Origin of the sequence: Frigoribacterium sp. Leaf8 (assembly GCF_001421165.1) — a bacterium.
Classification (GTDB): domain Bacteria; phylum Actinomycetota; class Actinomycetes; order Actinomycetales; family Microbacteriaceae; genus Frigoribacterium.
On sequence record NZ_LMKB01000006.1, the window covers coordinates 154419 to 211006 of the forward strand.

At 71.0% G+C, this 56588-nt stretch carries 52 protein-coding genes and 2 tRNA genes (1 of these 54 only partly in view); 21 read left to right on the forward strand and 33 right to left on the reverse strand.

Annotation, left to right across the window (positions count from 1 at the left end):
• Window positions 1–15: 15 nt before the first annotated feature.
• Window positions 16–324 (reverse strand): 50S ribosomal protein L21, encoded by a 309-nt coding sequence (rplU, locus tag ASL10_RS12265; protein ID WP_056048310.1) that lies wholly within the window; start codon window positions 322–324, stop codon window positions 16–18.
• A gap of 175 nt (window positions 325–499) precedes the next feature.
• Between rplU and ASL10_RS12270 the strand changes: the two genes are divergently transcribed.
• Window positions 500–775, forward strand: a complete 276-nt coding sequence (locus tag ASL10_RS12270; protein WP_369794401.1) for a DUF4031 domain-containing protein — start codon at window positions 500–502, stop codon at window positions 773–775.
• Window positions 776–806: 31 nt separating this feature from the next.
• Here the strand turns inward: ASL10_RS12270 and ASL10_RS12275 are convergent, their stop codons facing one another.
• From ASL10_RS12275 to ASL10_RS12295, 5 genes are all read right to left on the reverse strand, one after another.
• Window positions 807–2186: a hypothetical protein gene (locus ASL10_RS12275; protein ID WP_056048313.1), complete on the reverse strand. Its 1380-nt coding sequence runs from the start codon at window positions 2184–2186 to the stop codon at window positions 807–809.
• A 64-nt stretch (window positions 2187–2250) separates the two neighbouring features.
• The gene (locus ASL10_RS12280; protein ID WP_082460550.1) at window positions 2251–3141 is read right to left on the reverse strand and encodes a TIGR03943 family protein; all 891 of its coding nucleotides are present in this window, start codon (window positions 3139–3141) and stop codon (window positions 2251–2253) included.
• Window positions 3131–4183: a permease gene (locus ASL10_RS12285; RefSeq protein WP_056048320.1), complete on the reverse strand. Its 1053-nt coding sequence runs from the start codon at window positions 4181–4183 to the stop codon at window positions 3131–3133. The genes ASL10_RS12280 and ASL10_RS12285 overlap by 11 nt, the downstream gene beginning before the upstream one ends.
• Window positions 4180–4986, reverse strand: coding sequence for a hypothetical protein (locus ASL10_RS12290; protein WP_056048323.1), 807 nt, complete (start codon window positions 4984–4986; stop codon window positions 4180–4182). The genes ASL10_RS12285 and ASL10_RS12290 overlap by 4 nt, the downstream gene beginning before the upstream one ends.
• An 18-nt stretch (window positions 4987–5004) precedes the next feature.
• Window positions 5005–7740 carry an Rne/Rng family ribonuclease gene (locus tag ASL10_RS12295; RefSeq protein WP_342211736.1) on the reverse strand — a complete coding sequence of 912 codons (2736 nt, stop codon included), beginning with the start codon at window positions 7738–7740 and terminating at the stop codon, window positions 5005–5007.
• A gap of 322 nt (window positions 7741–8062) precedes the next feature.
• Between ASL10_RS12295 and ASL10_RS12300 the strand changes: the two genes are divergently transcribed.
• The 3 genes from ASL10_RS12300 (at window position 8063) to ASL10_RS12310 (ending at window position 10032) form a co-directional block, all read left to right on the forward strand.
• Window positions 8063–8245: a hypothetical protein gene (locus tag ASL10_RS12300; RefSeq protein WP_056048330.1), complete on the forward strand. Its 183-nt coding sequence runs from the start codon at window positions 8063–8065 to the stop codon at window positions 8243–8245.
• 106 nt (window positions 8246–8351) lie between these two features.
• The gene (locus ASL10_RS12305; protein ID WP_233568524.1) at window positions 8352–8981 is read left to right on the forward strand and encodes a vitamin K epoxide reductase family protein; all 630 of its coding nucleotides are present in this window, start codon (window positions 8352–8354) and stop codon (window positions 8979–8981) included.
• A gap of 127 nt (window positions 8982–9108) precedes the next feature.
• Complete coding sequence (locus tag ASL10_RS12310; RefSeq protein ID WP_056048331.1) at window positions 9109–10032, forward strand: thioredoxin domain-containing protein; 924 nt, start codon at window positions 9109–9111, stop codon at window positions 10030–10032.
• A gap of 93 nt (window positions 10033–10125) precedes the next feature.
• Here ASL10_RS12310 and ndk read toward each other — a convergent pair whose 3' ends face one another.
• The 4 genes from ndk to ileS form a co-directional block, all read right to left on the reverse strand.
• On the reverse strand, window positions 10126–10542 hold the full coding sequence (ndk, locus tag ASL10_RS12315) for a nucleoside-diphosphate kinase (protein WP_056048334.1): 417 nt from the start codon (window positions 10540–10542) through the stop codon (window positions 10126–10128).
• Between the two features lie 89 nt (window positions 10543–10631).
• Complete coding sequence (locus tag ASL10_RS12320) at window positions 10632–11060, reverse strand: DUF4233 domain-containing protein (protein WP_056048336.1); 429 nt, start codon at window positions 11058–11060, stop codon at window positions 10632–10634.
• Window positions 11057–12463: a folylpolyglutamate synthase/dihydrofolate synthase family protein gene (locus ASL10_RS12325; protein WP_082460551.1), complete on the reverse strand. Its 1407-nt coding sequence runs from the start codon at window positions 12461–12463 to the stop codon at window positions 11057–11059. Before ASL10_RS12325 ends, ASL10_RS12320 begins: the two co-directional genes overlap by 4 nt.
• Window positions 12460–15753: an isoleucine--tRNA ligase gene (gene ileS, locus ASL10_RS12330; protein WP_056048340.1), complete on the reverse strand. Its 3294-nt coding sequence runs from the start codon at window positions 15751–15753 to the stop codon at window positions 12460–12462. Before ileS ends, ASL10_RS12325 begins: the two co-directional genes overlap by 4 nt.
• Window positions 15754–16079: 326 nt before the next feature.
• Between ileS and ASL10_RS12335 the strand changes: the two genes are divergently transcribed.
• Complete coding sequence (locus ASL10_RS12335; RefSeq protein ID WP_056048343.1) at window positions 16080–17060, forward strand: cation diffusion facilitator family transporter; 981 nt, start codon at window positions 16080–16082, stop codon at window positions 17058–17060.
• 15 nt (window positions 17061–17075) lie between these two features.
• Here ASL10_RS12335 and ASL10_RS12340 read toward each other — a convergent pair whose 3' ends face one another.
• On the reverse strand, window positions 17076–18326 hold the full coding sequence (locus ASL10_RS12340) for an LAETG motif-containing sortase-dependent surface protein (protein ID WP_056048345.1): 1251 nt from the start codon (window positions 18324–18326) through the stop codon (window positions 17076–17078).
• A gap of 285 nt (window positions 18327–18611) precedes the next feature.
• On the opposite strand from ASL10_RS12340, the gene ASL10_RS12345 reads away from it, so the two are divergent.
• Window positions 18612–19121, forward strand: coding sequence for a GtrA family protein (locus ASL10_RS12345; protein WP_056048350.1), 510 nt, complete (start codon window positions 18612–18614; stop codon window positions 19119–19121).
• Here ASL10_RS12345 and ASL10_RS12350 read toward each other — a convergent pair.
• On the reverse strand, window positions 19118–19750 hold the full coding sequence (locus ASL10_RS12350; RefSeq protein WP_162234614.1) for a TetR/AcrR family transcriptional regulator: 633 nt from the start codon (window positions 19748–19750) through the stop codon (window positions 19118–19120). The two genes, ASL10_RS12345 and ASL10_RS12350, sit on opposite strands and share 4 nt — an antisense overlap.
• Before the next feature lie 116 nt (window positions 19751–19866).
• On the opposite strand from ASL10_RS12350, the gene ASL10_RS12355 reads away from it, so the two are divergent.
• From ASL10_RS12355 to ASL10_RS12370, 4 genes are read left to right on the forward strand one after another with little or no spacing between them, the layout of a single operon-like run.
• Window positions 19867–21504 (forward strand): ABC transporter substrate-binding protein, encoded by a 1638-nt coding sequence (locus ASL10_RS12355; RefSeq protein ID WP_056048356.1) that lies wholly within the window; start codon window positions 19867–19869, stop codon window positions 21502–21504.
• A 4-nt stretch (window positions 21505–21508) separates the two neighbouring features.
• Window positions 21509–22459, forward strand: coding sequence for an ABC transporter permease (locus tag ASL10_RS12360; protein WP_056048359.1), 951 nt, complete (start codon window positions 21509–21511; stop codon window positions 22457–22459).
• The gene (locus ASL10_RS12365) at window positions 22456–23352 is read left to right on the forward strand and encodes an ABC transporter permease (protein ID WP_056048361.1); all 897 of its coding nucleotides are present in this window, start codon (window positions 22456–22458) and stop codon (window positions 23350–23352) included. The genes ASL10_RS12360 and ASL10_RS12365 overlap by 4 nt, the downstream gene beginning before the upstream one ends.
• Complete coding sequence (locus ASL10_RS12370) at window positions 23349–25079, forward strand: ABC transporter ATP-binding protein (protein ID WP_082460553.1); 1731 nt, start codon at window positions 23349–23351, stop codon at window positions 25077–25079. Before ASL10_RS12365 ends, ASL10_RS12370 begins: the two co-directional genes overlap by 4 nt.
• Window positions 25080–25150: 71 nt before the next feature.
• Here the strand turns inward: ASL10_RS12370 and proP are convergent, their stop codons facing one another.
• A complete protein-coding gene (gene proP, locus ASL10_RS12375; RefSeq protein WP_056048364.1) occupies window positions 25151–26686 on the reverse strand; it encodes a glycine betaine/L-proline transporter ProP in 1536 nt (511 codons plus the stop codon).
• Between the two features lie 258 nt (window positions 26687–26944).
• On the opposite strand from proP, the gene valS reads away from it, so the two are divergent.
• The gene (gene valS, locus ASL10_RS12380; protein WP_082460554.1) at window positions 26945–29584 is read left to right on the forward strand and encodes a valine--tRNA ligase; all 2640 of its coding nucleotides are present in this window, start codon (window positions 26945–26947) and stop codon (window positions 29582–29584) included.
• Complete coding sequence (locus ASL10_RS12385) at window positions 29584–29841, forward strand: hypothetical protein (protein WP_056048366.1); 258 nt, start codon at window positions 29584–29586, stop codon at window positions 29839–29841. Before valS ends, ASL10_RS12385 begins: the two co-directional genes overlap by 1 nt.
• A gap of 84 nt (window positions 29842–29925) precedes the next feature.
• Here ASL10_RS12385 and ASL10_RS12390 read toward each other — a convergent pair whose 3' ends face one another.
• A complete protein-coding gene (locus tag ASL10_RS12390; protein WP_056048371.1) occupies window positions 29926–30744 on the reverse strand; it encodes a methyltransferase domain-containing protein in 819 nt (272 codons plus the stop codon).
• Window positions 30745–30778: 34 nt separating this feature from the next.
• Between ASL10_RS12390 and ASL10_RS12395 the strand changes: the two genes are divergently transcribed.
• On the forward strand, window positions 30779–32806 hold the full coding sequence (locus ASL10_RS12395) for a M3 family metallopeptidase (protein ID WP_056048374.1): 2028 nt from the start codon (window positions 30779–30781) through the stop codon (window positions 32804–32806).
• Between the two features lie 47 nt (window positions 32807–32853).
• On the opposite strand, the gene clpX is transcribed toward ASL10_RS12395, so the two are convergent.
• The 5 genes from clpX to ASL10_RS12420 all read right to left on the reverse strand — a co-directional run bounded on the left by clpX (window position 32854) and on the right by ASL10_RS12420 (window position 37315).
• The gene (gene clpX, locus ASL10_RS12400; RefSeq protein ID WP_043597039.1) at window positions 32854–34134 is read right to left on the reverse strand and encodes an ATP-dependent Clp protease ATP-binding subunit ClpX; all 1281 of its coding nucleotides are present in this window, start codon (window positions 34132–34134) and stop codon (window positions 32854–32856) included.
• Window positions 34135–34342: 208 nt separating this feature from the next.
• Complete coding sequence (locus tag ASL10_RS12405; protein ID WP_056048376.1) at window positions 34343–35008, reverse strand: ATP-dependent Clp protease proteolytic subunit; 666 nt, start codon at window positions 35006–35008, stop codon at window positions 34343–34345.
• Between the two features lie 40 nt (window positions 35009–35048).
• Window positions 35049–35636: an ATP-dependent Clp protease proteolytic subunit gene (locus ASL10_RS12410; protein ID WP_043597035.1), complete on the reverse strand. Its 588-nt coding sequence runs from the start codon at window positions 35634–35636 to the stop codon at window positions 35049–35051.
• A gap of 218 nt (window positions 35637–35854) precedes the next feature.
• Window positions 35855–37180: a trigger factor gene (gene tig, locus ASL10_RS12415; protein ID WP_056048379.1), complete on the reverse strand. Its 1326-nt coding sequence runs from the start codon at window positions 37178–37180 to the stop codon at window positions 35855–35857.
• A gap of 62 nt (window positions 37181–37242) precedes the next feature.
• Window positions 37243–37315, reverse strand: a tRNA-Pro gene (locus tag ASL10_RS12420).
• A 151-nt stretch (window positions 37316–37466) separates the two neighbouring features.
• On the opposite strand from ASL10_RS12420, the gene ASL10_RS12425 reads away from it, so the two are divergent.
• Both ASL10_RS12425 and ASL10_RS12430 read left to right on the forward strand, forming a co-directional pair.
• Window positions 37467–37537, forward strand: a tRNA-Gly gene (locus tag ASL10_RS12425).
• A gap of 224 nt (window positions 37538–37761) precedes the next feature.
• Window positions 37762–38544 (forward strand): SGNH/GDSL hydrolase family protein, encoded by a 783-nt coding sequence (locus ASL10_RS12430; protein ID WP_056048382.1) that lies wholly within the window; start codon window positions 37762–37764, stop codon window positions 38542–38544.
• Window positions 38545–38610: 66 nt separating this feature from the next.
• Here ASL10_RS12430 and ASL10_RS12435 read toward each other — a convergent pair whose 3' ends face one another.
• The gene (locus ASL10_RS12435) at window positions 38611–39279 is read right to left on the reverse strand and encodes a response regulator transcription factor (protein ID WP_056048385.1); all 669 of its coding nucleotides are present in this window, start codon (window positions 39277–39279) and stop codon (window positions 38611–38613) included.
• Window positions 39280–39308: 29 nt separating this feature from the next.
• Window positions 39309–40817, reverse strand: coding sequence for a sensor histidine kinase (locus tag ASL10_RS12440; protein ID WP_056048388.1), 1509 nt, complete (start codon window positions 40815–40817; stop codon window positions 39309–39311).
• Window positions 40818–41003: 186 nt separating this feature from the next.
• Between ASL10_RS12440 and ASL10_RS12445 the strand changes: the two genes are divergently transcribed.
• Complete coding sequence (locus ASL10_RS12445) at window positions 41004–41492, forward strand: Dps family protein (RefSeq protein WP_043597026.1); 489 nt, start codon at window positions 41004–41006, stop codon at window positions 41490–41492.
• 78 nt (window positions 41493–41570) lie between these two features.
• On the opposite strand, the gene ASL10_RS12450 is transcribed toward ASL10_RS12445, so the two are convergent.
• The 5 genes from ASL10_RS12450 to ASL10_RS12470 all read right to left on the reverse strand — a co-directional run bounded on the left by ASL10_RS12450 (window position 41571) and on the right by ASL10_RS12470 (window position 45918).
• Entirely contained in the window at window positions 41571–43079 is a 1509-nt protein-coding gene (locus tag ASL10_RS12450; protein ID WP_056048392.1) for an amidohydrolase, read from the reverse strand.
• On the reverse strand, window positions 43076–43699 hold the full coding sequence (locus tag ASL10_RS12455; protein ID WP_056048395.1) for an FMN-binding negative transcriptional regulator: 624 nt from the start codon (window positions 43697–43699) through the stop codon (window positions 43076–43078). The genes ASL10_RS12450 and ASL10_RS12455 overlap by 4 nt, the downstream gene beginning before the upstream one ends.
• Before the next feature lie 4 nt (window positions 43700–43703).
• Window positions 43704–44678, reverse strand: a complete 975-nt coding sequence (locus tag ASL10_RS12460; protein ID WP_056048397.1) for an Fpg/Nei family DNA glycosylase — start codon at window positions 44676–44678, stop codon at window positions 43704–43706.
• Window positions 44679–44784: 106 nt separating this feature from the next.
• Window positions 44785–45270 (reverse strand): ribose-5-phosphate isomerase, encoded by a 486-nt coding sequence (locus ASL10_RS12465; protein ID WP_043597130.1) that lies wholly within the window; start codon window positions 45268–45270, stop codon window positions 44785–44787.
• 21 nt (window positions 45271–45291) lie between these two features.
• Complete coding sequence (locus tag ASL10_RS12470) at window positions 45292–45918, reverse strand: DsbA family protein (protein WP_056048400.1); 627 nt, start codon at window positions 45916–45918, stop codon at window positions 45292–45294.
• Window positions 45919–46009: 91 nt separating this feature from the next.
• Between ASL10_RS12470 and pepN the strand changes: the two genes are divergently transcribed.
• The 3 genes from pepN (at window position 46010) to ASL10_RS12485 (ending at window position 50162) form a co-directional block, all read left to right on the forward strand.
• Entirely contained in the window at window positions 46010–48550 is a 2541-nt protein-coding gene (gene pepN / locus ASL10_RS12475) for an aminopeptidase N (RefSeq protein ID WP_056048404.1), read from the forward strand.
• A gap of 128 nt (window positions 48551–48678) precedes the next feature.
• Window positions 48679–49680: a mechanosensitive ion channel family protein gene (locus ASL10_RS12480; RefSeq protein WP_056048409.1), complete on the forward strand. Its 1002-nt coding sequence runs from the start codon at window positions 48679–48681 to the stop codon at window positions 49678–49680.
• Complete coding sequence (locus tag ASL10_RS12485; RefSeq protein WP_082460556.1) at window positions 49677–50162, forward strand: globin; 486 nt, start codon at window positions 49677–49679, stop codon at window positions 50160–50162. The genes ASL10_RS12480 and ASL10_RS12485 overlap by 4 nt, the downstream gene beginning before the upstream one ends.
• 51 nt (window positions 50163–50213) lie before the next feature.
• On the opposite strand, the gene ASL10_RS12490 is transcribed toward ASL10_RS12485, so the two are convergent.
• Window positions 50214–50885, reverse strand: coding sequence for a hypothetical protein (locus ASL10_RS12490; RefSeq protein ID WP_056048412.1), 672 nt, complete (start codon window positions 50883–50885; stop codon window positions 50214–50216).
• Between the two features lie 21 nt (window positions 50886–50906).
• Here ASL10_RS12490 and ASL10_RS12495 point away from each other — a divergent pair, with 21 nt between their 5' ends.
• Entirely contained in the window at window positions 50907–51776 is an 870-nt protein-coding gene (locus ASL10_RS12495; RefSeq protein WP_056048415.1) for an acyl-CoA thioesterase II, read from the forward strand.
• A gap of 16 nt (window positions 51777–51792) precedes the next feature.
• Here ASL10_RS12495 and ASL10_RS12500 read toward each other — a convergent pair whose 3' ends face one another.
• The 6 genes from ASL10_RS12500 to msrA all read right to left on the reverse strand — a co-directional run bounded on the left by ASL10_RS12500 (window position 51793) and on the right by msrA (window position 56091).
• The gene (locus ASL10_RS12500; RefSeq protein WP_056048417.1) at window positions 51793–52266 is read right to left on the reverse strand and encodes a thioesterase family protein; all 474 of its coding nucleotides are present in this window, start codon (window positions 52264–52266) and stop codon (window positions 51793–51795) included.
• 16 nt (window positions 52267–52282) lie between these two features.
• Entirely contained in the window at window positions 52283–53968 is a 1686-nt protein-coding gene (ettA, locus tag ASL10_RS12505) for an energy-dependent translational throttle protein EttA (RefSeq protein WP_056048420.1), read from the reverse strand.
• Between the two features lie 37 nt (window positions 53969–54005).
• On the reverse strand, window positions 54006–54467 hold the full coding sequence (locus tag ASL10_RS12510; protein WP_056048423.1) for a hypothetical protein: 462 nt from the start codon (window positions 54465–54467) through the stop codon (window positions 54006–54008).
• A 100-nt stretch (window positions 54468–54567) separates the two neighbouring features.
• Window positions 54568–55170 carry a single-stranded DNA-binding protein gene (gene ssb, locus ASL10_RS12515; protein WP_082460557.1) on the reverse strand — a complete coding sequence of 201 codons (603 nt, stop codon included), beginning with the start codon at window positions 55168–55170 and terminating at the stop codon, window positions 54568–54570.
• A 122-nt stretch (window positions 55171–55292) separates the two neighbouring features.
• Window positions 55293–55508, reverse strand: a complete 216-nt coding sequence (locus ASL10_RS12520) for a hypothetical protein (protein WP_056048425.1) — start codon at window positions 55506–55508, stop codon at window positions 55293–55295.
• A gap of 55 nt (window positions 55509–55563) precedes the next feature.
• Complete coding sequence (gene msrA / locus ASL10_RS12525; RefSeq protein WP_056048428.1) at window positions 55564–56091, reverse strand: peptide-methionine (S)-S-oxide reductase MsrA; 528 nt, start codon at window positions 56089–56091, stop codon at window positions 55564–55566.
• A 47-nt stretch (window positions 56092–56138) separates the two neighbouring features.
• On the opposite strand from msrA, the gene ASL10_RS12530 reads away from it, so the two are divergent.
• Window positions 56139–56588, forward strand: the 5' portion of a protein-coding gene (locus ASL10_RS12530) for an aldo/keto reductase (protein ID WP_056048431.1). Its footprint extends 570 nt past the window's final position; the window shows 450 of its 1020 coding nt (coding positions 1–450); it begins with the start codon at window positions 56139–56141; the stop codon falls past the right edge of the window.

Here is a 56588-nt window from a genome sequence, read left to right on the forward strand (position 1 = left end):
TTCTCAGCCCCTGGTTCAGTTGATCGAGGTGATCTTGACGCGGGTCAGGTCGGCACGGAAGCCCATGCGACGCTTGTAGCCGGTCTTGTTCTTGTAGTTCTGGATGACGATCTTCGGGCCGCGCAGGTCGTTCAGCACCTCGGCGGTCACGGTGATCCCTGCCAGGGCGTCGGCGGCGGAGGTGACGGTGTCACCGTCGACGTGCAGCACGGCGGGGAGGGTGATGGAGTCGCCTTCGGCGGCCTTGAGGCGGTCGAGGGTGACGATCGTGCCGACCTCGACCTTCTCTTGCCGACCACCGGCGCGCACGACTGCGTAGACCATGTCTGTTCCTTAAGAGTTGGGGTGTCCGGCACGACGCGGCCTCGAGCCAGCGCGCACCAACCGCCCATCGTACAGGGGGCCGCTGGGGCCGTCAACGCGTCCTCCGACGGGCGCCGCGCCTCCTCCGTCCACGACCCCCGCACCGGCAGGCGGACCGACGACTAGCATCCAGGGCGTGATCCTGATCGACGAGGCCGTGTGGCCGGCCCACGACACGTTGTGGGCACACCTGGTGAGCGACGACTCGTACGACGAGTTGCACGCCTTCGCCGCCCGTCACGGCATCCCCCGCCGCGGGTTCGACCACGACCACTACGACGTGCCCGAGTCCCGACGGGCGGAGTTGATCGCCGGTGGGGCCGTCGCCGTGACCGGCCTCGACCTCGCCCGCCGTCTCGAACGCAGCGGGCTGCGGGTGTCCCAGCGGGTGAAACGCGGCCTCACGGCCTGACCGGTTCCGTCCGCCCCGGCCGCAGGCGCGGTCACCAACTCGTGTCGAAGCCCTCGTAACTGGCCACGACCGCGCCCGAGGCGATCTCGACGATGGTGGTCGTGACCCCGTCGGCCACGGGGTCGATCGTGTACGAGTAGTCGGTCGGCGTCGTCGCGTCCCCGACCGACTGGACCGCCAGGTACTGCCCGTTCGGGGAGACGTCGAAGCCCTCGATCACACCGGACGCGCTCGGGGGTTGCCAGAGCGTCCGTGACGTGGCACCGTCGTCGGCGACGACGAGCGTCCGGTACGTGAGCCCGTCGTCGGACGGGACCGACACCTGCTGCACGACGTGGCCTGGGTCGAGGGCCACCAGCGGTCCGGCGAACGGGAGGACGCCGTCGACCGGGGCGGGGGCACGGGGGCGCTCGTCCCCCGTGGCGAGGTCGACGACCATGGAGGCGATCGCCGACGCGGCGATCAGCGTGGTGCCGTCGAGCGACACCCCCTGCAACAGCGAGTACGTCCCCACGGGCCGCACGGGGTCCACTCCCGAGAGGTCGATGACGCTCACCGAGTCGTCGACGGCCTGGACGACGACGTCGTCCTCACCCGGCACGAAGGCCCAGTCGGTGGGTTCGACGGGCTGCCCGGACAGGCCGAGGACCGGGGCCACCGCCCGCTCCCCCTGCAGCGGCAGCGTGTACAACGTCTCGACGTCCGAACCGGTCGGACGGAACGAGAACGCCAGCGTGGTCGTGGCACGGTCGGCCGCGAAGCGGGTGATCAGGCCGGGGGCCTCGGGCACGGGCAGGGTCTCGACGGCGGCCCCGTCGAGCGACACGAGGCTGAGGCTGCTCTGCGTCCCGTCGTCCGTCACGACCGCGACGGCCGAGTCGAACACCTCGTAGGCCTGGATGCGCGGCGCGGACCAGACGGTCGTCCTGTCCGAGCCCCGGAGCCCGGCCCGTTCGATGCGGTCGTCGGCCCCGGACGTGCCGCGCACGAGCCGGTACGCCGTCGCCGGGGGCGTGCTGAACCGCGCCTCCAGGGTCGAGGTCTGTCGCTGGTAGACGCTCGAGACCCCGTCGACGCGGACGTGGTAGTCGGTGTCGTACGCGAGCCGGCCGGTGAAGGTCACGGCGACCACGTCACCCGACGTCTGCACCGTGAAGGCGGCCGCGGGCGTCACGACCACCTGCGAGGCGTCGACGTGCGCGAGCGCCTGGTTGGCGAACACCCGCAGCTGCTGACCGGGACGCTCGACCACGGCCGTCGTGTCGACCTGCGTCTCGCCCGCCTTGGGGCCCTGGAAGTAGGTCAGGCCCACGAAGGCGGCACAGACCACCGCGAGGACGGTGACGACGGCGACCCATCGCGTGCGCCAGCGGGCACCGGCCTCACGGGCGTCCTGCTCGGTGAGGAACACGGGGTCGGACGCGAACGGATCGGGCGTGGCAGCCCCTCCCGTCGCGCCCCGGCCCCGTCCGCCCTCAGTAGAGGTACGGGTCACTGGGCTGTCCCACGGTGGTGACGTCGTCGGGCACGAGGGCGACGGGGTCCTGGCTCGAGCTGCTGCGGTTGGTGTCGAAGCCGCCCGTGACCTCGACCCAGTCGTCGGCGGCTACCTGGTCCTGCCACCCCGGCAGGTAGACGGGCACGCCGACGGGCTGGGCGTCGACCGCGCAGCACGTGATCACGAAGCGCGACACGTAGAACACGTCGTCGGGGTCGGTGTCGGACGGCGTGACGAACCCGACGACGTCGGCGGTCTTGCCCTCGTAGAAGGCGAGGTCGGTCGTCTGCCTCAGCAGGCCGGCCCAGTCGAGGACGCTGAACGACCGGTAGGCGTCCGAGGAGGCGCTGGTCGCGTCGACCACGGTCGTACGGTCGAGCGCCGCGGTCGACGAGTTCACGTCGCGCTGGCCGGCCGTGGCGCTGGTGAGGGTGGCCGGGGGCAGGGCGACGACGGCGATCGCGATGGCGGCGGTGACGGCGACGCCCACCGAGAAGGCGAGACGTCGGGCGCCGGTGGCGACCGGCCGACGCCGGCGCGGCCGGAGGCCGTCCTCGACCGCGGGCACCTCGGCCGCGTCGAGGCGGCCGTCGTGGTCGTGGTCGTGGTCGTGCCCGGGATCGTGGTCGTGGCCGTCGTGCGCGTCGTCGCCCCGGACGGGTGAGAACGCCAGCGTGGCCAACGACAGCGTCATGCCGATCAGGATCATCACGACCGTGAAGACGTCGTACCGGGGGTGGATGTACAGCACGAGCTGCCCGGTCGCGGCGAGCCAGAGGGTGGCGACGCCGACGACGAGCGTCAGCAGCACCCCTTGCCACCGGTCGAGCAGTCGGCGCCAGGGGCGAGGAGCAGGGCTAGGCGACATAGTTGACCACCAGTCCGATCGCGGCACTGGTCAGGGCCACCACGAGGGTGACCTGCCCGAGCACCTTGGGTGTGTAGGTCGTCCGCAGCAGGGCCAGCATCTTGACGTCGATGATGGGGCCGAAGACGAGGAAGGCGGCGATGCCGCCGGGCATGAACGTCGAGGCGAACGGCAGCACGAAGAACGCGTCGACGTTCGAGCAGATCGAGATGACGAAGGCCAGCACCATCATCGCCAGCACCGACCAGACCGGGTTGCTGCCGAGCGCGACGAGCACCGACCGCGGAACGATCGTCTGGATCGCGCCCGCGATGGCCGCGCCGATGAACAGCGCGGGCATCATGGTCGACATCTCGCGGCGGAACAGGTCGACGCTCTTCGCCGTGCGACCCCGGCCGTGCGCATGGCCGTCGTCGACCCGGCACTCGGCCGCGAACGAGGAGGTCAGCAGGCTCTGCTGGTTCGGGTGCTTGCTGAACAGCCAGCCGATCAGGTTCGCGATGACGAACCCGCCGATCAACCGGGCCACGAGGATGCCGTCGTCCCACCCGAACGCCTGGTGCGTGGTGATGATGGTGATCGGGTTGAGGATCGGCGCCGCGAGCAGGAAGGTCATCGACTCGGACACCGTGAAGCCCTTGAGCACGAGCCCCCGCGCCAAGGGCACGTTGCCGCACTCGCAGACGGGCAGGAACATGCCGAGGAACGAGATGACCGCGCGACGGGGCAGCCCCCGCTTCGGCAGCCACGACGAGAAGAACGCCTGCGGCAGCCACTCCTGCACGATGATCGACAGGACGATGCCGAGCAGGACGAACGGCATCGACTCGACGATGACGCTGATGGTCAGCGTGACGAAGTCCTGCAGCGCGTTCGGCAGCAGGCCCGGGCCGAGGAGGGGCGAGGCGAGGCGGACCGCCACGAGCACGGCGAGCACGAGCCCACCGGCCACGAGCAGCGGGACGCGCGACGGTGCCCGACGCGCACGCCGTCCCGCGCCGTGCCCGGCGTGGTCGGTGCGCTCCCGGACGGGAGCGCTCACCGGTCGTCCTCGTTCGGACCGGCCGGGGGCGCGAAGCGCGACCAGTCGTCCGGTGCGGGGGCCGGGTGCGACGGCACGACGGGGCGCTCGGGCGGGACGACGGGGGCCGACGGCGCCGCGGCGACGGTCGTCGGGAGGCGGGTGGAGCGATCGCCCCGGACGGCAGGAGGCGCGACGTCGTCCTCGACGTCGCCCGCGTCGTCACCCTCCCCGGCCTCGGCGACCCGGGGCGTGGGCTCGACCGCCCAGACCTCGTCGCCGTGGCCGCCGCCCAGCCACAGCCGGGCGAGGACGGCCCCGGCCACGAGCAGGGCGGTGTCGACGATGCCCGCCGACAGCGGGATGGTCGTCAGGTAGAGCGCGAGGTTCACCCACGTGCCGCCGTCGATCGAGAGCACGATGCCCGGCACGATCCCGACCACGGCCAGCGCGAGGGTGCCCGCGCCGCCCGCGACCACGGCGTGGCGGACGACCGTCCGGAGGTCGGACCGCGGCGTCAGCGGCCTGATCGTGGCGAGCACGACGAACGAGGCGACGTAGAACGGGAACGGGTAGAGCACGAAGCTGCCGAGGAACTGCCCGACCGGCGTCGCGACGAACCCGCTGGGGAACGCCGTCACCGAGAAGCCGACCGCCGAACCGACGAGCGCGACGAGGCCGAGGGCGAAACGCGCCACCAGCACGACGACCAGGGCCGTGGCCGCCACGAGCAGGCGCTCGCGTCCCTCCGGCCCGGAGGCCGAGACGGACGCAGCCCGGAGCCTCGACCTGACGGTCGGGGGTCCGGGCTGGGTCAGAGGCACGCAGTCACCCTAGACGACCTACAGATCGTCGGAGCTGACCCCCACGCCGAGGATGAACGGACCGGACTCGCCGGTCGTCGTCGGCTCGGCCGGAGCCGCTGCGGTCGTGCCCTGGCTGGAGGCGCGGCGCGAACGCGAACGCCCCTGCCCGGGCTGCTTCGGCTCGGGCAGCGCACCCAGCACCGAGTCGAGCAGCTGCTCGGCGTCCTGGCTGCTGATGCGACGCGGCTCGCGACGCGTGGTCGCGACGGGGATGTCGAGGATCGCGACCGTGGCGTCCGGGGTCGAGACCGTGGCCGACGACCGGCGACGCTCCGTGGCCTTGGCGACCGGCGCCTCCGTGGGCTCGTCGACGGGTGCGGCCACGGCGGCGGCCGGAGCCGACCGCTCGGCCGGGGCGGCCGCGGGGACCTCGATCACACCGGCGCTCGAGTCGGCGGGAGCGGACTCGGCGGGCGACGACTCGGCAGGAGCCGACTCGGCGGCGTCCTCGCCGGTCTCGCGCGCGGCACGTGACGATCCACGGCGGCCCTTGCGGCCCGAACGCCCGCGACGGCCTTCGTCCGCCTGGTCACCGGCTGCCTCGGCGGCCGGCTCGGCCTTCGTGGCACTCGCGGCGGCGGCGTCGATGGCGGCCTCGACCGCCGCGGCGGCCTGGCTGGCCGCGTCGCCGTCCTTGGTGCCGCCTTCTTCGGCATGGGCGATGGTGCTCGCCGCGATGCGCGAGAGGGCGTTCTTCACGTCGTCGGTGATGGCGTGCGTACCCGTCGTGGGGTGAGCCCCACCGGTCGGCGCCGAGGGGCCGCCGCGACCGGACTGCGGCGCGGTGCCGGCACCGGCGCCCGTGTTGTGGCCGTTGCCGCCCGACTTGCCGGACCCGCCGGCCTGGCCGCCACGTCGGCGGTCGCCCTGCTGGCCGCCCTTGCGGGGCTGCTGTTCTTGGACGCGCGCAGCGCTGCCGGCCTCGGAGAACGACTCGGCCAGGCCGAGGCCCAACTTCTTGCGCGTCATCTGGACGAGCCCGAGCGACGTGACCTCGGCCACCTGGTGCTTGGTGCGGTCGCGGCTGAGGCACTCGACCAGACGACGCAGCACGAGGTCACGGTTGGACTCGAGCACCATGTCGATGAAGTCGACGACGATGATGCCGCCGATGTCGCGGAGGCGCAGCTGACGGACGATCTCCTCGGCGGCCTCGAGGTTGTTCTTCGTGACCGTCTCTTCGAGGTTTCCGCCGGAACCGACGAACTTGCCGGTGTTGACGTCGACGACGGTCATCGCCTCGGTGCGGTCGATGACGAGGGAACCGCCCGAGGGCAGCCAGACCTTGCGGTCGAGCGCCTTCTCGATCTGCTCGTTGAGGCGGTACTCGTCGAACGCGTCCTTGTCACCCTCATAGCGCTTGACGCGGTCCATGAGGTCGGGCGCCACCGCCGAGAGGTACGACTGCAGCGTCTCGAACGCCTCGTCGCCGTCGATGACCATCTCGTGGAAGTCCTCGTTGAAGACGTCGCGCACGATCTTGATCAGCAGGTCGGGCTCGGAGTGCAGCTGGTTCGGGGCGTTGCCCGCCGCGACCTTCTTCTCGATGTCGGCCCACTGGTTGGTGAGGCGCTTGACGTCGAGGGTCAGCTGCTCTTCGGTCGCGCCCTCGGCCGCCGTGCGCACGATGACGCCGGTGTTCTCCGGCAGGGCCTCTTTGAGGATCTTCTTCAGACGCGCGCGCTCGGTGTCGGGCAGCTTGCGGCTGATGCCGTTCATCGAGCCGTTGGGCACGTAGACGAGGTAGCGGCCCGGCAGCGAGATCTGGCTCGTGAGACGAGCGCCCTTGTGGCCGACGGGGTCCTTGGTGACCTGGACGAGCACGCGGTCGCCGGGCTTGAGGGCCAGCTCGATGCGACGGGGCTGGTTGCCCGTCGACAGGGAGTCCCAGTCGACCTCGCCCGAGTAGAGCACGGCGTTGCGACCGCGTCCGATGTCGACGAAGGCGGCCTCCATGCTGGGCAGCACGTTCTGGACGCGGCCGAGGTAGACGTTGCCGATCAACGAGACGTTCTGCGCCTTGGCGACGTAGTGCTCGGCCAGGGTGCCGTCCTCCATGACGCCGATCTCGATGCGGTCGCCCGACGAGCGGACGATCATCTTGCGGTCGACGCTCTCGCGACGGGCGAGGAACTCGGCCTCGGTGATGACGGTGCGACGGCGTCCGGCGTCCCGGCCGTCGCGACGACGCTGCTTCTTCGCCTCGAGACGCGTGGAGCCCTTGATGCGCTGCGGCTCGGTGATGAGCTCGGCCTGACGCGGGGCACGGTCGCGGTCGCGACCACGGGGCTCGGAGTCGCGCTCCTCGCGGTCCTGCGAGCGGCCGCGCTGGCGGCGACGCGAGGCGGGCTGCTGCTCGCGGTCGTCGCGCTCGTCACGGTCGTCGCGGTCGTCGTCGTCGCCCTCGCGGTCGTCGTCCCACGAGTCGTCGCGGTCGTACCGGTCGTCACGGTCGTCGCGCTGTCGTCGACCGGGGCGGGCCGGCAGGACGGTGATCTCGGGTGCGTGGAAGATCAACGACGTCGTCGTGAGGTTCGCCGGGATCGGCGACGCCCCGTCGGTCGTCGCGTCGTCGGCCGTCGCGGCCCCGGTCGGTGACGGCTGGGTCGCCGCAGCGACGAACGCCTCGGCGACGGCGTCGGTCTCGCTCTGCTGGGAGGTCGGGGCCTGGGCCGCGACCTGCTCGTCGGTGGTCTCGGTCTCGTGGGTCACGGGTGATGCCTCCTGGGCGTCGTCTGTCGTCCGGACGGGTGAAGGGAGTGCTGCCTGCTGCCTGGCGGGGGCCGTCGCCGGGGCGGCGTCGACCGCCGCCTGGCGAGCCCTGAGGCCTGCGAACAATCCCCTTCTCTTCTTCGGACGTCCGTCGTTGTCTGTGTTGTCGTTCACCACTTGCGGTGCGCTCCTCGCCCCGCCGAGGCCATGCCGTCGGCAGGAATTCTCGTGTCGTGGCCGGGCGGTGACGTGGCACCTGCCCCTGACCACCGCGCCCTCTCACGGCGCGCCTTGTCGGACACGCCACGTTCGGTCACCCGGGGTGTCGACCGACCTGCGGTCGTCGCCCTCGATGTCGTTCGTCGACGTGCTGTTCTTCGTGTCGCCTTGCTGGTTCGGAACTGGCCATCCGACGATGAGCGCCTGCGCTCTGGCCCGGATTCCGCTCGACCTGGTCGACCACGCGATCTCTCGCGTGACGACGACGGCCGGCACTGCCCGGTAAGCCTGGATCTCGGGGCCTGGGCCCCACGACTGGCTCGATTATCGCACGCCCACGCCGGTCCGGGGTCAAAGCGGACGCCCCGACGGCCCGTGCGATACTGCTGGACGTGACCGTCGAGACGCCTCGGGCCGTGACCCTGCCCACCGGCCGCACCCCGTTCGTCGCGGCCGTGCTGCTCGTCGTCGCCGGTCTCGGCGGACTCGTGGGGGCCTTCGCCCTGACCCTCGACAAGTTCCGACTGCTCGAGAACCCGGGCGCGGCGCTCGGCTGCGACGTCAACCCGTTCGTGGGCTGCTCACCCGTCATCAACAGCTGGCAGGCCTCGCTCTTCGGCTTCCCCAACCCGATCCTCGGCCTGATCGGCTTCGCGGCCCCCGTGGCGGTGGGCCTGGGCCTGCTCGCCGGTGCGCGCTTCGCCCGGTGGTTCTGGCTGGCCTTCAACCTCGGGCTGCTGCTCGCCTGGATCTTCATCACCTGGCTCTTCACCCAGACCGTGTTCGTCATCGGCGCGCTCTGCCCGTGGTGCATGCTCGTCTGGCTCTTCACCATCCCGCTGTTCTGGGTCTTCACGGTGTGGGGCGCGGCTCGCGGCGTCACCGTCCCGGACGGGCCGCTCCGACGTGCGGCGGCACGCTTCCTCCCCTACTCGTGGGTGCTGCCGGTGCTCAACTACATCGTCGTCGCCACGACCATCGTCGTCGTGTTCCCGTTGCTGCTGCCGACGCTGTTCGGGTGAGCCGCGCCTCCTCGCGTCCCCGGCTCGGGCCCACCCGCCCCGTCAGTCGCACTCAGGTCGCTCCCAGCCGAATCAGGGTCGGCCTCGCCAGTCTTGACCGACGACCCCCGAGCCACGACGAGGACTGATGACGCCACCCACCGACTCCCCCGCCAGCAAGAAGGAACGCCGAGAAGCAGCCCGCGAGAAGGCCCGCGTCACGCGCGAGGCCGAGGCCCGACGTCGACGACGCAACAAGTGGCTCCTGCAGGGCGGCCTGGTCGTGGGCATCGTGGCGGTGCTCGCGATCGTCGCGCTCGTCATCACGCAGTCGATCAAGCCGGCCGGTCCCGGCCCTGCGAACATGGCGAGCGACGGCCTGGTGCTCGAGGGCTCGAACGGGGCGGTGACCGCCGTGCCGAGTGGCGCCCTCGCCGCCGACGCGACCCCGACCCCGGCCCCGAGCGCCTCGGGCGACGTGCCGTCGATCGTGGTCTACCTCGACTACATGTGCCCGTTCTGCGGCCAGTTCGACACGACGAACGCCCAGCAGCTCGAGGAAGCCGTCTCGAGCGGTGCCGCCACCTTGGCGATCCACCCCATCGGGTTCCTCGACAACGCCTCGCAGGGCAGCCGGTACTCGACGCGGGCCGCCAACGCCTTCGCCTGCGTCGCGAACCACGAGCCCGACAAGGCGCTCGACGTCAACACCGCCCTGTTCGCGCAGCAACCCGAGGAGAACACCCGGGGCCTGACGAACGACGAGCTCGTCACCCTGGTGCAGGGTGCCGGGGCGACCGACGACCAGATCCCGTCGTGCATCAAGGCGGGCGACTTCGAGGACTGGGTCGCCTCGGCCACCCAGCGGGCGTTGAACGACCCGATCCCGAACTCGTCGCTCGACAAGCTCGCGAGCACCCCGCTCGTCCTGGTGAACGGCCAGCAGTACCAGGGCTCGTTGACCGACGCGAGCACCTTCGCGCAGTTCGTCGCCGAGGTGCAGAACGGCGCCCCGACCGGTGACACGAGCACGGGCGACACCGAGGGCTCGACGGCGACGCCGGCCCCCTGACGACGCGACCCGTCGACACGACCGAGCCCGCGCCTCCTGATGGACTCAGGAGGCGCGGGCTCGGTGGTCTCCGGCGTCACGCCGGTCGGCGGCTCAGAACCAGAGGGCCAGCTCGCGCGTGGCGCTCTCGGGGCTGTCGCTGCCGTGCACCAGGTTCTGCTGGACCTTCAGGCCCCAGTCGCGGCCGAGGTCGCCACGGATCGTTCCGGGGGCCGCGGTCGTCGGGTCGGTCGTGCCGGCGAGCGAGCGGAAGCCCGCGATGACGGCGTCGCCCGCGATGCGCAGCGCGACGGTCGGGCCGCTCTGCATGAACTCGACGAGGGGCTCGTAGAACGGCTTGCCCACGTGCTCCTCGTAGTGCTTCGCGAGCAGGTCGCGGTCGGCCTGCACGAGGCGGACGTCGACGAGCGAGTACCCCTTGGCCTCGATGCGGCGCAGGATCTCGCCGGTCAGGCCGCGGGCGACGCCGTCGGGCTTGACGAGGACGAGGGTTTCTTCGAGATCGGACATTGCTCCTCTTTCGGTGGGTGGCGGATGGCTCGGTGGGTGGCGGATGGCTCGCGGGCGGGCGCCCGGAGGACGGGTCGGTGGGTGTCGGCTCAGGCCACGTCACCGGGCGCGTCGCGCAGCCGGGCGGCGTTCATGCGGTCGAGCTGTGTGCCCTTGACGAGGCAGTAGGTCCAGATGGCCACGAACAGGGCGGCCACGACGAACATGACCGGATCGAGGAACCCACAGGCCACGAGACCCAGCTGGACGAGCCAGCCGAGGGCGACGCCCCACCGCCAGCGCAGGGTCTGCGAGATCAGCAGCGTCAGGACGATCGCGGCGAGGCCTCCGCCCCAGGCGACGCCGGCCGGCAGCAACTGCCGCCCGAAGACGACGAGGGTGACGAAGAACAGCGTCATGGCCTCGAGCACGAGGACGATCGAGAGCAGGCTCTCGGCCGCCCCGCGACGTCGACGGGGGCGCGGCGCGCGCCCGCCGGCTCCGGCTCCGGCTCCGGCGGGAGGCGGTGGCGTCGTCACGAGAGCCCCTCGGGCTGCTGAGAGAGGGCGATGACGTCGCCGACCAGCGTGATCGACCCCGTCACGACGACGCCGCCGGGCTCGTCGCCCTCGACCTCGTCGGCCAGGTCGCGCGCCGTGCGCAGGGCCGCCACGAGGTCGGTCTCGACGACGACGCGATCGGCACCCACGACGCCCACCGCGATGGCGGCGAGCTCGTCGGCGTCGATCGCCCGGTCGGACTTCGAGCTCGTCACGACGAACTGGGTGATCGTGGGCGCCAGGGCGCGGACGATGCCCGCGGCGTCCTTGTCGGCCAACACGCTGAGCACCGCGACGACGCCGCCGAACTGGAAGTAGTCGTCGAGGGCCTTGGCCAGGGCGCGGGCGCCGTGCGGGTTGTGCGCCGCGTCGACCAGGATCGTCGGCTCGTTGGCGACGATCTGCAGGCGGCCGGGCGACGTCGCACTCGCGAGTCCCTCGGCGAGCACCTCGTGGTCGAGCGGCTGCGACCCGCCGCCGAGGAAGGACTCGACGGCCGCGACCGCGACGGCGGCGTTCTGGGCCTGGTGGTCACCGAACTGCGGCAGGAGCAGGTCGTCGTACCGGCCCGCGAGCCCGCGGATCGTGACGACCTGGCCGCCGACGGCGACGGTGGTGGACTCGACGCCGAAGGCGGTGCCCTCGACCGCGAGCGACCCCTCGCTCAACTCGACGGCGCGTTCGAGTTCGACCAGGGCCTCGGGGGTCTGCGACGCCGAGACCACGGCGGCCGTGGGCTTGACGATCCCGGCCTTCGTGCGGGCGATCTCGGCCACGGTCGAGCCGAGACGGTTCTGGTGGTCGAGGGCGATGGGGGTGAAGACGGCGACCTGGCCGTCGGCCACGTTCGTGCTGTCCCATTCGCCCCCCATGCCGACCTCCAGCACGACCACGTCGGCGGGAGCGTCGGCGAAGCAGGCGAAGGCGAGCACCGTCAGGGCCTCGAAGAAGGTCAGGGTGGGCTCCCCCGACGCTTCGAGATCGGTGTCGACCATGGTCAGGTAGGGCTGGATGTCGTCCCAGTTGGCGACCAGGCGCTCGTCGCTGATCGGCTCGCCGTCGACCACGATGCGCTCGTTGAGGTGCACGAGGTGCGGGCTCGTCATGAGCCCGGTGCGCAGGCCGTGCGCCCGCAGGATGCTCTCGATCATCCGGCTGGTCGACGTCTTGCCGTTCGTGCCGGTGAGGTGGATCACCGGGTAGGCCCGCTGCGGGTCGCCCAGCAGCTCGACGGCTCGCCGGGTCGGCTCGAGCCGCGGCTGCGGGGCCTGCTCGCCGATGCGTGCCAGCAGCTCGTCGTGGACGCGCTGCGCGCCGGCCGCGAACTCGCCTCCCTGCTCGTCGGCGGGATCGCCCTGACGGTCGTTCTTCTTCGGGGTCATGCGCGTCGTACCTCCACGACGACGGCCGAGCCGGAGCCCGATCCGACGACGGTCTTCTCGGGCCGCTCGCCGACGCCCTCCTGGACGTCGACGATCAGCTCGGTGGTCAGGGTCTCGCGGGAGATCAGCTCACGGTGGGCCTCGACGGCGGCCGCCGCGACGGCGTCGGTCGTGAGCGTCGTCACGATGCGGTCGGACACGTCGAGGTCGGCGGTCTTCCGGGCCTGCTGCACGGCACGCACGACGTCGCGGGCCAGGCCCTCGGCCTCGAGCTCGGGCGTGGTCGCGGTGTCGAGCAGCACGAAGCCGCCGTCGCCGACGAAGGCGAGAGCGCTCGACGCGTCGGCGACGGCCAGCTCGAGCGTGAACTCGCCGGGCAGCAACTCGACGCCGCCGACGACGACGTTCTCGCCCGCGGGCTGCCAGTCGCCCCTCTTCGCCGCCGGGATGACCTGTTGCACCTGCTTGCCGATGCGCGGACCGGCCGCCCGGGCGTTGACGGTGAGCTTGCGGGTGACGCCGTATTCTCCGAGGCTCTCCTCGGTCAGGCGGGTCACGACGACCTGCTTGACGTTGAGCTCGTCGCGCACGATGTCGGCGAACGCCTCGAGGCCCGCGGGGTCGGGCGTGACGACGGTCAGACGGGCCAACGGCAGGCGGACGCGCAGCCCCTGGGCCTTGCGCAGCGCCAGGCCGCTCGATGCGACCGCGCGAACGGCGTCCATCGCGGCCACGAGGGCGTCGTCGGCCGGGAACGCCGAGGCGTCGGGCCAGTCGGTCAGGTGCACCGAGCGACCCCCGGTGAGTCCCTTGTAGATCTCGTCCGCGACGAGGGGCGCGAGCGGGGCCGCGACCCGGGTGAGGGTCTCGAGCACCGTGAAGAGGGTGTCGAAGGCGTCGACGTCGTCGCCCGACCAGAACCGGTCACGCGAGCGTCGGACGTACCAGTTGGTCAGGACGTCGGCGAAGTCGCGCAGCGTCGCGGTGGCCCGCGGCGTGTCGAGGGCGTCGAGGGCCGCCTCGACGTCCGTGACCAGGAGGCGCGTCTTCGCCAGCAGGTAGCGGTCGAGGACGTCGCTCGAGTCGGTTCGCCACTGCGCGTCGTGACCGGGGGCGGCGTGACGACCCGCGCCTCCGGACGCCGCGTTGGCGTAGAGCGAGAAGAAGTACCAGGTGCTCCAGAGCGGCAGCAGGAACTGCCGGACGCCCTCGCGGATGCCCTCTTCGGTGACGACGAGGTTGCCGCCGCGGATCACCGAACTCGACATGAGGAACCAGCGCATGGCGTCGGCCCCGTCGCGGTCGAAGACCTCGCTGACGTCGGGGTAGTTGCGCAGGCTCTTCGACATCTTCTGACCGTCGGAGCCGAGCACGATGCCGTGGCTGACCACGTTCGAGAAGGCCGGGCGGTCGAACAACGCGGTGGAGAGCGTGTGCAGCGTGTAGAACCAGCCACGGGTCTGGCCGATGTACTCGACGATGAAGTCGGCAGGGCTGTGCTCGTCGAACCACTGCTGGTTCTCGAACGGGTAGTGCACCTGTGCGAACGGCATCGAGCCGCTGTCGAACCAGACGTCGAGGACGTCCTCGATGCGGCGCATCGTGCTCTGCCCGGTCGGATCGTCGGGGTTCGGTCGGGTGAGCTCGTCGATGTAGGGGCGGTGCAGGTCGGGCTCGCCGTCGGCATTGAGCGGCAGGCGGCCGAAGTCGGCCTCCATCTCGGCCAGCGAGCCGTAGACGTCGACGCGCGGGTAGGCGGGGTCGTCGCTCTTCCACACCGGGATCGGTGAACCCCAGTAGCGGTTGCGCGAGATCGACCAGTCGCGGGCGTTGCCGACCCACTTGCCGAACTGGCCGTCCTTGACGTTGTCGGGCACCCAGGTGATCTGCTGGTTCAGCTCGCCCATGCGGTCGCGGAACTCGGTGACGCGCACGAACCAGCTCGACACCGCCTTGTAGATCAGGGGGTTGCGGCAGCGCCAGCAGTGCGGGTAGCTGTGCTCGTAGCTGGCGAGGCGCACCAGGCGACCGTCGGCGCGGAGGCGCTGCACCAACGGCTTGTTGGCCTCGAAGACCTGGAGGCCGGCGACGCCCAGCTCGTCGAACATCGGCAGGAAGCGCCCACCGTCGTCGACCGAGACGATCACGGGGATGCCCGCGGCGGCGCAGACCAGCTGGTCGTCCTCGCCGTAGGCCGGGGCCTGGTGCACGATGCCGGTGCCCTCGCCGGTGGCGACGTAGTCGGCGACCAGCACGCGCCAGGCGTTCTCGGTGCCCCAGGCCTCGGTGTCGGCGTAGACGTCCCAGATGCGGTCGTACTCGACGCCCTCGAGCTCGGCACCGGCGAAGGTCGCGGTGACGGCGGCCTGGGCGGACTCGGCGGACTCGTAGCCCAGGTCACGCGCGTAGGCGCCGAGCGTGTCGGCCGCGAGCAGGAACACGCTGCCGGTCAACAGCTCTTGGTCGCCGGTGCGCTCGCCCGGCAGGAGGGCGTGGGGCACGGTGACGTAGTCGATGGCCGGTCCCACGGCCAGCGCCATGTTGGTCGGGAGGGTCCACGGGGTGGTCGTCCAGGCCAGCGCCTCGACGCCGGTCAGGCCGAGCGCCTCGGCCTTGGCGCCGACGAGGGGGAAGGCGACGGTGACCGTCTGGTCCTGACGGTTCTTGTAGACGTCGTCGTCCATGCGCAGTTCGTGGTTGGACAAGGGGGTCTGGTCGTGCCAGCAGTAGGGCAGCACACGGAAGCCCTCGTAGGCGAGTCCCTTGTCGTGCAGCTGCTTGAAGGCCCAGACGACGCTCTCCATGTAGTCGACGTCGAGGGTCTTGTAGTCGTGGTCGAAGTCGACCCAGCGCGCCTGGCGGGTGACGTACCGCTGCCATTCGTCGGTGTACTGCAGCACCGATCGGCGGGCGGCGGCGTTGAACACGTCGATGCCCATGTCGTCGATCTCGTGCTTCTCGGTCAGCCCGAGCTGACGCATCGCCTCGAGCTCGGCGGGCAGGCCGTGGGTGTCCCAGCCGAAGCGGCGGTGCACCTGCTTGCCGCGCATGGTCTGGTACCGCGGGAAGACGTCCTTGGCGTAACCCGTCAGGAGGTGTCCGTAGTGCGGCAGGCCGTTGGCGAACGGCGGGCCGTCGTAGAAGACCCACTCGTCGCAACCCTCGCGTGCACGGATCGACTCGGCGAAGGTGTCGTCGCGCTTCCAGAAGGCGAGGACGCCGGTCTCGATCTCGGGGAATCGCGGGGAGGCGGGGACGCCGGTGGCGTCGGAACCCTTGGGGTAGGTCATCGGTTCTCCAGGTCGTGCGGTGGGTCGCCCCCGCTGCGCTGGCCGAGGGACCTTCTGACCACGAGGACGCCGTCCGGGTGCCTGACCCGGGTGGCGCGGTACCACCCCGCTTGCCGCCGTCGTCGTCCTCTCGGACGGCGACCGCGACCGCTCTGCTGCGGCTGTGACGGGCCTGCCCCGCCCGGTTCTACCGACGACCACCGGGCCTGGGCCCGCCGCTCGCTTTCTTCCGGGTGCTCCCCGGTGATGGCCGGATCGATGCGTGCTCGATCCTACCGTCAGAGCCGAGGAGGCGCGAGGCCGTCCCGAGGAGCAGGATCGAGGCCATGTCCTCCACCCCGTCCGACCCCCCGGTCAAGCCCGAGAGCACGGTCACCGTGATCGTGGCGTTCGTCGCCAACCTGCTGATCGCCGTCGCCAAGACGGTCGCCGCCTTCCTCACCGGTTCCGCGTCGATGGTGGCGGAGTCCGCGCACTCGTGGGCGGACACGGGCAACGAGATCTTCCTCTTCGTCGCCGACAAACGGGGCGTCAAGCGACGGGACGACGCGCACCCCCTCGGCTACGGGAAGGAGACCTACGTCTGGTCGATGTTCGCCGCGTTCGGCCTGTTCACCGTCGGGGCCGTCGTGTCCATCCAGCACGGCATCTCCCAGCTGACCGCCGACGAGGAGGCCGAGAACTACCTGATCAACTACGTCGTGCTGGCCATCGCCTTCGTGCTCGAGGGCACGTCCTTCCTGCAGGCGTTCCGTCAGGCCCGCGGATCGGCGGCCGAACGGCAGGTGCCGACGCTGCGGCACGTGCTGCGCAGTTCGAACTCGACCCTGCGGGCGGTGTTCGCCGAGGACGCGGCGGCCCTGATCGGCCTGCTGATCGCCTTCCTCGGGATCTTCCTGCACCAGGTCACCGGCTCGGCGGTGTTCGACGCGATCGGGTCCATCGCCGTCGGCGTGCTCCTGGGGGTGGTCGCGTTGGTGCTGATCGACCGCAACCGGCGGTTCCTCGTCGGCGAGAGCCCCTCGGACGAGCTCGAGTCGACCGTGCTCGAACGTCTGCTCGCGCGCCCCGAGATCGCTCGCGTGACGTATCTGCACACCGAGTTCGTGGGCCCCGGCCGGCTCTACCTGGTCGCAGCGGTCGACATGACGGGCGACGACCGCGAAGAGCACGTCGCCGCCGCCCTGCGCCGCGTCGAGCGGCAGCTCGAGGACCACGACGCCGTCGAGGAGGCCGTGCTCACCCTCTCGACGCCGGACGAGCCGAGCCTGACGCCACGGAGGGCGTCCGACCCGGCTCGTCGCTGACGGCCGCGCTGCGGTTCAGCCCCGGGAGGCGCGGCGCCGCGTGACGAGGACGGTCGCCGCCCCGAGCCCCACGAGGACCATGCCGGCGAGACCCGCCCACGGAGTCGTCTCGGAGGAGCCCGTGTAGGCGAGGTCGGAGCGGTGCGCCACGGGGACGACCCGTGCGGGCATCGGCACGGACGGTCGAGCCGCGGGGGGCACGGCGACGGACACCACGGCCGGCTCGGACGGAGCGGCGACGACGACCGGTGCGGCCAACGTGAAGTCGACGGTCACCGGTGCCGACAGCCGACTCCGCGAGGGCTGCTGGACTCCCCCCAGGCTCGGGTCGCCCGCGCCCGCGTACTGCTGGACCGTGGCACGCCACGAGCCGTACGGCAGGCCGTCGCCGATGGCCCACGTGCCGTCGGCACGCACGATCGGTGAGTCGTAGTCGCTGCCCCACCCGGTCTGCTCCGAGAGCGCCTCGTACGAGTAGTGCAGCCACGAGCCCGCTTGGCCGGTGCCCTCGAGCACGAACGAGCCGCCCCCCGGCCACGTGGTCGCGGGGGTTCGCAGCGTCTCCCCCTGCCGCGGCGACCCGATGGTGACGGCAGGAGAGGTCGGGACCTCCACCCGGAAGGACCGCGTCTCGGAACCGAGGACGAAACCGTCCGCGTTCGACACGACGACGGTCATCGACTGTTCGGGCGCTGCGTCCTGGGGCAGGTGCACGTACCGGACGGCCCGCGGACCGGCCACGTCCGCTTCGCCCCGGACCGACTGTCCCGCGGAGTCGAACACCTCGTACGAGAACCGGGCATCGGGTGCCTCGATCACGAGCTCGTAGCCCAGGGTCGCGTAGACCGCACCGTCCAGGGGGCTCGCGACCGTGAACCGTGCCGCCGGTGCAGCAGCACCCTCGGCCGCACTGGGGGCCGCCGCGGACGGCTGCGCCGACGGGGCCGTCGCGCCGTCGTCGGTCACCCCGGAGCCGTCCCCCGACTCGTCCGACGGGCCGGTCGTGGCGTCGGCCCCGGGCCCGACGGCGGGCGCGGCCGGCCCCGCCTCGTCGTCGATCTCGGGCGTCGGCGTCACCGCCGGCGCGTCCTCGACGTCCTCGAGCACGGCCGGGCCCCCGACCTCGGGCTCGACCTCGGACGCCGTCGCCGTCCGATCCAGCGGCGCAGGCTCGGCAGAAGCCGCCTGTCCGTTCAGCGCGATGCCCCCCAGGGCGATGACGATGGCCGTCGACAGCACGGTGGCGGTCGACACGGTCTTCTTCATGAGTGGTGTCCTCTTCAGTGAGTCAGGGTGGACCGGTCGCCCTGACCCACCCCGGGGCGACCGGTCGCCGTCCCGGTGATCCGGTCCGACGAGCACGACGTTAGCCACCGGGGGCGACGGATCCTCACGCCGTGACCAGGCCGTGACGAGAAGTCATCCGCAAGGTTGAGCCGTCCTCAATCCTCCGGCGCCGAGCGGGCTCACCCTCTCGTTCGGGGGGTGATTTGTGACGCATCCCGTGGTCGCTTTCAGCCGATTCCGCGCGCCCTCGGCTACCGTGATGCAGTGCAAGCAGTCATCAAGCTCATCAGAGAGCACCCTTCCGCGGCGAGGTTCCTCGTCGTCGGGGGCATCGGCTTCGTGATCACCATGGTGATCAACTACGGGCTCAAGCTGTTCGTCATCCCTCAGCACCCCGTCACCGCCCTCGCGTTGGGCATCATCGTCGCGACGGTCTTCTCGTACTGGATGAACAAGAAGTGGTCGTTCGACGACCGGGGCGAGCGTCACACCGCCCACGAGATGTTGCTCTTCGTCATCGTCAGCGTCATCGGGGTCGGCCTCAACTCCGCGCCGCTCTACCTCTCGCGCTACGGATTCGGCCTCGAGGTGCCGAACGTCTCGCGCACCACGCAAGAGATCGCCGACTTCGTCAGCGGGCCGATCATCGGCACCATGCTCGCCATGGTGTTCCGGTACTGGGCGATGAACAAGTGGGTCTTCCCGAAGCGCGCCGAGCTCGTGGACGTCCTCTCGCCGACGTCCCCGTCGACGTCACCGACGCCGACGGTCTAGGCCGAGCGCGCCTCCCGGGCGTCGAGTCCGTCCGCGACGGGGCCCACGGCTGCCGCGACCACCGGCCCGAGGGGGCCGCGCGACACCCCGGCACGCGCCCAGTTCGCGATGGCGGCCGCCGCCGCCGCGATCAACGTCGACCCGATCACCTGCGCCGCGAGATCAGACCGATCCCGCCCCGACCGCTCGGCCACGTACGATGCGACCGCCCCCTGCTGACGCACGAACCGGACCGCGGCCGAGGCGACGAGGTCGTCGCCGAGGGCCATCGCCTCGGACTGGGTCAGGGCCCAGGGCACGCGTTCGGGGTCGTGGGCCTCGGCGAGCGCGACGAGTGCGGCCTCGACCGCACGGACCGGCGACAAGTCGGAGGAGGCGCGCAGGAGGTCGCCGAGATCGGCGAGGCTCCGGTCGAGGTCGAGCCAGAAGAGGTCGGACTTGGCCTCGAAGTAGTTGAAGAACGTGCCACGGCTGACGCCGGCCCGACGGGCGATGTCGTCGACGGTCGTCCCGGCGTAGCCGTTCTCGAGGAACAACTCGGCCGCGGCGTCCGCCAGCATCTCGGCGGACGAGCGGCGAGGTCGGCCGACCGGCCGCCGAGGGCGGGTGGCGTCTGGTCCATCTGACATGGCCACCATCATGCCGCTAGACTCGACGGCGCACTTGTTGCACCCGGTCCACGAATGCCGCCTCGTCTCGGCGTCGTCGGATCCCACCCGACGTCCCGTCACTCCCCCGGAGCCCCATGCGCAGCCGCCTGCCCGTCCTGATCGCCGCCACCGCCGTCGCGAGCCTCGTGCTCGCCGGCTGCACGAGCGGGGGCGACCCCGACACCTCGTCCACCCCGGTCGCCGGGGGGACGCTGACCTACGCCTCGGGCGACGCCGAGCCGACCTGCCTCGACCCCCACGTCGGCGGCAACTACCCGCAGGCACTCGTGTCGACGCAGTACCTCGAGTCGCTCGTCTCGAAGGACGCCAACGGCGACATCGTCCCGTGGCTGGCCGACTCGTGGCAGGAGGGCTCCGACGGCCTCAGCTGGACCTTCACGCTCAAGGACGGCGTCTCGTTCACCGACGGCACCCCCTTCGACGCCACCGCCGTGGCGGCCAACGTCGCCCATCTCCAGGACCCCGCGACGCTGTCGTCGACCGGGTACCTCGCCCTCGGGAAGGTCACCGGCGTCGAGGCGGTCGACGCGCGCACGGCACGCTTCGACCTGAGCGAGCCCGACAGCGCCCTGCTCGAGTCCCTCTCACAGCCCTGGCTCGCGATGGAGTCACCCGAGGCCCTGACCCGGAGCCAGGAGGTCAACTGCGAATCACCGGTCGGCACCGGTCCGTTCGCGGTCGAGTCGTGGACCAAGCAGCAACAGGTCGTGCTCACCCGCAACGACGACTACAGCTCGCCGCCGGCCGATGCCGGGCACCAGGGGCCCGCCCACCTCGACGAGATCGTCTGGCGCTTCATCCCCGACTCGGCGTCCCGCTACGCCGCGCTGCAGGCCGGCCAGGTCGACGTGATCGACAACGCCCAGCCCGACACCCTCGTCGCCGCGGCGAAGGACGACTCGCTCGACGAGATCGACGCCCCGCGCCCCGGCGCCTCCAACCGCATCGAGCTCAACGCCGGCAAGGCGCCCTTCGACGACGCGAGCGTCCGCGAGGCGTTCATCCGCGGTGTCGACGTCGACTCGGGCATCGACTCGCTGTTCTTCGGCACGGCGAAGCGGTCGTACAGTCCGCTGTCGAGCGTCGAGCCGCTGGCGTTCTCCGACGAGTCGCTCTTCGACGTCGACACCGACGCGGCGAACGACCTGCTCGACGAGGCCGGGTGGAGCACCCGCGACGCGGACGGGTACCGCACGAAGGACGGCGTGCGACTCGCCGCGACCTTCCCCGTGAGCACGAACCAGTCGATCCCCGCCGAGCAGTCGCTGTTCGAGCAGGTCCAGGCCGGCGCGAAAGACCTGGGCTTCGACGTCACCCTCGAACCCCTCGACCTCTCGAGCTGGTACGGCGCCCTCGCGGCGAACGAGTACGACCTGGTGAGCGCGCCCTACACGAAGGTCGGCCCCGACGTGCTGCGCATCCTCTACGACAGCGACGGCATCACCCCCGCCCCGAGCGGCTACTTCGCCAACCTCTCGCAGACGAGCGACCCGGCCCTCGACGACCTGTTGACCCGCGCCTCCCGGACGAGCGACGCCGACGAGCGCGCCGACCTCTACCAGCAGGCCCAGCAGACCATCCTCGAGGGATGGCATGTCCTGCCGCTGTACGACCAGCAGAACCACTACCTGGTGCGCTCAGCCGTCCAGGGCGTCCGGGCCCTGCCGACGGTCCAGGCACCGACGATGTACGACGCCTACAAGACGAGCTGATCGAGTGCTTCCGGGGCGGTGGCGACGGGCGGGTCGGTGGCTCGTCGGCCGCCTGCTCGGCGCGGTCTTCGTGCTCTGGGCCGTCGCGACGCTGATCTTCTTCGCCATCCGGCTCGTCCCGGGCGACCCGGCCGAGGCGATCCTCGGCGGTCCGGGGTCGCAGGCCTCGGCCGAAGCCCTCGACTCCGTCCGTCGGCAGTACGGCCTGGACCAGCCGTTGTTCGTGCAGTACCTCGCGCAGCTCGGACGGCTCGCCACGGGCGACCTCGGGACGTCGTACTCGATGCGGACCGACGTCGGCCGGTTGCTGCTCGACCAGTTGCCGGGCACGATCGGTCTCGCGCTCCTCGCCCTGGTGGTGGCCTGGTCGATCGCGATCGCGACGGCCTGGTGGGCGACCCTCGGCGGCCGGATCGCCTCCGCGGTGTCGTCGGGTCTCGAGGTCGTCGCCTCGGCCGTGCCGCACTTCTGGCTGGCGAGTCTGCTCATCCTCGTCTTCAGCACCCGGCTCGGGCTGCTGCCCCCGGTGAGCACGGGAACCCCCGCGGGACTCGTCCTGCCGGTCGTCACCCTGGCGATCCCCGTCGCCGGGTTCCTCGGGCAGGTCACCCGCGACTCGCTGCTCGACGCGGCGGCCACCCCGTTCGCCCTCTCGGCACGTGCCCGGGGCGAGGGCCCGTCGGGACTCTTCGTCCGCCACCTGCTCCGACACGCGGCGCTGCCCGGGCTCGCCCTGTCGGGCTGGGCCTTCGGCTCGTTGCTCAGCGGCGCGGTCGTGGTCGAGTCGGTCTTCGCCCGCCCGGGTCTCGGTCGCACCCTGCTCGGCGCGGTCACGCTGCGCGACATCCCGCTCGTGACCGGCGTCGCCCTGGTCTCCGCGCTCGCCTACGTCGTCGTGGTCGCGCTCGGCGACCTGGCCGAACGCGCGGTCGACCCGAGAGGACGTGCGGCATGACGGCGCTGCCCGACCTGCCCCGGGGTGCCGACCCGGCCCGCGCCTCCTCGTCCCGCACGGCCCGGCGGCGCCTGCCGCTCGGCCCGACCGAACTCGTGGCGGCCGCACTGCTCTCGCTGCTGGTCGTGATGGCGGTCGCACCGGGCCTGTTGGCCCCCGCCGACCCGCTCGCCGTGTCGCCGACCGACGCGTTCGCCGGTCCGTCGCTCGCGCACCCGTTCGGCACCGACGAGTCGGGGCGAGGCGTGTGGACCCGCGTCGTCCACGGAGCCGGTGCCTCGCTGACGATCGGCCTCGTCGCCACGATGATCGGGACGGGACTCGGCGTGGTCCTCGGCGTCCTGGCGGGCCTCGGCGGTCGCGGCCTCGTCGGCCGCGCGACCGACGCCGGCGTGAGCCGCGTCCTCGAGGTGCTCTTCGCCCTGCCCGGCCTCTTGCTGGCGCTCGTCGTCATCGCCTTCACCGGGCCGGGGGCCGTGCCGGCGACGATCGCCGTCGGCCTCGCGACCGCGCCGGGGTACGCGCGGATCGTCCGCAGCCAGGTGGCGGCCGTCCGCCGGTCGCCGATGGTCGAGGCCGCGACGGTGCTCGGCCGTCGCCCCGGGCTCGTCCTCGTGCGTCACGTGCTGCCGAACGCCCTCGCCCCCGTGGTCGTGCTCGCCACGCTGGGCCTCGGTCAGGCCGTGGTCTGGGCCTCGTCGCTGAGCTACCTCGGGCTGGGGTCGCCGCCCCCGGCACCCGAGTGGGGCGCGATGCTCTCGGCCGGGCGCACGTACCTCGCGGTCGCCTGGTGGATGACCGTCTTCCCGGGGCTCGCCGTCGTGGTGACGGCCGCGTCGGCCACGGTGCTGGGGCGAGGTCTCGCACGACGCGGACGAGGAGGACGACGATGACCACGGACCCGCTGGCGACCGGCGCCGCTCCCCGCGACCGGCACCGCGCCTCCTCGGACGACCTCGTCGTCGACCGCCTGCACGTCACCTTCGGCGGGGTGACGGCCGTCGACGACGTGTCGTTCTCGATGGGTCGCGGCGAATGCGTGGCCCTGGTCGGCGAGTCCGGCTCGGGCAAGAGCGTGACCGCGCGGGCCCTGCTCGGGCTGACCGGTGGCACCGTGACGGCCGACGCCCTGCGGCTCGGTGACGACGACCTGCTCACCCTGTCCGAACGGGGCTGGCGTCGGCTGCGGGGACCGCGCATCGGACTCGTGCTGCAGGACGCCCTGGTCTCGCTCGACCCCCTGCGCCCGGTCGGCCGCGAGATCGACGATGCCCTGCGACTGCACACGCGACTCTCGCCGGCCGCCCGCCGAGCCCGCGTGCGGGAGGCCCTCACCGAGGTCGGCATGCCCGACCCCGAGGTGCGCCGGGGGCTGCGGTCGGGCGAGCTGTCGGGTGGACTGCGGCAGCGGGCGCTCATCGCCGCGGCCCTCGCCCTGCGACCCGGCGTGATCGTCGCCGACGAGCCCACCACCGCCCTCGACGCCGAGGTGCAGCGTCTCGTCGTCGACCGACTCGCCGCCCTGCGCGACGCGGGCACGGCCGTCCTCGCGATCAGTCACGACCTCGGGGTCGTCCGGCGCCTGGCCGACCGCGTGGTCGTGATGCGCGACGGGCACGTCGTCGAGCAGGGTGACACGGCGACCGTGCTCGACTCGCCGCAGGCCGACTACACGCGCATGCTCATCGCCGCCCTGCCCGGCGGAGCCCCGCGGGGTCGCCGCCTCTCCGCCCCCGCGACCTCCGACGGCGCGGACGCAGGAGGCGCGCCCGCGTCGACGACGCCGGTCGCCTCCGACGCGCCCGGCCCAGGAGGCGCTCCCGGCCCGTCGACGCCGGTCGCGGCGACGACTCCCCCGTCCGGCCCCGTCCTCCTGGCGACGGGCCTGCGCCGGGTCTTCCCGGGGCGCCGGGGGCCCGACCGGGTCGCCGTGGACGACGTCTCGCTCTCGCTCGGGTCCGGCGAGACGCTCGGCCTCGTCGGTGCGTCGGGTTCGGGCAAGACGACGACGGCCCGCCTGCTGCTCGGCCTCGACGACCTCGACGCCGGGACGGTCGACCTACTCGGCACGTCCTGGGCCCCGGCCCGCGAGCGCGACCGTCGTCCCCGCCGTGGCGACCTCGGCGCCGTCTACCAGGACCCCTCGAGCTCGTTCGACCCCCGGTTCACGGTCGGCCGCCTGCTGGCCGACGCGCTGACGTCGGGCCGCAGCACGCGCCTCGGTCCCGTCGAACCCGAGGTCGTCGCCCTGCTGGCACGGGTCGGACTCGACGCCGACACGGTGACGCGGCGGCCCGACACCCTGTCGGGCGGGCAGCGGCAGCGGGTGGCGATCGCCCGCGCCCTGGCCCCGCGGCCCCGCGTGATCGTCTGCGACGAGCCGGTCTCGGCCCTCGACGTCTCGGTCCAGGCCCAGGTGCTCGACCTCCTCGACGAGTTGCAGCGACAGGACGGGCTCGCCTACGTCTTCATCTCGCACGACCTGGACGTCGTCGAGCACATGTCCGATCGCGTGGCCGTGATGCACGAGGGCCGGATCGTCGAGCAGGGCCGCACGGCCGACGTGTTCTCCGCCCCGCAGCACGCCCACACCCGCGCCCTGCTCGCCGCCCGCCCCTAGCCGGGCCCTGCCCCTAGCCGGGCCCTGCCCCGGGGCGGACCCGGCCCCGCCCGCCGGGGCCCGCGGCCGCCTCAGCCGCGGCGGGCGGCGTCGGCCTCGGCGGCCTTCGGGTCGACCACGTCGATGAGGCCGGACTGCGCCCACTCGAGCGCCCAGTCCGACTTCGCGACCTCGCTCGACTCGTCGGCGTAGGCCTCGACCAGCTCGCGCGCCTCGTCGTCGGTCGCGACCGAGGGGCCCGAGCCGAGCAGCGGCTCGTTGGCGGTCTCCTTCGTGAACCACACGGCGACGAGGCCGATGACGGCCGCGGCCATGAGGTAGAAGGCGGGGATGTCGTGGGCCCAGGAGAAGCCCTCGCCCTCGGCCCAGACGACCAGCGCCTCGGTGGCCAGGGGCGTGGTGCCGCCGAAGAGCGAGACGGACACGTTGAACGCGATGGCCAGTGCGCCGTAGCGGATGATCGTCGGGAACAGCGCGGGCAGCGTCGACGGCATGGTCGACGTGAACGTGACGAGCACCAGGCCGAGCACCAGCAGGCCGACGAAGACGAGCGGCGTGCTCTCGGACTGCACGAGCTTGAGCGCCGGCCACGACAGCACCAAGAATCCGACGCAGCCGGCGAACAGCACCGGTCGACGGCCGAACCGGTCGCTCAGGCGTCCGCTGAACGTGATGACGATCATCATCAGCACCATCACGACGATGACGAGCAACAGCCCCGAGGTCGCACTGCGGCCCAGCGTGTTGGTGAGGTAGGTCGGCATGTACGACAGCAGCATGTAGTCGGTCACGTTGAAGACGAGCACCAGGCCGATGCAGACGATCAACGCCCGCCAGTTCTCGGCGAAGAGCTTCACGAGGGGCACCTTGACGTGCTCGCGACCGGCGGCTTCTTCTTGCTGCTTCTGGAAGGCCGGCGTCTCTTCGAGCTTGAGGCGCAGGTAGAGCCCGATCAGGCCGAGCGGTCCGGCGATCAGGAACGGGATGCGCCAGCCCCAGGCGAGCAGCGCCTCCTCGCTCATGCCGAGCTGGAGGCCGGTGACCAGCGAGGCGCCGAGCACGTAGCCGGCGAGCGTGCCGAACTCGAGCCACGAGCCCATGAAGCCGCGGCGCTTGTCGGGCGAGTACTCGGCGATGAACGTGGCCGCGCCTCCGTACTCACCGCCGGTCGAGAAGCCCTGCAGGAGGCGCGCCAGCAGCAGCAGGACGGGCGCCCAGAGGCCGATGGTCGCGTACGACGGGATCAGGCCGATGGCGAGCGTCCCCGCGGCCATCAGGATCATCGTGAGGGCGAGCACTTTCTGGCGTCCGATGCGGTCGCCGAGCGGGCCGAAGAACGCGCCGCCGATCGGCCGCACGATGAACGCGGCGGTGAACGTGCCGAAGGTGAACAGGATGTTGAGCGCGTCGTTGCCCGGCGGGAAGAACACCTGGGCGATGGTCGTCGTGATGTAGGCGTAGACGCCGAAGTCGAACCACTCCATGGCGTTTCCGAGGGCTGCGGCGCTGACCGCGCGCTTGAGCAGACCCTCTTCGACGACGGTGACGTCGTCGGTGGTCAGGCTGCGGCGGGCGGGCTTCTTGCTGTCGTTCTTCTTGGCTGACATCGGGTGAGGCCTCCAGGTCGTCGGGCGGTGGCAGTCGACCCCAGCGTCGGCAAAAAACCCGTCGAGCCTAACAGAACCGCCATGTCAGTACCAGTGCAGGGCGTGCAGGCGTGCAGCCACCGCAGCGCGCAGGAGGCGCGGTGGCGGTCCACGAGGAGCCCTCGCGGGGGTGCGTACACTGGTCGGAGTCCCACAACCAGGCACCTCCCCACCGACACGGTGCCGTCCACAGAACCGGAGAAGACCATGCCGTCAGCGATGCCCGAGAAGCCCGCCCTCGAAGGACTCGAGGCCCGTTGGGGTCAGGTCTGGGAGGCCGGCGGCACCTACCGCTTCGACCGCACCGACGCGACCCGCGCCTCCGTGTTCTCGGTCGACACCCCGCCGCCGACCGCGTCGGGCAGCCTGCACATCGGTCACGTGTTCAGCTACACGCACACCGACGTCAAGGCCCGGTTCGAGCGCATGCGCGGCAAGCGCGTGTTCTACCCGATGGGATGGGACGACAACGGACTGCCCACCGAGCGTCGCGTGCAGAACTTCTACGGTGTGCGCTGCGACCCGTCGCTGCCCTACGACGCCGACTTCACCCCGCCCTTCGAGGGGGGTGACAACAAGTCGTCGAAGGCCGCCGACCAGGTGCCGATCTCGCGCCGCAACTTCATCGAGCTGTGCGAGCGGCTCACCGTCGAGGACGAGAAGCAGTTCGAGGACGTCTGGCGGAAGCTCGGCCTCTCGGTCGACTGGACCCAGAGCTACCGCACCATCGACGACGACTCGCAGGCCATCGCCCAGAAGGCGTTCCTCCGCAACCTGGCCCGCGGCGAGGCCTACCAGGCCGACGCCCCCACGCTCTGGGACGTCACGTTCCGCACGGCCGTGGCGCAGGCCGAGCTCGAGGACAAAGAGATGCCCGGGGCCTACCACAAGCTCGCGTTCCACCGCACCGACGGTCAGGGCGACGTGCTGATCGACACCACGCGGCCCGAGCTGCTGCCGGCCTGCGTGGCCCTCGTCGCGCACCCCGACGACGAGCGCTACCAGGCGCTGTTCGGCACGACCGTCCGGTCGCCGTTGTTCGACGTCGAGGTGCCGGTGGTGGCCCACCACCTCGCACAGCCCGACAAGGGCTCGGGCATCGCCATGGTCTGCACCTTCGGCGACACCAACGACGTGGTCTGGTGGCGCGAGCTGCAGCTGCCGAACCGTGCCGTGATCGGCTTCGACGGCCGCTTCGTCAGCGAGGCCCCCGAGGCGATCACGTCCGAGGCGGGGCGCGCCTCCTATGCGCAGCTGGCCGGCAAGACGGTCTTCAGCGCCAAGCAGTCCGTGGTCGAGCAGTTGACCGCGTCGGGTGAGCTCGTGGGCGAGATCCGCAAGATCTCGCACCCGGTCAAGTTCTTCGAGAAGGGCGACAAGCCGCTCGAGATCGTGTCGACGCGTCAGTGGTACATCGTCAACGGCGCCCGGGACGAGCAGCTCAAGGGTTCGCTCCTCGAGCGCGGCGGTGAGGTGGCCTTCCACCCCGACTTCATGCGCGTCCGCTACGACAACTGGGTCAACGGCCTCAACGGCGATTGGCTGATCTCGCGCCAGCGCTTCTTCGGCGTGCCCATCCCGGTCTGGTACCCGCTCGACGGCGACGGCAACCCCGTCTTCGACCAGGTGATCGTTCCCACCGAGGCGCAGCTCCCCATCGACCCGGCGTCCCAGGCTGCCCCCGGATACGACGAGTCGCAGCGGGGCGTGCCCGGTGGATTCGTCGGCGAGGTCGACGTCATGGACACCTGGGCGACCTCGTCGCTCACCCCGCAGCTGGCCGGCGGGTGGGAGCGCGACCCCGAGCTGTTCGACCTCGTGTTCCCGTACGACGTGCGCCCCCAGGGGCAGGACATCATCCGCACCTGGCTCTTCTCGACGATGCTGCGGTCGCAGCTCGAGTCGGGCACCGTGCCGTGGAAGAACGCGTCGATCTCGGGCTTCATCGTCGACCCCGACCGCAAGAAGATGTCGAAGTCGAAGGGCAACGTGGTGACCCCGGCCGCCATGCTCGACGACCACGGCTCGGACTCGGTGCGCTACTGGGCGGCGTCGAGCCGCCTGGGCACCGACGCGGCGTTCGACCCCCAGAACCCCAAGCAGATCAAGATCGGTCGCCGTCTGGCGATCAAGGTGCTCAACGCCGCCAAGTTCGTGTACTCGTTCGAGCTGCCGTCGGGTGAGTTCGAGATCACCCAGCCGCTCGACCGCGACCTCCTCGCGTCCTTCGCCGCCGTGATCGAGACCGCGACCGAGGCGCTCGAGGGCTACGACCACGCCCGGGCGCTCGAGACGACCGAGAAGTTCTTCTGGACGTTCTGCGACGACTACCTCGAACTCGTGAAGGAGCGCGCCTACGGCGCCACCACGCCGGCCGAGCAGGCCTCGGCCGTGCTCGCGCTGCGCACGGTGCTCGAGGGCCTGCTGCGTCTGCTCGCGCCCTACCTGCCGTTCGCGACCGAAGAGGTCTGGTCCTGGACGCACGACGACTCGGTGCACCGGGCCGCGTGGCCGACGGTCGACGAGCTCGGACTCTCCGAGGGCGAGACCTCGTCCGGCCTCGTCGGGCTCGTCGGCCAGGCACTGATCTTCGTCCGGCGGGCGAAGTCGGACGCCAAGGCCTCGCAGAAGACCCCGGTGGCCTCGGCCGTCATCACGGGCCCCTCGGCCCAGCTCGACCTCGTGAAGCTCGCGGCGGGCGACCTCGCCGCGGTCGGCAAGATCGCCGAGCTGTCCTTCGCCGAGGGTGACGAGTTGGCGGTCGGCGACATCGTGTTCGCCGAGGTGCCGGCCGACGCCGGCGCGTCCGCCTCCGGTGCCGGCGCTACGGCCGCTCCGGCCCCGACGGCGGGTGGCTGATGCAGCTCGGTACGCGGTGGAGCGTCGGAGGCGCGGCTCCGGCCGAGCTGCCCGCCGCGGTCCTCGGGGCGGTCGCCCAGGTCGAGCGTGAACTCTCCGACCAGGGCGTCGACGCCACGTCGTGGCGCTGGACGCTGACCTGGCTCGAGCGTCGCCCCGTCGTCGAACTCGACGACGGCACGATCATCCGGGTCGACGCCGTCACCGGCGAGGCCCGCATCCACGAGCCGGTCGACGCCGAGGGCGACGACGACTGAACCGGCCCGTCCTCGGAGCCACGACGTGCCGCTCACCTCTCGAGGTGAGCGGCACGTCGCGTCCACCGGGGAGGTCGTGAGCCGTCAGGCGCGGGCGAGCAGCTCGCCGTGCGGCATGATCAACCAGCCGTCGGGGGCGTCACGCCACGAGCGCCAGGCGTCGGCGATCGCGTGCAGTTCGTCGTGCGTGGCGGCGTCCTTCTCGATCGCGTCGGCGTAGAACGCCGACTCCGTCGCGCGGGCCGCCCAGCTGTCGCCCCACCACGTGCGGTCCTCGTCGGACGCGAAGCACCAGACGGAGGCGCTGCTCGCCACGTCGACGAAGCCCGCCTCGAGCGCCCACCCCTTGAGGCGCCTCCCGGCGTCGGGTTCACCGCCGTTGCCCCGGTGCACGGTCTGGTAGACGTCCATCCACCGGTCGAGACCCGGGTTCTCGGGTGCCCAGACGCAGCCGTGGTAATCGACGTCGCGGACGGCGACGACTCCCCCGGGCCGCGCCACCCGGCGCATCTCGCGCAGGGCGGCGACCGGGTCGCCGACGTGCTGCAGGACCTGGTGCGCGTGCACCACGTCGAAGGCGTCGTCCTCGAACGGCAGGGCGAACAGGTCGGCGGTCTCGAAGTGGACGTTGTGGAGCCCCGCCCCGACCGCGAGCGACGTCGCCTGCTCGACGATGCCGGCGGCGGCGTCGATGCCGATCACGCGACCGGGCGCGACGCGGCCGGCGATGTCGACGGTGATGGTCCCCGGCCCCGACCCGACGTCGAGGACGCTGACCCCGGGCACGAGGTGCGGCTCGAGGTACGCGGCCGAGTTCTCGACCGTCCGCCACGCGTGGCTGCGCAGCACGCTCTCGTGGTGGCCATGGGTGTACCGGGCGGGCGTCTCGGGGCGTTCGCTCATGCGGCGACCCTAGCGCGCCTCCTAGTGTGGGCTGATGACGAACCCGTTCCTCTCCCCCAGCACGCTGCCGTACTCGCTGCCGCCGTTCGCGAGCATCACCGACGACGACTACGGCCCCGCGTTCGACGCCGGGTTCGCCGAACAGCTGGCCGAGGTCGAGGCGATCGCGACCGACCCGGACGAGCCGACCTTCGAGAACACGGTCGCCGCCCTCGAACGCAGCGGTGCCATCCTCACCCGTGTCCAGCACGTCTTCTTCAACAAGACCTCGTCGGACTCGACCGAGGCCACCGACGCCCTCGAACTCGAACTCGCCCCGCGGCTCGCGGCGCACGCCGACGCGATCCGACTCGACCCGCGGCTCTTCGCCCGTCTCCGCAGCGTGCACGAGCGCCGCGACGCCCTCGACCTGACCGCCGAGCAGCGCTACCTCGTCGAGCGGCTCGTCGCCGAGGCCACCCGCTCGGGAGCCGCCCTCGCCGACGACGACAAGGTCCGCCTCCGCGACCTCAACGGCCGGCTCTCCACCCTGTCCACGAGGTTCGAGAAGAACCTGCTGGCCGACACGAACGACCTCGCCGTCGTGGTCGACGACGTCGCCGAACTCGACGGACTCGACGCCGGGGCGATCGCGGCCGTCGCCGAGGCGGCCCGAGAGCGAGGGCTCGAGGGCCGCTACGTCATCACGCTCGTCCTCTTCAGCGGGCACCCCTACCTGGCGAGCCTGACCGACGAGGGACTCCGCGATCGGATCATGCAGGCGTCGCTCTCGCGTGGACGGCGCGGAGGCGACCACGACAACCGCGAACTCGTCCTCGAGATCGCCCGGCTGCGCGCCGAGCGGGCCGAACTGCTCGGCTTCGCGTCGCACGCCGCCTACGTCACGGCGGGCGAGACCGCGGGCACCCCCGGGGCGGTGGCCGACCTGCTCGGGCGACTGGCGCCTCCTGCCGCCCGGAACGCCCGCGCCGAGCAGGCCGAACTCGAGCGCGTCGCCGGCCGGACGATCCGGGCCTCGGACTGGGCCTTCTACACCGAACGGGTGCGCGCCGAGGAGCACGACGTCGACACGGCCGCGATGCGCCCGTACTTCGAGGCCGAGCGCGTGCTGCAGGACGGCGTCTTCTTCGCCGCGGGGCTGCTCTACGGCCTGCGGTTCGCCGAACGCGCCGACCTCATGGGCTACCACCCCGACGCGCGGGTCTTCGAGGTGACCGACGCCGACGGCGGCGACGTCGGCCTCTACGTCCTCGACCTCTACACGCGCGACAGCAAGCGCGGCGGCGCCTGGATGAACCCGCTCGTCTCGCAGTCGTCGCTCACCGGGCTGCCCACCGTCGTGGTGAACAACCTCAACGTCCCGAAGCCGCCGGCCGACCAGCCGACCCTCCTCACGCTCGACGAGGTGACCACGTTCTTCCACGAGTTCGGGCACGCCCTGCACGGTCTCGTCGCCCGGGTGACCTACCCGAGCTTCTCGGGCACCAACGTCTTCCGCGACTTCGTCGAGTTCCCCAGCCAGGTGAACGAGATGTGGATGCTCTGGCCGGAGGTGCTCGCGAACTACGCCGTTCACCACGAGACCGGCGACCGGCTGCCGCAACGACTGGTGGACGCCCTCCTCGCCTCCCAGGGCTTCAACCAGGGTTTCGAGACGAGCGAGTACCTCGCGGCGGCCCTGCTCGACCAGGCCTGGCACGCCCTCTCGTCGGCCGAGGCCGCGGCGGTCACCGACGTCGAGGCGTTCGAGCAGGAGGCGCTGGCCGCGGTCGGCCTCGACCTCGCGTCGGTCCCCACCCGCTACTCGAGCACGTACTTCGCGCACACCTTCTCGGGGGGCTACGACGCCGGCTACTACTCGTACATCTGGAGCGAGGTGCTCGACGCCGACACGGTCGAGTGGTTCGAGCAGAACGGCGGGCTGACCCGCGACAACGGCGACCGGTTCCGCGCACGCCTGCTGGGCGTCGGCGGCGCGAAGGACCCCCTCGAGGCCTACCGCGACTTCCGTGGGCGGGACGCCCGCGTCGAGCCGCTGCTCGCGCGGCGCGGCCTCGCCTGACACGAGAACGCCCCGGCCGAACCGGCCGGGGCGTTCTGACGTCGCTGCTAGGCGGACTTCTCGGTGCGCTGCTCGACGAGGCGCGGCACGATCGTGGGCGCGGCGTTCTCGAGCACCGACGCCCGCGTGATGACGACGCGCCCGACGGTGTCGTCGGACGGGACGTCGAACATGATCGGCCCGAGGACCTCTTCGAGGATGGCGCGGAGACCACGGGCACCGGTCTGGCGCAGGACGGCCAGGTCGGCGATCGCCTCGAGGGCGCCGCGATCGAACTCGAGCTCGACCCCGTCGATCTCGAACATGCGCTGGTACTGCCGCACGAGGGCGTTCTTGGGCTCGGTGAGGATCTGCATCAAGGCCGGCTGGTCGAGCTGCGTCACCGTGGTCACCACGGGCAGACGGCCGATGAACTCGGGGATCAGACCGAACTTGTGCAGGTCTTCGGGCAGGACCTCGCTGAAGAGGGCCGCCTCGTCTTCTTTGCTGTGCAGCGGGGCGCCGAAGCCGATGCCGCGCTTGCCGGCGCGGTTCGAGATGATGTCCTCGAGTCCGGCGAACGCCCCGGCGACGATGAACAGCACGTTGGTCGTGTCGACCTGGATGAATTCTTGGTGGGGGTGCTTGCGGCCACCCTGCGGCGGCACCGAGGCCACGGTGCCCTCGAGGATCTTGAGGAGTGCCTGTTGCACGCCCTCGCCCGAGACGTCTCGCGTGATGGACGGGTTCTCGGCCTTGCGGGCGATCTTGTCGATCTCGTCGATGTAGATGATGCCGGTCTCGGCCCGCTTGACGTCGTAGTCCGCAGCCTGGATCAGCTTCAGCAGGATGTTCTCGACGTCTTCGCCGACGTAACCCGCCTCGGTCAGGGCCGTGGCGTCGGCGACGGCGAACGGCACGTTGAGTCGCTTGGCGAGGGTCTGGGCCAGGTAGGTCTTGCCGCAGCCGGTCGGGCCGATCAAGAGGATGTTCGACTTCGAGATCTCGACCTCGTCGGCCAGCGACTCGGCGGCCGTGAGGGTGGAGGCGGCACGGATCCGTTTGTAGTGGTTGTAGACGGCCACGGACAGCGCACGCTTCGCCGCGTCCTGACCGATCACGTACTCTTCGAGGAACGAGTAGATCTCGCGGGGCTTGGGCAGGTCGAACTCGCTCGCGGGTTCGTCGCCGGCCTCGGCGAGGCGCTCTTCGATGATCTCGTTGCAGAGCTCGACGCATTCGTCGCAGATGTAGACGCCGGGACCGGCGATCAGCTGCTGGACCTGCTTCTGGCTCTTGCCGCAGAACGAGCATTTGAGCAGATCGGCACTCTCACCTATGCGCGCCATGCTCGGCCTCCCTGATTGGCTGAGGTCATCGACCGGGACCGGTCGTCGTGTGGGACGAGCCTAACCCGATCCGCCGACACTCACGGACCGACCCGGGTGGTTCGAGCACATCCGCGGTGGTGGCGGACGGACGCCGGGCCGTCCGTCCACCCGTCGACGCGACGACGGCCCCGGGCGGGTGCCCGGGGCCGTCGTCGTCGTGCCGTGGTCAGCGCGTGAGCGCCGCCGGCTGGTTCTTGCGCGAACCCAGGACCTGGTCGACGAGACCGTAGTCGAGGGCCTCCTGCGCTCCGAGGATGTTGTCGCGCTCGATGTCGCGGTTCACCTGCTCGGGCGTCTTGTTCGAGTGCTTCGACAGGGTCTCTTCGAGCCAGGTGCGCATGCGGAGCACCTCGGCGGCCTGGATCTCGATGTCCGAGGCCTGGCCGCCGCTGCTGCCACCGGTCGCGGGCTGGTGGATCAGCACGCGGGCGTTGGGCAGGGCGAGACGCTTGCCGGGCTGACCCGCGGCGAGCAGGACGGCCGCGGCCGAGGCGGCCTGACCGAGGCACACCGTCTGGATCTCGGGACGGATGTACTGCATCGTGTCGTAGATCGCCGTCATGGCCGTGAACGAGCCACCGGGCGAGTTGATGTACAGCGTGATGTCGCGGTCGGGGTCCATGCTCTCGAGCACGAGCAGCTGGGCCATGATGTCGTCGGCCGAGGCGTCGTCGACCTGCACGCCGAGGAAGACGATGCGGTCTTCGAACAGCTTCGCGTACGGGTCCTGACGCTTGTAGCCGTAGGCCGTCCGCTCTTCGAAGCTGGGCAGGATGTACCGGGAGCTGGGGGTCTGCACTCGACCCGCGCCACCCATCATCGGGAGTTCCATGAGTTCTTCTCTTTCTCGTTCTGACGAAGGGGCGGAGGGCCTAGGCCTGGTCGGTGCCGGCGCCGCCGACGACGTCGGTGGCCGAGCCGCGGATGTGGTCGACGAAGCCGTACTCGAGGGCCTCCTCGGCGGTGAACCAGCGGTCGCGGTCGCCGTCTTCGTTGATCTGCTCGACGGTCTTGCCCGTCTGTGCGGCCGTGATCTCGGCCAGTCGACGCTTCATCGAGAGGATGAGCTGCGCCTGCGTCTGGATGTCCGACGAGGTGCCGCCGAACCCGCCGTGCGGCTGGTGCAGCAGGACGCGCGCGTTCGGCGTGATGTAGCGCTTGCCCTTGGTGCCGGCCGTCAGGAGCAGCTGGCCCATCGAGGCGGCCATGCCGATGCCGACGGTGACGATGTCGTTCGGAACGAACTCCATGGCGTCGTAGATCGCCATGCCCGCCGTGATCGACCCGCCGGGCGAGTTGATGTAGAGGTAGATGTCCTTCTCGCTGTCTTCCGCAGCGAGCAGCAGCAGTTTCGCGGCGATCTCGTTGGCGTTCTCGTCGCGGACCTCAGAGCCGAGCCAGATGATCCGGTCTTTGAGCAGTCGGTCAAAAACACTGTTGGGCAGTGTCACGTCGGCCATGGTGGAGCTCCCATTCGTTGTCGCTTGTCGTCGAATCTATCGGAGCCAACGCACGGGTTCCGGGCTGTTCGCCCACGGCAGATACCGCGCCTCCCCGGCCCCGTCGGGGGCCCGTCCACGAGCCCGGGAGGCGCGGTGCCGGGAACGACGGAGGGCCGGGTGCGCACTCGCACCCGGCCCTCTCGGACGTGACGGGTCAGCCGACCCGCCGCTCTCGCTTACGCGTGGTCGTGACCCGCGTGGTCGTCGTCGTCGCCGCCGACGCCGGCGGTCGCCGTGAAGGCGGACAGGTCGACCGAGTCGCCCTTGCCGTCGACGACCTTGGCCTTGCTGAGCACGACCGCGAGGGCCTTGCTGCGGGCGACCTCGCCGACCATGGCGGGGATCTGGCCGTTCTGGTCGAGGACCTTGATGAACTCGCCGGGCTCCATGCCGTACTGCGCCGCACCCTGGATGAGGTACTGCGTCAGTTCGTCCTGCTCGACCTTGACGGCCTCTTTCTCGGCGATGGCGTCGAGGAGGATCTGGTTGCGGAAGGCCTTCTCGCTGCTCTCCTTCACCTCGGCGCGGTGCTCGTCGTCCTCGAGGCGGTTCTCCTGCTCGAGGTGACGGTGCACCTCGTCCTCGACGAGCTTCTCGGGGACGGGGATCTCGACGGCCTCGAGCAGCTTCTCGACGACCTGGTCGCGTGCCTGGGCACCCTGACCGAAGGTCTTCGACTTGGCGAGCTGCTCTTTCAGGTCGCCCTTGAGCTCGTCGATCGTGTCGAACTGGCTGGCGATCTGGGCGAAGTCGTCGTCGGCCTCGGGCAGCTCGCGCTCCTTGACGGCCGTGACGTCGACGGCGATGAGGGCGGTCTCGCCCTCGCGGTCCCCGCCGAGCAGCTTCGACTCGAAGGTGGTGCTCTCACCGGCGGTGAGGGACTCGAGGGCCTCGTCGATGCCCTCGATCAGCTCGCCCGAGCCGAGCTCGTACGAGATGCCCTTGGCGGTGTCGACGACGTCGTCGCCGATGGTGGCCGTCAGGTCGATCTGCGCGAAGTCACCCGTGGTGGCGGGGCGGTCGACGGTGACCAGCGTGCCGAAACGGGTACGCAGGTTCGTCAGCTCTTCGGCGATCTCGTCGTCGGTGATGTCGACCGTGTCGACCGTCAGCTCGAGGCCGTCGTACTCGGGCAGGTCGAAGTCGGGACGCACGTCGACCTCGACGGCGATCTTCAGGTCGCCGGAGAAGTCCTTGACGTTCGGCCACTCGACCACGTCGGCCTCGGGACGGCCGAGGACGCGGATCTCGGTCTCGGTCACGGCCTCGCGGTAGAACTTGTCGAGGCTCTCGCTGACGGCGTGGTTCAACACCTCTTCACGACCGACGCGCTGGTCGATGATGGGCGGCGGCACCTTGCCCTTGCGGAACCCGGGGATGTTGACCGACTCGGCGATGTGACCGTAGGCGTGCGTGACGCTGGGCTTGAGCTCGTCGGGGGTGACGACGATGTTGAGCTTGACGCGCGTGGGGCTGAGCTTCTCAACCGTGGTCTGGACCAATGTGGGGCTTCTCCTGTGTTGGTGGCGCTGAACTCACATCCGAGACAGCAGGTAGACGATCGTCGGGGCGACAGGACTCGAACCTGCGATCTTCCGCCCCCAAAACGGACGCGCTAGCCACTACGCTACGCCCCGTGTATCAGCCTGGAACCGGCCTGCACGCGTGAGCCCCGTTGAGGTCGGGTACGTGAAGGCCGCGTCGAGTCTAGCCGACACCGGGGGCCGTGACTGAGCGACCTCGTCGGATGCCTTATGCTGGTCTCACCCGTGCGGCCCGGCCGCTCACGGGGATGTAGCTCAATGGTAGAGCCTCAGTCTTCCAAACTGATCACGCGGGTTCGATTCCCGTCATCCCCTCTGTGTTTGTTCGACGCCTCCGGCGTCCGGCGCCGGGGGCGCCTCGAATGAAACCTTCTCCGCGCCTTGCACGCAGGCGTCGACGCCGGCAGGCGCCCTCGATGAAATGTTCTCCGGGCCTTGCACGCAGGCGTCGGCGGCCTTCAGGGGTCTCTCGGCCAGCTCGGGGGGAAGTCGTGCTGGCGGATGATTTTTCCCGGCGCGACGTGACCCAAGATGGCCACATGAGACGCGCGACGTTCGCACGGGTCGCGCTGGTCGGTGCGGTCGTGGCCACCCTGGCGGCCGGGTGCGCCGCCCCACCGACCGAGGCGACCAGCGGGTCCGGGTCCGGGTCCGGGTCCGGCGCGATCGCGCAGGCCGCGGCCGGGCCCGGCGTGGCCGTGGCACCGACCTCGGGCGGGGTGCGGGTCGCGATCGTCGGCGACTCGCTCACGGCCGGCGGAGGTCGCCTGCTGAGCGAGGGGCTCACCGCCGACACCTGGATGACCTACGCCCAGGGCGACGGCGTCGACTACGTCGGCGGCTACGCGAAGGGCGGCTCGACCGTGCAGGAGCAGGCCGCCGCGGTGCGCCCCGTCGCCGACGTCGACGTCCTGGTCCTGATGTCGGGCACGAACGACGTGCGCCTGGGCACGAGCTTCGCCGAGTCCGCCTCGTCGTACGACGCCATCGTCGACACGATCCGGCCGGAGCACGTCGTCGTGGCCGCGATCCCGCCCTACGACCGTGCACCCCGGGCCGCGGCCCGGTACGAGGCACAGCTCGAACGCTACGTCGCCGACAAGGGCTGGACCTTCACCGACCCCTGGGGGTTCGCGCGGGCGGGCGACGTCTTCGCCGCCGGCACGACCGTCGACGGCATCCACCCCACGACGGCCGGGTACGAAGCCGTCGGCCACGCCTTGCGCGACGTCGTCCTCGACGTCGCCGGCGCCCGGGTCGTCGCCCCCCAGGCGGACTCCCCCGCCGACCCGGCCGACACCCCTCCGGGCACGACCAGCTGACGACGCCCGTCCTCGACCTCGGCCGCCCGGTCAGGGGCGCGATGCCGACGCGGGGGACGCGTCGACTCAGTGCTGCAGGAAGGCCAGCACGGCGAGCACCCGGCGGTGGTCGGTGCCGCTGTCTTCCAGCAGGAGCTTCTGGAAGATCGAGGTGACGTTCTTCTCCACCGCACCCGTTCCGATGACCAGTTCGGCCGCGATGGCGGCGTTCGTGCGACCCTCGGCCATCAGCGTCAGGACCTCCCGCTCCCGCGGCGTGAGCGCGGCGAGCGGATCGCTGCGACGGCCCAGCAACTGCGAGACGACCTGCGGGTCGAGGACCGTGCCGCCGTCGGACACCCGCCCGAGCGCGTCACGGAACTCGTCGAACGAGGCGATGCGGTCCTTGAGCAGGTAGCCGACCCCGCCCGAGCCCGCTTCGAGCAGGTCGCGGGCGTAGGCCACCTCGACGTACTGCGACAGCAGCAGGATGCCGAGGTCGGGCCGACGGCGTCGCGCCTCGATCGCGGCCCGGACGCCCTCGTCGGTGTGCGTCGGCGGCATGCGGACGTCGAGGACGGCGATGTCGGGACGGACCTCGTCGAGGTCGGCCAGCAAGGCGTCGGCGTCGCCGTACGCCCCCACGACGTCGACCCCGATCTCGTCGAGCAGTCGGACGAGCCCCTCCCGCAGCAGCACCGAGTCGTCGGCGACGACGACACGGAGGGGCTGACGGGAGGGGCTCTCGAGACTCACGCGTCCAGACTACGGGCGCGGCCCACGGACTACGGTCGCGCGGGCGGCCCGGCCGGCGGGTCGAGCGGCCCGTCGGGCAGCGCGGCGTCGGACAGCGGCTCGGTCACGGCCGTCGACGAGAACGGCGGCAGCGGCTCGGTCGGCAGCGGCAGCGTCGGGTTGCTCGGCACCTCGATCGTCATCGGGATGCTCACCGTGACGATGGTCGGCCCGCCCTGCGGGCTGCTGATGTCGAGGAAGCCGCCGAGGCCCACCAGGCGCTCCTGCACCCCGGCGAGACCGTGGCCGTCGCGCAGGCCGGCGCCGCCGCGCCCGTCGTCGGTCACGACGAGTTCGAGCAGGGTGCCGATGCCGTCGGGAGCCTGCCTCGTGCGCAGCACGAGGTCGGCGCTGGCCGCCCCGGCGTGCTTGCCCGTGTTCGTCACCAGTTCGGACGCGATGAAGTACGCGTTGCGCTCGATGTCGCTCGGGATCACGACGTGCGCGGGCACCCGGTCGAGCATCGTGGTGGGCACCACCGAGCGGTCGACGAGCGACTCGAGCGCCGCCACGAGGCCCCGGTCCATCAACAACGGAGGCGCGAAACCGCGGGACAGGGCACGCAGCTCCTCGAGGGCCTCGCGGGACTGGACCCGCGCCTCCTCGATGAGGGTCTTGCTCTTCTCGGGGTCGGTGTCGACGGCGCGGGACGCCGCGGCGAGGTCCATCTGCAGACGCACCAGACGCTGTTGCGGTCCGTCGTGGATGTCGCGCTCGAGCCGGCGGAGGGCCGTGCCCTCGGCCGACAGGGCGGCCGTGCGCGAGATCTCACGGTCGGCGAGCTCGACCTCGAGCTGCTCGCTGCGGAACCCCCCGAGCATGACGGCGGCGATCGCCTGGTGCATGACGACGAACCCGTGCACGACGTAGGGATAGACGAGCACGACGCCCGCGAAGAGCGCGAGGGCGAGGACGACGAGCACCGCGCCTCCGCCGTTGCCGATCGCGGACGCCCAGTTGAAGGTGTCGAACGGCGGCAACGCCTGGAAGACGAGCACGACCCCCAGGACGGCGAGCACCGGGCCGGCCAGGAGACCCACGAGGACGAAGGACGTGAAGCCCGCCACGATCGGGAACACCACGACGCCGTAGAGCAGGTACAGCCAGTAGTGCGGGTTGGCGAAGACCGAGACGGCCCGCGCGAAGCGGTTCGTCGACCGGCCCCACTCGGTGTTCGGCGTCCAGTCGACGGGGCGGATGGGTCGGTCGCTGGCCCACCGCAGGCGGAGCACCTCGAAGGTGCCGAACCACCGGGCGATCCAGAGCGCGCCGAAGACGACGATCGCGAGGAAGACGAGGGTGAACAGCGAGTCGCTCGACCCGCTGACCGTGTGCAGGAACAACGAGGCGGCCACCGTCACGATGACGACGAGGACGGCCGACAGGGCGACGTAGCCGAGTTCACGGGGCAGTTCGCGCCAACGGCGTCGGTAGCCACCGGGTGGGGGCGAGGGCGAGAGGTAGGGGTTGGCGGCGGTGATGGTGGTCTCCTGGATCATGCCTTCGAGCCTGGTCCGGACGGGGCGTCCACCCCATGGTGCCAGCGCCCGGACCGCCGGTGGGGTTATCCCCCCTCACGACCCGTGGTGAGGTGAGGCTGGCCTAGGTGAGCCGAGCCTCAGCTTGCTTGCGGAATTCTCCCAGACGTCTAGCGTTGCCTCCATCGTCTAGGAAAGGACCACGTCATGACCGACATCACCCGCACCGTCCCCCAGGGTTCCGTCGACCCCGACGTCGCCGCCGGCGTCGCCCAGTTCCTCAGCCAGATCGTCACCGACATGACGGCCCTGTCGGTCAACGGCAAGCAGGCCCACTGGCACGTGCGCGGCATCGCGTTCGTCGCCGTCCACGAACTCATCGACGTGGTCGTCGACCACGCCCGCGAGTGGGCCGACCTCGCCGCCGAGCGCGTCGTCGCCCTCGGCCTGCCGGTCGACGGACGCATCGAGACCGTCGCCGCCAAGACGGTCATCCCCCCCACCTCCCCCGGCTTCAACCAGATCGACGTCACGATCGCCGAGCTGGTCGCCCAGATCGACGCCTCGCTCGTCGCCGTCCGCGAGGCCATCGACGAGCTCGGCGAGCTCGACGCCTCGAGCCAGGACGTCGCCATCGAGATCTCGCGGGGCCTCGAGAAGGACCGCTGGTTCCTCGCCGCGCACGTCGCCGGCTGACCCGTCCCGCCGGACGGACGAAGGCCGCCACCCCGCACGGGGTGGCGGCCTTCGCCGTGTCGGGTCGACGCCGCCTCGTCAGAGCGTGCGGTGCGTCCACCGACCCGCCAGGACCGTGCCGACGACGGGCATCCGGCGCAGCTGGTCGTCCGACGCGGCGAGCGGATCGACCTCGGTGACCACGAGATCGGCGACGGAGCCGACCTCGACCGTGGCTCGACCGCCCGTCGAGGCGGCGAGCGCCGCCGAGGCGACCAGTCGCTGTTCGGGGTGCCACGCCTCGCGTCCGTCGCGCGAGCGCGAGATCGCCGCGGCCATCGCCACCCAGGGATCGAGCGGGGCGACCGGCGCATCCGAACCGAGCTGCAGGCGGACGCCGGCGGCGACGAGGCTCTCGAAGACGTAGGCACGCTCGGAGCGGCCCACCCAGAGCCGGTCGACGACGTCGCGGTCGTCCATGGCGTGTTCGGGCTGCACGCTGGCCACGATGCCGAGGCGCGCGAACCGGTCGACGTCGTGCAGGTCGAGCAGTTGGGCGTGCTCGATGCTGCCCCCGCAGCCGACCAGCTCGAGGGCGTCCAGCGCCTGGGCGTTCGCGGCGTCGCCGATCGCGTGCACGGCCGGGACGAGTCCCGCCGAGGAGGCGCGGCGCAGCCACCCGACGAGTTCGTCGGTCTCGTAGATGCGCACCCCCCGAGCAGCCGGGTCGCCCTCGAGCCCGGGGTACGGGTCGTGGCACCACGCGGTGCGGGTGCCGAGGGAGCCGTCGGTGATGATCTTGAACGGCCCCATGGTGACGAGGCCCTCGGTGCCCGGGACCACGTCGCCGGTGCGCAGCCCGCGGGCGACGACGGCGTCGAGGTCGCGGGGGTAGACCCCGGGACGGATGCGGAGGCCCCGCGTGCCTCCGGCCACCCGACGTGTCCAGCGGTCGAGCGACAGCGTCATCTCGAGGTCGACGACGCCGACGACCCCCCGTGCGGCGGCCGCGTCGACGGCCTCGGCGACCCACCCGTCGAGCTGTTCGTCCGGTACGACGCTCACCGCGGCGCTGACGTCGAAGGCCGGCTGCTCGCGCAGCAGGCCGGTCGGGTGGTCGGCGTGACCGTGACGGGCCAGGGCGGACGAGTCGAGCCAGACGGAGTGCAGGTCGTTGCTCACGAGGACGACCGGCACGTCACCGGCCACCGAGTCGAGGAGCGCGCGGCTCGGAGCATCGGGCCAGAGGGCGTCCTGGAAGCCGTAGCCGACGAGGGTCCCGCCCGCCTCGACCGGCTCGACGCGGAGGCGCTCCCCCACGATCGAGGCCGCCTCGGCGGCGGACCGTGCCCGCGACAGGTCGAGTCGTCGGCGCACCAACGCCCACTGGTCCATGTGGACGTGGGAGTCCCAGAGGCCCGGGGCGAGCCAGCGGCCGTCGAGGTCGACCACCTCGGCACCGACGGGGGCGGGGCCGGACGCGAGCGCGACGACCCGGCCACCCTCGAGCAGGACGTCCACGGGAGCGGGTCCGCCGCCGACCAGGCGGGCGCCCGTCAGGAGCGTGCGCCGCGCCTCCTCGGCCCGGGTTCCTGCGCCGACCGTCATCGGTCGCGCACCCGGCGCATCTCGGCGGCGAGCGCCGGCTGCGCGTAGTGCTCGCCGTGCTCGAGCTCGTCCACGATGCGGTCGACGACCTCGGGTGCCTTGTTCTGGCTCAGCTTGGCGCGGGCGTCGAACCGGGTCACGCGCAGCCGGATGCCGACGGTGCCCTTCGCGACCCGGCGAGAGCCCTCGTCGTCGAGGGTGAGGGTCGAGGGCTCGGGCATGACGCGCTCGAAGTGGTCGACGAGCTCGCCCAGCACGCGGAAGTTCTCGTCGTCCGAGAGGATCTCGGGGGTGCCCCAGAGGTGCGCCGTGACGTGGTTCCAGGTGGGGATGATCTGCTCGGCCGGGTACCAGCCGGGTGAGACGTAGCCGTGCGGGCCCTGGACGATCACCATGACCTCGTGCTCGCCCAGTTCGTGCGAGCGCTCGTCCGGACGACCGACGTGGCTGACGAGCACGATGGCCCCCGGGTCGGCGTCGTCCTGCTCGAGCACGACGGGGTAGTGCGACGCGACGAGACCGGCCGCCGTGTGCGACACGATCGTCGCCCACGGGTTCTCGTGGATCAGCCTCTTGACCTCGTCGACGTCGGACAGGACGAACGTGGGGCTGTGCCGCATGCGGTCAAGTCTGGTCGGTCGGGCACCAGTACAGCTTGCGACCCGCGGCCATCTCCATCACGACGTTCGTCCCGCAGACCCGGCAGGGCAGACCCTCGCGGTGGTAGACCCAGTGCCGGTCGGCCCGGCTGCGCAGGGCCTTGGCGTGCTGGGACTTGGTGAGACCGTCCATGGTCATCATCTGGCCGAGCTCCACGCCGCTCTTGAGCAGCTTCGTCCAGTCTTTGTAGAGGGCGCGCAGCACCTCTTCGGGGACCTGGTTGCCGGGAGTGTGCGGGTCGAGCCGGGCCCGGAACAGCAGCTCGGCCCGGTAGATGTTGCCGATGCCGCTGACCACGCTCTGGTCCATCAGCAACAGGCCGATCGGGGTGCGCTTCCCGCCCGCGATCGACACGAAGCGGTCGGCGCCCTTCTTCGGCGAGTCGACGAGGGGGTCGGGACCGAGCTTGGAGATCGCCAGGTCGACCCCGGCCGCGTCGAGCACCTCGCACTTCGTCGGGCCACGGAGGTCGCCGACCGCGGTGTCGGTCAACAGCCGCACGCGCACCTGCCCGACGGGCTCGGGCGGGAACGAGTCGATGTCGTCCTCGGTCTTCTCCTGCTCGGCCATGCGCACGCGAGACCGGCGTGGCGCCCCGATGCTGGCCATCGAGTCCTCTCCGTCGTCGTCGGGGGCGTTCTCGGCCTTGCGGGTGGCCGCCCGGCGAGTCCGGGACTCGGCCATCGAATGGCCCGTGGCGATGGCGCCCGCGAAGTCCCACGCACCGTAGAGCCCGAGGTGCACGTGCAGCCACAGGCCGTTGTCGAACTCGAGGAACATCTGCTTGCCGACGGCCTTGGAGTCGACCATCGTGGCGCCGTCGAGCCTGGTCGCCCCGTCGGCGAACCGACCCTGGGGCGAACTCACCCGGACTCGGTGGCCGACGAAGCTCTGCTCGAACTGGTTGGCGATGCGGTGGACGGAATGGCCCTCGGGCACGGCGACACCTCTCTCGGTGGTCGATGGAACGGTCTCGGGCGTGACGCCGGAGACGACGGAGCGGCGAGGCCCCGGTCGGGGTCCCGCCGCTCTCGACGTTACGTCGTCAGTCGACCGGGTGACCGGCGATGGCGCCCGTGGTCTCGTACTCGCCGACCTGCGCGATGCGGCGCACGTGGCGTTCGTCGTGGCTGAACGGCTCGGCGACGAAGGCGTCGATGAACGCCAGGGCCTCGGCCTCGGTGTGCTGGCGCGCCCCGATCGCGATGACGTTCGCGTCGTTGTGCTGGCGGGCGAGCTTGGCCGTCGAGTCGTTCCAGACCAGGGCGGCACGGACGCCCTCGACCTTGTTCGCGGCGATCTGCTCGCCGTTGCCCGAGCCGCCGAAGACGACGCCCAGCGCCTCGTGGCCGGCACGCTGGTCCCGCACGGTCGCCCGGGCCGCCGCGATGCAGAACGACGGGTAGTCGTCGAGGGGCTCGTAGCTCGTCGGACCGTGGTCGGTCACGTCGTGGCCCGCGTCGGTGAGGTGCTGGATGACGGTCGTGCTGAAGTCGAGGCCGGCGTGATCGGTCGCCACGTGGATGCGCATGGAGACGATCCTACGACCGGCTCAGTCGAAGATCGGCCCGACCGTGCGCGTGCGCTTGATCTCGAAGAAGCCGGGGTACGAGGCCACGGCGACGACTCCGTCCCACAGCCGCAGCGCCTCCTCGCCCTTCGGCGCCGGAGAGATGACGGGGCCGAAGAAGGCGACGCCGTCGACCGAGATGACAGGCGTGCCGACGTCCTGGCCGACCCGGCCGATGCCGTCGAAGTGGCTGGCACGCATCTGCTCGTCGTACTCGTCGCCGTCCGCGTACCGCGCGAAGTCGGCGGGCAGTCCGACCTCGGCCACGGCACCGGCGATGACGACGTCGCCGTCCTTCTCGCCCTCGTGGTGTATGCGGGTGCCGAGGGCGTCGTAGAGCGGCTTGACGATCTGCTGACCGTGGAGTTCACCTGCGGCCGTGACGAGCCGCGTGTAGCGCAGCATGCGGGCGAAGTTGGCCTTGTACTCGTCGCTGACGTCGGCGTCCTCGTTGAGCACCGCGAGGCTCATCACGTGGAAGGTGACGTCGAGGTCACGGTGCTTCGCGACCTCGTCGACCCAGCGGCTGGTCATCCAGGCCCAGGGGCACGACGGGTCGAACCAGAAGTCGACGACGGTGTGGGACGCGGGAGCGGGGGTGTCGGTCATGCCCTCAGTCAACACCCCGGCGTCGTACAGCCGGTCTAGGCTTTCAGCGGACCACGAGTCCCCCCTCACCCCCAAGACGGATGGAGCCAGCGTGCCCGGAGAGAACCTCACCCGCGTCGAGGCGCAAGAGCGCAAGAACGTCGTCGACGTGCAGTCGTACGAGATCGCCCTCGACCTGACCCGCGGCGACGAGGTGTTCGGCAGCTCGACCACCGTGCGCTTCACCGCCACCCCCGGAGCGTCGACCTTCATCGACGCGCTCACCAGCACCGTGCACTCGGTGACCCTCAACGGCACCGCGCTCGACGTCGACGCGGTCTCCGACGGCGTGCGCATCCAGCTGGCCGAGCTGGCCGCCGAGAACGTGCTCGAGGTCGTCGCCGATGCCGAGTACACCAACACCGGCGAGGGCCTGCACCGGTTCGTCGACCCGGTCGACGGCGAGGTCTACCTCTACTCGCAGTTCGAGGTGCCCGACAGCCGCCGCGTCTTCGCGGTCTTCGAGCAGCCCGACCTCAAGGCGACGTTCCAGTTCACGGTCACCGCACCCACACGCTGGCAGGTCGTCAGCAACCAGCCCACGCCCGAACCCGTCGTCGACGGTGAGACCGGCACCTGGACGTTCTCGCCCACGCCCGTGCTCTCGAGCTACGTCACGGCGATCATCGCCGGCCCGTACGACGTGGTCCGCAGCGACCTCACCAGTTCCGACGGCCGCACGATCCCGCTCGGCATCTTCACGCGCCGATCCCTCACCGAGTACCTCGACGCCGACTACATCTTCGAGAAGACCCGTCAGGGCTTCGCCTACTACGAAGAGAAGTTCGACTACGCGTACCCCTTCGACAAGTACGACCAGCTCTTCGTGCCCGAGTTCAACGCCGGTGCCATGGAGAACGCGGGTGCCGTCACCTTCGTCGAGACCTACGTCTTCCGCAGCAAGGTGACCGACGCCATCAAGGAACGCCGCGTCGTCACGATCCTCCACGAGCTCGCGCACATGTGGTTCGGCGACCTCGTCACGATGAAGTGGTGGAACGACCTCTGGCTGAACGAGTCGTTCGCCGAGTGGGCCTCGACCATCTCGACCGCCGAGGCGACCGAGTGGACCGAGGCCTGGACCACCTTCCAGGCGATGGAGAAGAGCTGGGCCTACCGCCAGGACCAGCTGCCGTCGACGCACCCCGTCGTCGCCACGATCAACGACCTCGAGGACGTCCAGGTCAACTTCGACGGCATCACCTACGCCAAGGGCGGGTCGGTGCTCAAGCAGCTCGTCGCCTGGGTGGGCATCGACGCCTTCTACGCCGGCGTCGCGGCGTACTTCAAGAAGCACCACCACTCGAACACCGAGCTGAGCGACCTGCTCGTCGAACTCGAGGCCACCTCGGGCCGCGAGTTGACCAGCTGGTCGAAGCTCTGGCTCGAGACCGCGGGCGTCAACACGTTGCGTCCCGAGCTCGAGGTCGACGAGAACGGCGTGATCACCTCGTTCGCCGTGCTCCAGGAGGCGGCCGCCGACCACCCCACCATCCGCCCGCACCGCCTCGCCATCGGCCTCTACGCCCTGCAGGGCGACGCCCTGGTCCGCACCGACCGCGTCGAGATCGACGTGGACGGCACCCGTACCGAGGTCCCCGAGCTGGTCGGCCTGAACCGCGGCGACCTCGTGCTGATCAACGACGACGACCTCGCCTACGCGAAGATCCGACTCGACGAGGTGTCGCTCGCCACGGCCATCGCCCACCTGTCGAAGATCTCGAACCCGCTGGCCCGCGCCCTCGTCTGGGGCTCGGTCTGGGACGCGACGCGCGACGCCGAGACCTCGGCCTCGGACTACGTGCGTCTCGTGCTCGACAACATCGCGACCGAGACCGAGTCGACGACGATCCGCACCACGCTCTCACAGCTGCTGCAGACCGCCCGCAGCTACGTCGCCCCCGCGCGCCGCACCTCCACGATCACCGAGGTCGGCGACGGCCTCTGGGCCCTCGCCCAGGGTGCCGAGGCCGGGTCGGACGCCCAGTTCCAGTTCGTCACCTTCTTCGCCGCGATCGCGTCGACCGAGACCCACCGGGAGGCGCTGGCCGGCCTGCTCGACGGATCGCTCGCCCTCGAGGGCCTCACCGTCGACACCGACCTGCGCTGGCAGCTGCTCGAGGGCCTCGTGCTCGTCGGCGGTGCCGGTGAGGCCGAGATCGACGCCGCCCTCGCCGAGGACAACACGGCGAACGGCGCCCAGGCCGCCGCGCGGGCCCGCGCGACGATCGCGACCACCGAGGGCAAGCTCACCGCCTTCGCGTCGGTCGTCGACAGCGCCGAGCAGCCCAACGCCATCGTCCGGGCGACGACCCTCGGGTTCCAGCACACGAACGACCCGGCGATCCTGCAGCCGCTCGTCGAGCGCTACTTCTCGTCCCTCACCGGCATCTGGGAGTCGCGCAGCTACCACATCGCCGACACCCTCGTCTCGGGGCTGTACCCGGCCGGCCTCGCCGACCAGGCCCTCGTCGACGCGTCGTACGCGTGGCTCGAGGCGAACCCCGAGACGCCGGCCCTGCGCCGCATCGTGAGCGAGAGCGTCGCGGGCGTCGAGCGGGCCCTGCGGGTGCAGGCGGTCGACCGGCAGTAGTCGTGCCCCGGGTCGCGCGACGACCCGACGACCGACCCGGACGGCGGGCCCTCTCACAGGGCCCGCCGTTCCGGCGTCCAGGCACCTCCCGGGTGGGGTTGCGGTGGCGTGCTTGACTTGTCGCTCATATGGACCTCCTCCTCGCTGCCGCCACCGACCCCGCCGCCCCGATCGCCTTCGACTGGGACGCCTTCTGGACGATGTGGCGCGTTCCCATCCGCATCGTGGCGATCCTGCTCGTCGCGGTGCTGTTGCGCGTCGCCCTGCACTTCACCATCCGGCGGGTCGTCGACCAGGTCGTGAACGGAATCAAGCGGAAGCAGAACGTCGACGACACGCAGGCCCTCATGGCCTCGCCGCTGCAGGCCGTCCGGGTCGTCCAGCGCACCCGCACGCTCGGCAGCGTGCTGAACAACGTGGTGACGGTCGTCGTCGCGGGCATCGCGCTCGTGTTGATCCTCGGCGAACTGAACTTCAACGCCGTCGCGATCGTCAGCGCGGCGGGCGTGGTCGGTGCCGGACTCGCGTTCGGCGCCCAGAACATCGTCAAGGACATGCTCAACGGCATCTTCATGGTCGCCGAAGACCAGCTGGGGGTGGGCGACGTCGTCGACGTCGGGCCCGCGGCCGGCGTCGTCGAGGCCGTCGGCATCCGCGTCACGCAGATCCGCGACGTGAACGGCGTGCTGTGGTTCGTCCGCAACGGCGAGATCCTGCGCGTGGGCAACATGTCGCAAGGCTGGACGCGCGTGGTCATCGACCTCGCCGTGCCGTACTCCGCCGACGTCGACCAGGTGCAGGACGCCATGTTGAACACCGCGAACGAGCTCGCCGCGATCCCGAAGTGGAGGCGCGCCATCATCGACCAGCCCGAGGTCTGGGGAATCCAGTCGATCGCCGAGGAGCACGTGGTCATCCGCATCGTCGCCAAGACACGGTCCGCCGACCGTGACAACGTCGACCGGGAGCTGCGGTCCCGTCTCAAGAAGACCCTGGATGCCATGGACATCGTGCTGCCCTCGCTGACGAGCGTCGTCCTCACCGGCTTCGACAGCGCCTCCTCGGTCCAGGGCGCCCGGGCGCCCCGCACGGCGCCGACGCCCCACGTGCCGCGGAGCAAGCGCAAATGACCGACCTGCCGCTGACGCCGCGCCCGTCCACCGCTCAGCCCGTGACTCCCCCGCCGTCGGCCGTGCCGGTCACCGTCCGGCTGGGCCTCGGTGACGACGCCGCCCAGGGCAACTTCTGGGAGCAGATCGGTGGGCGGCCGACCTTCGAGAAGTTGGTCCGCCGCTTCTACGAGGGCGTCCGGACCGACGAGGTGCTCTGGCCGATGTACCCGGAAGCGGATCTCGAGGGCGCGATCCAACGCTTGACGGGGTTCCTCGAGCAGTACTGGGGCGGCCCCACCACCTACAGCCAGGAGCGCGGGCACCCCCGCCTGCGCATGCGGCACATGCCGTTCCGGGTGACGCCCGAGGCACGTGACCACTGGCTGCAGCACATGCGGGTGGCCGTCGACGAACTCGAACTCGCTCCGCTCGACGACGCGATGCTCTGGGGCTACCTGGATCGCGCCGCGCAGGCCATGGTCAACACGTTCGAGCGCTGACCGCCCACCGCCGGGCTGCCCGCCTCGGACCGCCCACCGCCGGGCCGATCGTCAGAGCAGGGACGATCGCCGCTTGACGAGCACGTGGCCCTTGGGCGTCGTGAGGCGGGTCCAGGTGCCGGTCTCGAACACGGCGACCTCGTCCTCGCCGTCGAGGAATCCCAGGCTGAGGGCACCGAAGCCGGCTCCGGCGGGAACCCCCTCGGCACCCTCGACGGGGGCCGACCACACGTCGGCTCGCACCCGGTGCACGATCTGCTCACCGGTGCCCGTGGGGATCGCCTCGGCGACGCGGGCGATTCCGGCCTCGGCGGTCGATCGGAGGCGGTCGGCCTCGATCGGGCCGAGTCGCGTCCAGCCCCCGCGCGGCGGCGAGATCGCTGCCCAGGTCACGGTGTTGACCGTGGCGGGCACGGACACGGTGACCGCAGCGGTCGGGTCGACGACGTCGTTCTGCAGGCGTACGAGGCGCTCCTTCAGCGACCGGACCGGGACCACGGCGTCGAACTCGGGGCGGTCGTCGAGTTGAAAGGTGCGGAGCCCCAGCACGGTAGGGCTCGAGTCGAGCAGACCCATCGGGTAGAACACGGCGACGTAGACGGCCAGGACACCGGAGCCGGCGATGAGCCGGACCGAGCCGTCCTCCACCCGGCCCGCACGCCCGAGATAGGTCGCGAGATCGCTGAGGGACAGGGAGTCGGGGAGGGTGAATGCGTCGTTCATCGGCCCCCTAAACTACATCGCGTGACCGACGATCCGCTGCAGAGCCTGCTGTCCACCCTCGACCTCTCGCCGGCGGGCAACGTCGGTGGTCAGGACGTCTTCACGGGTGGGTCACAGCCCGAGCCGCTCGGTCGCGTGTTCGGCGGCCAGGTCGCCGCGCAGGCCCTCGTCGCCGCCCAGCGCACCGTCGGCGGCGGACGCGACGTCCACTCGCTGCATTCGTACTTCCTGCGGCCCGGCGACCTCAACATCCCCATCACGTTCACGGTCGACCGCATCCACGACGGCCGGTCGTTCGCGACCCGTCGCACCCAGGCGTCGCAGGACGGCGTGCCGATCTTCTCGATGATCGCGTCCTTCCAGACCCCCGACGAGGGGCTCGACCACCAGGTCGACATGCCCTCCGGCCTGCCCGATCCCGAGGACGTCCCGAGCGACGCCGAGTTGCTGTCCGCGGTCGACAACCCCGTCGCCCAGTCGTGGGCCCGGCGGCCGTTCGACATGCGCCACGTGCCGTCGCCGGTCTTCTTCAGCGTCGAGGGCGACCACGTCGCGCACCAGGCCGTCTGGCTCAAGGCCACCGGCCCTCTGCCCGACGACGCCGACCTGCACCGCGCCGCCCTGCTGTACGCGAGCGACTACACGCTCCTCGAACCGATCTACCGCCGTCACGGCGTCGCGTTCGTCACCCCCGGGCTCAAGGCCGCGAGCCTCGACCACGCCATGTGGTGGCACCGTCCCGCCCGCGTCGACGAATGGCTTCTCTACGTGCAAGAGAGCCCCAATGCGGTGGGCGGACGTGGCCTCTCGCTCGGGCGCATCTACGACCGCGCGGGCACTCTCGTGGCGAGCGTCGCACAAGAGGGCATGGTGCGGGTGCCGCGAGGCTGACCCGCCACGTTCCTGGTCAGCGCCGGCGGAAGGCCAGGGGTTCTTCGACGAACGGCGACCAGGCGTCGCGCTCGACGTCGGAGATGCGCCGGGGCTGATTCGTCGCCGAGTCGACCAGCACGATGGTGGTGGCGGCCTTCGTGAACAGCGTCCGGGGCTCGACGCCCTCGGGCGACCAGACCTCGTAGCAGACCTCGAGGCTCGCCCCGCCGAGTCGCCCGACCCAGATCTGCACGTCGAGCGGGGCCCGCAGGTACGGGATGGGGACGAGGTACTCGAGCTCCTGCCGGGCGATGAGCGTCATCGTCGCGGCGTTGGGACTGCCGTCGAGGACGGCGGCCGAGGACCGTTCGTCGATCGCCCCGTCGGCAGACCAGAACGCGTCGATGCGCGCCTCCTCGAGGAGGCGCAGCATCGACGCGTTGTTCACGTGACGGTACCCGTCGAGATCGCTCCAGCGGACTCGGGTCGGCACGTGCAGGCGGGTCATGACGGTGCGGTGCCGGTCAGTCGCGCGTGAGCTTGCGGTACGTGGCCGAACTCGGCTTCGCCGCGTCGGCGCCGAGGCGCTCGACCTTGTTCTCTTCGTACGCCTCGAAGTTGCCCTCGAACCAGTACCAGTTGGGCGTGCCGTCGTCGTTCAGGCCCTCCCACGAGAGGATGTGCGTGGCGATCCGATCGAGGAACCACCGGTCGTGTGTGATGACCACGGCGCAGCCGGGGAACTCGAGGAGCGCGTTCTCGAGGCTGCCCAGCGTCTCGACGTCGAGGTCGTTGGTGGGCTCGTCGAGCAGGAGGAGGTTGCCGCCCTGCTTGAGCGTCAGCGCCAGGTTGAGGCGGTTGCGCTCACCACCCGACAGCACGCCGGCCTTCTTCTGCTGGTCGGGACCCTTGAAGCCGAACTGCGACACGTAGGCCCGCGACGGGATCTCGGTCTTGCCGACCTGGATGTAGTCGTGCCCCTCGGAGACGACCTCCCACAGGTTCTTGTTGGGGTCGATGCCGCCACGGCTCTGGTCGACGTACGAGATGTCGACCGTCTCGCCGACCTTGAGCTCGCCACCGTCGAGCGGCTCGAGGCCGACGACCGTCTTGAAGAGGGTGGTCTTGCCGACGCCGTTCGGCCCGATGACGCCGACGATGCCGTTGCGGGGCAGCGTGAACGACAGGTCGTCGATGAGCACACGCTCGCCGAACGACTTGTGGAGCTTCTTGGCGTCGATGACCTGTGAGCCGAGACGCGGGCCCACGGGGATCACGATCTCTTCGAAGTCCAAGGTGCGCGTGCGCTCGGCCTCGTTCGCCATCTCTTCGTAGCGCGCCAGACGTGCCTTCGACTTCGCCTGACGGCCCTTGGCGTTGCTCCGGACCCACTCGAGCTCGGACGCGAGGCGCTTGGCGAGCTTGGCGTCCTTCTTGCCCTGGACCTGGAGGCGCTCGCCCTTCTTCTCGAGGTAGGTCGAGTAGTTGCCCTCGTAGGGGTAGAGGCGGCCGCGGTCGACCTCGGCGATCCACTCGGCGACGTGGTCGAGGAAGTACCGGTCGTGGGTCACGGCGAGCACGGCGCCGGGGTACTTGCTGAGGTGCTGCTCGAGCCAGAGCACGCTCTCGGCGTCGAGGTGGTTGGTGGGCTCGTCGAGGAGCAGCAGGTCGGGCTTCTGCAGCAGCAGCTTGCACAGCGCGACGCGACGCTTCTCACCACCGGAGAGGTTCGCGACCTCGGCATCGCCCGGAGGCGTGCGCAGGGCCGACATGGCCTGCTCGAGCTGGGAGTCGAGGTCCCAGGCGTCGGCGGCGTCGATCTCTTCTTGGAGGGTGCCCATCTCGGCGAGCAACGCGTCGAAGTCGGCGTCGGGCTCGGCCATGGCGGCCGAGACCTCGTTGAAGCGGTCGAGCTTCTGCTTGATCGGCCCCACGCCCTCTTGCACGTTCTCGAGGACGGTCTTGGTCTCGTCGAGTTCGGGCTCTTGCATCAGGATGCCGACCGAGTAGCCGGGGCTGAGCTTCGCCTCGCCGTTGCTGGGGGTGTCGAGCCCCGCCATGATCTTGAGGATCGTCGACTTGCCGGCGCCGTTCGGCCCCACGACACCGATCTTCGCCCCCGGGATGAACGACATGGTGACGTCGTCGAGGATCAGCTTGTCGCCGACCGCCTTGCGGGCGCGCACCATCGAGTAAATGTATTCGGCCATGACAGCGAGTCTATCGGGCGGGGCCCCGCCCCCGACGTCACCAGTCGATGGCTCGGGTCGACCCGATGAGGCAGGCGCCCGTGCCGAGGACCGGCGCCGTCTGGCTGCTGTAGCCCGCGCCCGAGACCTGCCCGATCAGGCAGTCCTGACCCCAGAGCACCGAGAACTGCACGCTGTCGGCGTCGCGGCCGATCGAGGTCGTGTCGGCGGTGACCTGCATCGTCGACTTGTCGAAGCCGGCCGCCACCAGCGCGTCGACGACGGCGCGCCCACCCGGGCGGGCGTTCGCCGCGACGGTCGCGGCGTTCACCTCGTCGAAGTGGGCCAGCGCCTCGGCCGTCGTGGACGTGGACGAGAACGGCGGGGCGTCCGTCGACGGGGCGACGGACGACGGCGTCGGTGACGGCTCGGGCGACGAGGTGCACCCCACGAGGGGGATCGCCACGGCCAGCACGATCGCGGCGAGCGCCAGGCCGCGTGGAGGTCTCGAACCGGTCACGGGGGCCCTTCGTCGCTGGCGGCGGCCGCGGGTCGGCGAGCCGTGAGGAGTCTACGGCGTGCCGACCCACGGGCCCGGGACACGGGCGTCACCGGGGTGGTCAGAACGGGGCCGCCACCTCGTCCGCGCCGACGGCCGCGGGAGCACCCCAGTCCGCGCCGTCGTCGGGGATCGCCACCCGGTCGGGGTCCGACGACGCATCCGTCGCCGCACCGTCCGAGGGGCCTCCGTGACCGGTTCCGTGGTCCGCCTCCGTCTCGGGTGCCGCGCCGCTCTCGTCGGAGGCGACGGTCGGATCGCCCCCGCCCGCGGCCGAGGAGGAGCCCGCCGTGGCGGACGAAGCGGACGCCACCCGCCGTTCGAAGGTCGACCTGCCCCAGACGAGGTCGTGACCGACCGCGTCCGCGTCCACCTCCACCGTCATGCCGCTGCGCTCGCCCGACTCCCACGCGCGGATGCGGACGCGCCCCGTGGCCACGACCCGCTGCCCCTTGCGGAGGCTGGCCAGCACGTTGTCGGCGAGCTGACGGAAGCACGTCACGGTGTACCAGTTGGTCTCGCCGTCGACCCACTCGCCCTTGACGCGGTCGTACCGTCGCTGCGTCGAGGCGAGTCGGAAGCTCGTGATGGAGAGGCCGGTCTGCGTGACGAGGGCCCGGGGGTCGGTCGCGATGATCCCTGTGAGGGTGATGGTGTCTGTCATGACGGGAGTCTCGCGGGGGCGAGGGACCCCCGGGACGGCACCCGCGCCTCCTTGTGGAGAAGGAGGCGCGGGGGCCGCCCGGGGGACGACACGACGACAAGTCGTCCGGGGACGACCGGGCCTCAGTGTTCGTGGAACTCCGGGTAGTCGGCGCCGGGCCCCAACGCCGCGAACAGGGCGCTCTTGGCCACGGCCAGGCTCGGGTAGACGCCGCCGTCGGCTCCCTTCGCGGACAGGCGCACCGTGAAGCCGCCGTCGGTCCGCAGGATGGTCCCGACCGCGCCTGCCGGGCCCACGGCCACCCAGGTCTGTCGGTGCAAGGTGTTCTGGTCACTCATCGTCGAGCGCCCCTTTCCTCTTTCTCGGTCGGTCACACCGGGCGGCGTGACCCGTCTACGAGGCGAGCACGTACTTCGCGTACGACTTGCGGATCTTGGTGACCTTCGGCAGCGCGACGGCGGTGCAGTAGCCCTGGCCGGGGTTCTTGGCGAAGAAGTCCTGGTGGTGCTCCTCGGCGTCGTACCAGGTGGACAGCGGCTCGATCGTCGTGACGACACCGCCGCCCCAGGCCTCGGAGGCGCGGTCACGGGCCGCCTGGAAGACCGCCTCCTGGTCGTGGTCGGCGGCGAACATCGCCGAGCGGTACTGGGTGCCGACGTCGGCGCCCTGCCGGTTCAGCTGCCGCGGGTCGTGCAGGGTGAAGAAGACGTCGAGGACGACGTCGGCGGGGAGCTTCTCGGGGTCGAAGCCGACCGCGACGGCCTCGGCGTGACCCGTGCGGCCCGTGCACACGTCGTCGTAGCTCGGCCGCTCGGTGTCTCCGCCGGTGTAACCCGAGACCACCTCGGTGACGCCGTCGAGGGTGCGGTAGACCGCGTCGAGGCACCAGAAGCACCCACCGGCCAGAACGAACGTCGTCATGCCCGTGAACCTACTCCCGAGCCGAGGGCCCGCCCTAGGCTGACCGCATGAGATCACCTTTCACGCCCTACGTCGCCGACGACGCACGGTACTCACGACTGGACTACGTCCGTACCGGCCGCAGCGGACTCCGGCTGCCCCGCATCTCCCTCGGCTTCTGGAACAACTTCGGCTCGGACCGGAGCCTCGAGACGCAGCGCGACATCGTGCTGCGCGCGTTCGACCGGGGGGTCACCCACTTCGACCTGGCGAACAACTACGGCCCGCCCTACGGCTCGGCCGAAGAGCAGTTCGGTCGCATCGCCGCGGCGAACCTGCGCCCCTACCGCGACGAGATCGTGGTCTCGTCGAAGGCGGGCTACGACATGACCCCCGGACCGTACGGCGACGGGGGGTCGCGCAAGTACCTGCTCAACTCGCTCGAGGCCAGCCTCGGGCGGCTCGGCATGGACCACGTCGACATCTTCTACTCGCACCGCCCCGACCCCGAGACCCCG

Coding starts and splice junctions, on each gene's coding strand:
- rplU (WP_056048310.1), bottom strand. CDS start 324: ATGGTCTACGCAGTCGTGCGCGCCGGTGGTCGGCAAGAGAAGGTCGAG.
- ASL10_RS12280 (WP_082460550.1), bottom strand. CDS start 3,141: ATGTCGCCTAGCCCTGCTCCTCGCCCCTGGCGCCGACTGCTCGACCGG.
- ASL10_RS12310 (WP_056048331.1), top strand. CDS start 9,109: ATGACGCCACCCACCGACTCCCCCGCCAGCAAGAAGGAACGCCGAGAA.
- ndk (WP_056048334.1), bottom strand. CDS start 10,542: ATGTCCGATCTCGAAGAAACCCTCGTCCTCGTCAAGCCCGACGGCGTC.
- ASL10_RS12325 (WP_082460551.1), bottom strand. CDS start 12,463: ATGACCCCGAAGAAGAACGACCGTCAGGGCGATCCCGCCGACGAGCAG.
- ileS (WP_056048340.1), bottom strand. CDS start 15,753: ATGACCTACCCCAAGGGTTCCGACGCCACCGGCGTCCCCGCCTCCCCG.
- ASL10_RS12335 (WP_056048343.1), top strand. CDS start 16,080: ATGTCCTCCACCCCGTCCGACCCCCCGGTCAAGCCCGAGAGCACGGTC.
- ASL10_RS12340 (WP_056048345.1), bottom strand. CDS start 18,326: ATGAAGAAGACCGTGTCGACCGCCACCGTGCTGTCGACGGCCATCGTC.
- ASL10_RS12350 (WP_162234614.1), bottom strand. CDS start 19,750: ATGTCAGATGGACCAGACGCCACCCGCCCTCGGCGGCCGGTCGGCCGA.
- ASL10_RS12355 (WP_056048356.1), top strand. CDS start 19,867: ATGCGCAGCCGCCTGCCCGTCCTGATCGCCGCCACCGCCGTCGCGAGC.
- ASL10_RS12365 (WP_056048361.1), top strand. CDS start 22,456: ATGACGGCGCTGCCCGACCTGCCCCGGGGTGCCGACCCGGCCCGCGCC.
- ASL10_RS12370 (WP_082460553.1), top strand. CDS start 23,349: ATGACCACGGACCCGCTGGCGACCGGCGCCGCTCCCCGCGACCGGCAC.
- proP (WP_056048364.1), bottom strand. CDS start 26,686: ATGTCAGCCAAGAAGAACGACAGCAAGAAGCCCGCCCGCCGCAGCCTG.
- valS (WP_082460554.1), top strand. CDS start 26,945: ATGCCCGAGAAGCCCGCCCTCGAAGGACTCGAGGCCCGTTGGGGTCAG.
- ASL10_RS12385 (WP_056048366.1), top strand. CDS start 29,584: ATGCAGCTCGGTACGCGGTGGAGCGTCGGAGGCGCGGCTCCGGCCGAG.
- ASL10_RS12390 (WP_056048371.1), bottom strand. CDS start 30,744: ATGAGCGAACGCCCCGAGACGCCCGCCCGGTACACCCATGGCCACCAC.
- ASL10_RS12395 (WP_056048374.1), top strand. CDS start 30,779: ATGACGAACCCGTTCCTCTCCCCCAGCACGCTGCCGTACTCGCTGCCG.
- clpX (WP_043597039.1), bottom strand. CDS start 34,134: ATGGCGCGCATAGGTGAGAGTGCCGATCTGCTCAAATGCTCGTTCTGC.
- ASL10_RS12405 (WP_056048376.1), bottom strand. CDS start 35,008: ATGGAACTCCCGATGATGGGTGGCGCGGGTCGAGTGCAGACCCCCAGC.
- ASL10_RS12410 (WP_043597035.1), bottom strand. CDS start 35,636: ATGGCCGACGTGACACTGCCCAACAGTGTTTTTGACCGACTGCTCAAA.
- ASL10_RS12430 (WP_056048382.1), top strand. CDS start 37,762: ATGAGACGCGCGACGTTCGCACGGGTCGCGCTGGTCGGTGCGGTCGTG.
- ASL10_RS12440 (WP_056048388.1), bottom strand. CDS start 40,817: ATGATCCAGGAGACCACCATCACCGCCGCCAACCCCTACCTCTCGCCC.
- ASL10_RS12445 (WP_043597026.1), top strand. CDS start 41,004: ATGACCGACATCACCCGCACCGTCCCCCAGGGTTCCGTCGACCCCGAC.
- ASL10_RS12450 (WP_056048392.1), bottom strand. CDS start 43,079: ATGACGGTCGGCGCAGGAACCCGGGCCGAGGAGGCGCGGCGCACGCTC.
- ASL10_RS12455 (WP_056048395.1), bottom strand. CDS start 43,699: ATGCGGCACAGCCCCACGTTCGTCCTGTCCGACGTCGACGAGGTCAAG.
- ASL10_RS12465 (WP_043597130.1), bottom strand. CDS start 45,270: ATGCGCATCCACGTGGCGACCGATCACGCCGGCCTCGACTTCAGCACG.
- ASL10_RS12470 (WP_056048400.1), bottom strand. CDS start 45,918: ATGACCGACACCCCCGCTCCCGCGTCCCACACCGTCGTCGACTTCTGG.
- ASL10_RS12480 (WP_056048409.1), top strand. CDS start 48,679: ATGGACCTCCTCCTCGCTGCCGCCACCGACCCCGCCGCCCCGATCGCC.
- ASL10_RS12485 (WP_082460556.1), top strand. CDS start 49,677: ATGACCGACCTGCCGCTGACGCCGCGCCCGTCCACCGCTCAGCCCGTG.
- ASL10_RS12490 (WP_056048412.1), bottom strand. CDS start 50,885: ATGAACGACGCATTCACCCTCCCCGACTCCCTGTCCCTCAGCGATCTC.
- ASL10_RS12500 (WP_056048417.1), bottom strand. CDS start 52,266: ATGACCCGCCTGCACGTGCCGACCCGAGTCCGCTGGAGCGATCTCGAC.
- ettA (WP_056048420.1), bottom strand. CDS start 53,968: ATGGCCGAATACATTTACTCGATGGTGCGCGCCCGCAAGGCGGTCGGC.
- ssb (WP_082460557.1), bottom strand. CDS start 55,170: ATGACAGACACCATCACCCTCACAGGGATCATCGCGACCGACCCCCGG.
- ASL10_RS12520 (WP_056048425.1), bottom strand. CDS start 55,508: ATGAGTGACCAGAACACCTTGCACCGACAGACCTGGGTGGCCGTGGGC.
- msrA (WP_056048428.1), bottom strand. CDS start 56,091: ATGACGACGTTCGTTCTGGCCGGTGGGTGCTTCTGGTGCCTCGACGCG.